51 protein-coding genes and 2 pseudogenes (1 of these 53 running past the window's edge) are annotated in these 57,671 nt (G+C 40.9%); 25 read left to right on the top strand and 28 right to left on the bottom strand.

What is annotated here, in order from left to right; genetic code table 11:
- Nucleotides 1-109 carry the end of an RNA polymerase sigma factor SigC gene (sigC, locus tag H6G08_RS26475; RefSeq protein WP_190548491.1) on the top strand. 1,142 nt of this gene lie to the left of the window's left edge, so 109 of the gene's 1,251 nt are visible here — the last part of the coding sequence; its start codon lies off the left edge, out of view; the stop codon is at nt 107-109.
- A gap of 357 nt (nt 110-466) precedes the next feature.
- Nucleotides 467-922, top strand: a complete 456-nt coding sequence (locus H6G08_RS26470) for a Fur family transcriptional regulator (protein ID WP_190548489.1) — start codon at nt 467-469, stop codon at nt 920-922.
- A 142-nt stretch (nt 923-1,064) separates the two neighbouring features.
- Here H6G08_RS26470 and H6G08_RS26465 read toward each other — a convergent pair whose 3' ends face one another.
- Nucleotides 1,065-2,246 (bottom strand): peptidoglycan-binding domain-containing protein, encoded by a 1,182-nt coding sequence (locus H6G08_RS26465; protein WP_190548487.1) that lies wholly within the window; start codon nt 2,244-2,246, stop codon nt 1,065-1,067.
- 22 nt (nt 2,247-2,268) lie between these two features.
- Nucleotides 2,269-6,117, bottom strand: coding sequence for a cobaltochelatase subunit CobN (gene cobN, locus H6G08_RS26460; RefSeq protein WP_190548479.1), 3,849 nt, complete (start codon nt 6,115-6,117; stop codon nt 2,269-2,271).
- Between the two features lie 87 nt (nt 6,118-6,204).
- Here cobN and H6G08_RS26455 point away from each other — a divergent pair, with 87 nt between their 5' ends.
- The 6 genes from H6G08_RS26455 to ftsH3 all read left to right on the top strand — a co-directional run bounded on the left by H6G08_RS26455 (nt 6,205) and on the right by ftsH3 (nt 14,488).
- Nucleotides 6,205-8,325: a GAF domain-containing sensor histidine kinase gene (locus H6G08_RS26455; protein WP_190548477.1), complete on the top strand. Its 2,121-nt coding sequence runs from the start codon at nt 6,205-6,207 to the stop codon at nt 8,323-8,325.
- A 157-nt stretch (nt 8,326-8,482) separates the two neighbouring features.
- Complete coding sequence (locus H6G08_RS26450) at nt 8,483-9,160, top strand: N-acetylmannosamine-6-phosphate 2-epimerase (RefSeq protein WP_190548475.1); 678 nt, start codon at nt 8,483-8,485, stop codon at nt 9,158-9,160.
- Nucleotides 9,157-10,377, top strand: coding sequence for an acetate kinase (locus tag H6G08_RS26445; protein ID WP_190548473.1), 1,221 nt, complete (start codon nt 9,157-9,159; stop codon nt 10,375-10,377). The genes H6G08_RS26450 and H6G08_RS26445 overlap by 4 nt, the downstream gene beginning before the upstream one ends.
- Nucleotides 10,378-10,814: 437 nt before the next feature.
- Nucleotides 10,815-11,600 (top strand): hypothetical protein, encoded by a 786-nt coding sequence (locus tag H6G08_RS26440; RefSeq protein ID WP_190548471.1) that lies wholly within the window; start codon nt 10,815-10,817, stop codon nt 11,598-11,600.
- 147 nt (nt 11,601-11,747) lie between these two features.
- Nucleotides 11,748-12,569 carry an aminotransferase class IV gene (locus H6G08_RS26435; protein ID WP_190548502.1) on the top strand — a complete coding sequence of 274 codons (822 nt, stop codon included), beginning with the start codon at nt 11,748-11,750 and terminating at the stop codon, nt 12,567-12,569.
- Between the two features lie 80 nt (nt 12,570-12,649).
- Complete coding sequence (gene ftsH3 / locus H6G08_RS26430; protein ID WP_190548468.1) at nt 12,650-14,488, top strand: ATP-dependent zinc metalloprotease FtsH3; 1,839 nt, start codon at nt 12,650-12,652, stop codon at nt 14,486-14,488.
- Between the two features lie 469 nt (nt 14,489-14,957).
- Here ftsH3 and H6G08_RS26425 read toward each other — a convergent pair whose 3' ends face one another.
- Complete coding sequence (locus tag H6G08_RS26425) at nt 14,958-15,284, bottom strand: hypothetical protein (RefSeq protein ID WP_190548459.1); 327 nt, start codon at nt 15,282-15,284, stop codon at nt 14,958-14,960.
- A gap of 529 nt (nt 15,285-15,813) precedes the next feature.
- Nucleotides 15,814-16,002, bottom strand: a complete 189-nt coding sequence (locus tag H6G08_RS26420; protein WP_190548457.1) for a hypothetical protein — start codon at nt 16,000-16,002, stop codon at nt 15,814-15,816.
- Nucleotides 16,003-16,625: 623 nt separating this feature from the next.
- On the opposite strand from H6G08_RS26420, the gene H6G08_RS26415 reads away from it, so the two are divergent.
- The 3 genes from H6G08_RS26415 (at nt 16,626) to H6G08_RS26405 (ending at nt 19,512) form a co-directional block, all read left to right on the top strand.
- Entirely contained in the window at nt 16,626-16,805 is a 180-nt protein-coding gene (locus H6G08_RS26415; protein WP_190548455.1) for a hypothetical protein, read from the top strand.
- 233 nt (nt 16,806-17,038) lie between these two features.
- On the top strand, nt 17,039-19,015 hold the full coding sequence (locus tag H6G08_RS26410) for an AMP-dependent synthetase/ligase (RefSeq protein WP_190548453.1): 1,977 nt from the start codon (nt 17,039-17,041) through the stop codon (nt 19,013-19,015).
- 44 nt (nt 19,016-19,059) lie between these two features.
- Nucleotides 19,060-19,512: a YlqD family protein gene (locus H6G08_RS26405; protein ID WP_096644864.1), complete on the top strand. Its 453-nt coding sequence runs from the start codon at nt 19,060-19,062 to the stop codon at nt 19,510-19,512.
- Between the two features lie 262 nt (nt 19,513-19,774).
- Here the strand turns inward: H6G08_RS26405 and H6G08_RS26400 are convergent, their stop codons facing one another.
- The gene (locus H6G08_RS26400; protein ID WP_313942813.1) at nt 19,775-20,293 is read right to left on the bottom strand and encodes a hypothetical protein; all 519 of its coding nucleotides are present in this window, start codon (nt 20,291-20,293) and stop codon (nt 19,775-19,777) included.
- 498 nt (nt 20,294-20,791) lie between these two features.
- Here H6G08_RS26400 and H6G08_RS26395 point away from each other — a divergent pair, with 498 nt between their 5' ends.
- The gene (locus H6G08_RS26395) at nt 20,792-22,096 is read left to right on the top strand and encodes a dihydrolipoamide acetyltransferase family protein (protein WP_190548449.1); all 1,305 of its coding nucleotides are present in this window, start codon (nt 20,792-20,794) and stop codon (nt 22,094-22,096) included.
- Nucleotides 22,097-22,680: 584 nt separating this feature from the next.
- Here the strand turns inward: H6G08_RS26395 and H6G08_RS26390 are convergent.
- Together H6G08_RS26390 and H6G08_RS26385 are read right to left on the bottom strand one after the other, a co-directional pair.
- Nucleotides 22,681-23,196: a GNAT family N-acetyltransferase gene (locus H6G08_RS26390; RefSeq protein WP_190548447.1), complete on the bottom strand. Its 516-nt coding sequence runs from the start codon at nt 23,194-23,196 to the stop codon at nt 22,681-22,683.
- A 3-nt stretch (nt 23,197-23,199) separates the two neighbouring features.
- Nucleotides 23,200-23,475: a type II toxin -antitoxin system TacA 1-like antitoxin gene (locus tag H6G08_RS26385; RefSeq protein ID WP_190548499.1), complete on the bottom strand. Its 276-nt coding sequence runs from the start codon at nt 23,473-23,475 to the stop codon at nt 23,200-23,202.
- A 232-nt stretch (nt 23,476-23,707) separates the two neighbouring features.
- Here H6G08_RS26385 and H6G08_RS38820 point away from each other — a divergent pair, with 232 nt between their 5' ends.
- Nucleotides 23,708-23,989: a hypothetical protein gene (locus H6G08_RS38820; RefSeq protein WP_190548446.1), complete on the top strand. Its 282-nt coding sequence runs from the start codon at nt 23,708-23,710 to the stop codon at nt 23,987-23,989.
- Nucleotides 23,990-24,456: 467 nt separating this feature from the next.
- Here the strand turns inward: H6G08_RS38820 and H6G08_RS26375 are convergent, their stop codons facing one another.
- A complete protein-coding gene (locus H6G08_RS26375) occupies nt 24,457-27,237 on the bottom strand; it encodes an nSTAND1 domain-containing NTPase (protein WP_190548444.1) in 2,781 nt (926 codons plus the stop codon).
- A gap of 255 nt (nt 27,238-27,492) precedes the next feature.
- Here H6G08_RS26375 and H6G08_RS26370 point away from each other — a divergent pair, with 255 nt between their 5' ends.
- From H6G08_RS26370 to H6G08_RS26350, 5 genes are all read left to right on the top strand, one after another.
- Complete coding sequence (locus tag H6G08_RS26370; RefSeq protein WP_190548442.1) at nt 27,493-27,894, top strand: CU044_2847 family protein; 402 nt, start codon at nt 27,493-27,495, stop codon at nt 27,892-27,894.
- A complete protein-coding gene (locus H6G08_RS26365; RefSeq protein WP_190548440.1) occupies nt 27,891-28,601 on the top strand; it encodes a TIGR04283 family arsenosugar biosynthesis glycosyltransferase in 711 nt (236 codons plus the stop codon). The genes H6G08_RS26370 and H6G08_RS26365 overlap by 4 nt, the downstream gene beginning before the upstream one ends.
- Nucleotides 28,602-28,789: 188 nt before the next feature.
- A complete protein-coding gene (locus tag H6G08_RS26360) occupies nt 28,790-29,530 on the top strand; it encodes a TVP38/TMEM64 family protein (RefSeq protein WP_190548438.1) in 741 nt (246 codons plus the stop codon).
- On the top strand, nt 29,523-30,332 hold the full coding sequence (locus H6G08_RS26355; RefSeq protein ID WP_190548436.1) for a TVP38/TMEM64 family protein: 810 nt from the start codon (nt 29,523-29,525) through the stop codon (nt 30,330-30,332). Before H6G08_RS26360 ends, H6G08_RS26355 begins: the two co-directional genes overlap by 8 nt.
- 130 nt (nt 30,333-30,462) lie before the next feature.
- Nucleotides 30,463-32,010 carry a mercuric reductase gene (locus tag H6G08_RS26350; protein ID WP_190548434.1) on the top strand — a complete coding sequence of 516 codons (1,548 nt, stop codon included), beginning with the start codon at nt 30,463-30,465 and terminating at the stop codon, nt 32,008-32,010.
- A gap of 59 nt (nt 32,011-32,069) precedes the next feature.
- On the opposite strand, the gene pgr5 is transcribed toward H6G08_RS26350, so the two are convergent.
- Both pgr5 and psb34 read right to left on the bottom strand, forming a co-directional pair.
- The gene (gene pgr5 / locus H6G08_RS26345; RefSeq protein WP_190548432.1) at nt 32,070-32,267 is read right to left on the bottom strand and encodes a cyclic electron transport protein PGR5; all 198 of its coding nucleotides are present in this window, start codon (nt 32,265-32,267) and stop codon (nt 32,070-32,072) included.
- A 62-nt stretch (nt 32,268-32,329) separates the two neighbouring features.
- Nucleotides 32,330-32,500 (bottom strand): photosystem II assembly protein Psb34, encoded by a 171-nt coding sequence (gene psb34, locus H6G08_RS26340; RefSeq protein WP_190548429.1) that lies wholly within the window; start codon nt 32,498-32,500, stop codon nt 32,330-32,332.
- Between the two features lie 399 nt (nt 32,501-32,899).
- On the opposite strand from psb34, the gene H6G08_RS26335 reads away from it, so the two are divergent.
- Nucleotides 32,900-33,064: a hypothetical protein gene (locus tag H6G08_RS26335; protein ID WP_190548506.1), complete on the top strand. Its 165-nt coding sequence runs from the start codon at nt 32,900-32,902 to the stop codon at nt 33,062-33,064.
- Between the two features lie 65 nt (nt 33,065-33,129).
- Complete coding sequence (locus H6G08_RS38750; protein ID WP_190548427.1) at nt 33,130-33,288, top strand: hypothetical protein; 159 nt, start codon at nt 33,130-33,132, stop codon at nt 33,286-33,288.
- Between the two features lie 28 nt (nt 33,289-33,316).
- On the opposite strand, the gene H6G08_RS26325 is transcribed toward H6G08_RS38750, so the two are convergent.
- Nucleotides 33,317-33,715, bottom strand: coding sequence for a hypothetical protein (locus H6G08_RS26325; RefSeq protein ID WP_190548425.1), 399 nt, complete (start codon nt 33,713-33,715; stop codon nt 33,317-33,319).
- An 849-nt stretch (nt 33,716-34,564) separates the two neighbouring features.
- On the opposite strand from H6G08_RS26325, the gene mgtE reads away from it, so the two are divergent.
- Nucleotides 34,565-35,956 carry a magnesium transporter gene (gene mgtE, locus H6G08_RS26320; RefSeq protein WP_199322756.1) on the top strand — a complete coding sequence of 464 codons (1,392 nt, stop codon included), beginning with the start codon at nt 34,565-34,567 and terminating at the stop codon, nt 35,954-35,956.
- Nucleotides 35,957-36,160: 204 nt separating this feature from the next.
- Here mgtE and H6G08_RS26315 read toward each other — a convergent pair whose 3' ends face one another.
- The 13 genes and pseudogenes from H6G08_RS26315 to H6G08_RS26260 all read right to left on the bottom strand — a co-directional run bounded on the left by H6G08_RS26315 (nt 36,161) and on the right by H6G08_RS26260 (nt 49,690).
- On the bottom strand, nt 36,161-36,841 hold the full coding sequence (locus H6G08_RS26315) for a Uma2 family endonuclease (RefSeq protein ID WP_190548421.1): 681 nt from the start codon (nt 36,839-36,841) through the stop codon (nt 36,161-36,163).
- 356 nt (nt 36,842-37,197) lie between these two features.
- Nucleotides 37,198-39,978 (bottom strand): bifunctional acetate--CoA ligase family protein/GNAT family N-acetyltransferase, encoded by a 2,781-nt coding sequence (locus tag H6G08_RS26310; protein ID WP_190548419.1) that lies wholly within the window; start codon nt 39,976-39,978, stop codon nt 37,198-37,200.
- Between the two features lie 179 nt (nt 39,979-40,157).
- The gene (locus tag H6G08_RS26305; RefSeq protein WP_190548416.1) at nt 40,158-41,381 is read right to left on the bottom strand and encodes an RNA-guided endonuclease InsQ/TnpB family protein; all 1,224 of its coding nucleotides are present in this window, start codon (nt 41,379-41,381) and stop codon (nt 40,158-40,160) included.
- A gap of 470 nt (nt 41,382-41,851) precedes the next feature.
- On the bottom strand, nt 41,852-42,712 hold the full coding sequence (locus H6G08_RS26300; protein WP_190548414.1) for a DUF4231 domain-containing protein: 861 nt from the start codon (nt 42,710-42,712) through the stop codon (nt 41,852-41,854).
- Between the two features lie 192 nt (nt 42,713-42,904).
- A complete protein-coding gene (locus H6G08_RS38555; RefSeq protein ID WP_313942801.1) occupies nt 42,905-43,042 on the bottom strand; it encodes a hydrogenase maturation protease in 138 nt (45 codons plus the stop codon).
- Between the two features lie 76 nt (nt 43,043-43,118).
- Nucleotides 43,119-43,322, bottom strand: a complete 204-nt coding sequence (locus H6G08_RS26290; protein ID WP_190548412.1) for a DUF2281 domain-containing protein — start codon at nt 43,320-43,322, stop codon at nt 43,119-43,121.
- A gap of 285 nt (nt 43,323-43,607) precedes the next feature.
- Nucleotides 43,608-43,721, bottom strand: a pseudogene (locus tag H6G08_RS38850) (hypothetical protein); the annotation flags it as partial.
- 123 nt (nt 43,722-43,844) lie between these two features.
- Nucleotides 43,845-44,390 carry an NADH-quinone oxidoreductase subunit B family protein gene (locus tag H6G08_RS26285; RefSeq protein ID WP_190548497.1) on the bottom strand — a complete coding sequence of 182 codons (546 nt, stop codon included), beginning with the start codon at nt 44,388-44,390 and terminating at the stop codon, nt 43,845-43,847.
- A 235-nt stretch (nt 44,391-44,625) separates the two neighbouring features.
- A pseudogene (locus H6G08_RS26280) lies at nt 44,626-44,910 on the bottom strand (2Fe-2S iron-sulfur cluster-binding protein); the annotation flags it as partial.
- A 373-nt stretch (nt 44,911-45,283) separates the two neighbouring features.
- Nucleotides 45,284-46,129 carry a DUF6920 family protein gene (locus H6G08_RS26275; protein ID WP_199322754.1) on the bottom strand — a complete coding sequence of 282 codons (846 nt, stop codon included), beginning with the start codon at nt 46,127-46,129 and terminating at the stop codon, nt 45,284-45,286.
- 145 nt (nt 46,130-46,274) lie between these two features.
- On the bottom strand, nt 46,275-47,861 hold the full coding sequence (locus H6G08_RS26270; protein ID WP_190548410.1) for a GMC oxidoreductase: 1,587 nt from the start codon (nt 47,859-47,861) through the stop codon (nt 46,275-46,277).
- Between the two features lie 31 nt (nt 47,862-47,892).
- The gene (locus H6G08_RS26265; protein ID WP_190548408.1) at nt 47,893-48,882 is read right to left on the bottom strand and encodes an aldo/keto reductase; all 990 of its coding nucleotides are present in this window, start codon (nt 48,880-48,882) and stop codon (nt 47,893-47,895) included.
- A 661-nt stretch (nt 48,883-49,543) separates the two neighbouring features.
- Complete coding sequence (locus H6G08_RS26260) at nt 49,544-49,690, bottom strand: hypothetical protein (RefSeq protein WP_190548406.1); 147 nt, start codon at nt 49,688-49,690, stop codon at nt 49,544-49,546.
- A gap of 287 nt (nt 49,691-49,977) precedes the next feature.
- Here H6G08_RS26260 and H6G08_RS26255 point away from each other — a divergent pair, with 287 nt between their 5' ends.
- The 3 genes from H6G08_RS26255 to H6G08_RS26245 all read left to right on the top strand — a co-directional run bounded on the left by H6G08_RS26255 (nt 49,978) and on the right by H6G08_RS26245 (nt 51,000).
- A complete protein-coding gene (locus tag H6G08_RS26255; RefSeq protein ID WP_190548404.1) occupies nt 49,978-50,154 on the top strand; it encodes a hypothetical protein in 177 nt (58 codons plus the stop codon).
- Between the two features lie 56 nt (nt 50,155-50,210).
- A complete protein-coding gene (locus H6G08_RS26250) occupies nt 50,211-50,390 on the top strand; it encodes a hypothetical protein (protein ID WP_190548402.1) in 180 nt (59 codons plus the stop codon).
- Between the two features lie 202 nt (nt 50,391-50,592).
- The gene (locus H6G08_RS26245) at nt 50,593-51,000 is read left to right on the top strand and encodes a protein tyrosine phosphatase family protein (RefSeq protein WP_190548401.1); all 408 of its coding nucleotides are present in this window, start codon (nt 50,593-50,595) and stop codon (nt 50,998-51,000) included.
- Nucleotides 51,001-51,384: 384 nt separating this feature from the next.
- On the opposite strand, the gene H6G08_RS26240 is transcribed toward H6G08_RS26245, so the two are convergent.
- The gene (locus H6G08_RS26240) at nt 51,385-51,900 is read right to left on the bottom strand and encodes a hypothetical protein (RefSeq protein ID WP_190548399.1); all 516 of its coding nucleotides are present in this window, start codon (nt 51,898-51,900) and stop codon (nt 51,385-51,387) included.
- A 540-nt stretch (nt 51,901-52,440) separates the two neighbouring features.
- Here H6G08_RS26240 and H6G08_RS26235 point away from each other — a divergent pair.
- On the top strand, nt 52,441-52,914 hold the full coding sequence (locus tag H6G08_RS26235; protein WP_190548397.1) for a hypothetical protein: 474 nt from the start codon (nt 52,441-52,443) through the stop codon (nt 52,912-52,914).
- A 340-nt stretch (nt 52,915-53,254) separates the two neighbouring features.
- Here H6G08_RS26235 and H6G08_RS26230 read toward each other — a convergent pair whose 3' ends face one another.
- From H6G08_RS26230 to H6G08_RS37730, 3 genes are all read right to left on the bottom strand, one after another.
- Nucleotides 53,255-54,328, bottom strand: a complete 1,074-nt coding sequence (locus H6G08_RS26230) for an ATP-dependent 6-phosphofructokinase (protein WP_190548395.1) — start codon at nt 54,326-54,328, stop codon at nt 53,255-53,257.
- 10 nt (nt 54,329-54,338) lie between these two features.
- Nucleotides 54,339-54,533, bottom strand: a complete 195-nt coding sequence (locus H6G08_RS26225; RefSeq protein WP_190548393.1) for a DUF2949 domain-containing protein — start codon at nt 54,531-54,533, stop codon at nt 54,339-54,341.
- Between the two features lie 1,209 nt (nt 54,534-55,742).
- Nucleotides 55,743-57,476 carry an ATP-binding protein gene (locus H6G08_RS37730; protein WP_190548391.1) on the bottom strand — a complete coding sequence of 578 codons (1,734 nt, stop codon included), beginning with the start codon at nt 57,474-57,476 and terminating at the stop codon, nt 55,743-55,745.
- Nucleotides 57,477-57,671: the final 195 nt, after the last annotated feature.

Genomic DNA, 57,671 nt, shown 5'->3' with positions numbered 1-57,671 from the left:
AGATTTATCTCGCGAACGAGTACGCCAAATTGAATCCAAGGCTTTACAAAAACTGCGCCAACCCAAGCGCCGTAACTTAATCCGCGACTACTTGGAGTCTCTTAGCTAGTAGTATCTGTCATTAATCCGCTAGAAAGACAAGTTCGTAGTCAGCACTATACAGTTTTATCATCTAGGACTTCAGCCCTAACTACGAACTCACTAATAATTAGCGTGCTTGATCCCCGTAGCCAAAATCTCCCTTGAGTTTATGGCAAATAATTTTCACTTGGGTAGACAACAATTTTGCTGACTCTACCTTCAAGATGCTTTGATAGCGGGGATCGTCTATCTATTTTGGCTTGGTTGGGATTTTATGATTATTCTTCCGGCTTTAATAATTATTCGCAATAAGCAACAGTTGTTGCAAATTCCTCAAAATATTTGCTATATTCTCAACTAATAGGCTTTGTTGAGAAAAATTAGTATGACTGTTTACACATCTACTTCGCTCAAAGCAGAGTTAAACGATCGCGGCTGGCGTTTAACTCCCCAACGAGAAACAATTCTACACATTTTCCAAGAACTTCCGCAAGGCGAACACCTCAGTGCCGAAGATCTTTATCATCGACTAGAGACTGATGGTGAGGGAATCAGTCTATCAACGATTTACCGGACTTTAAAGCTGATGGCCCGTATGGGTATTTTGCGGGAATTAGAACTGGGAGAAGGTCATAAGCATTACGAACTTAATCAACCTTACCCCCATCACCACCATCACCTCATCTGTGTTAGATGTAACAGCACCATTGAGTTTAAAAACGACTCAATCCTGAAAATTGGTGCGAAAACTGCTCAAAAAGAAGGCTTCCATCTTCTTGATTGTCAGCTAACTATCCATGCTGTTTGTCCCAAGTGCCAAAGAGCGCTTATGCCTGTGTAGTGTCAGAGTAGGATATTACAGGATAGTCTCTCAATCACCAGTCTCAAAGTCACAAAAGATGGCATTTTGAGCAGTTGATTATACGCTGTTACCGGAGGTAGCAACTAGTTGGGGAAATCTTACGTGAGTGTATGAGCGGATGTTAAAAGCGTCCGCTCCGAATATCCTTGAGACTGATCCCGTAAAACTCTTGAGCTTGTTTAATGGCTTTTTTGGTATCTTCAGCCATTACACCGTTAAGTTCGCCTTTGTAAAAACCTTTTTCTTGTAATCGCCGTTGAATTTCCAAAACACTAAACTCACTCTTGGGAGTATTAGTCACTAAACTATATAACTTAGCTCTGGTAGTTGGGCCGGCGACGCCACTAGCGGCTAAATAATTAGCTGCTTGAAATCGGCGGACAGCATCTGCGGTATTGGGGCCATAGTAGCCGTTTGGCTCTCCTTGTAAGTATCCGGCTTTAATCAAATGTGATTGCAGAACCCGAACGGCTTCGCCGCGATCGCCCATTCGCAATTTATCGCGCTCGACTACTGCTTTAGGAGTATCATCACCATCACCAACACCTATAGGCGGTAGTTTTCTTAAGGTTGCGGGGCCGACAACACCATCAGCATCTAAGTTATATGCTTCTTGGAAGCGCTTAACTGCAGTTTCTGTAATGGGGCCAAATATCCCTGTAGCGTTACCGTAGTAAAAGCCAGCTACACGTAACCGTTCTTGGAGAACTCTCACGCTTTCACCTTCATCACCGCGCGTCAGGTAATTGGGATTACTGCGTTTGTTAGTTGCGACAGCAGCAACAGTAGTTTTTTTGGCTGTAGTACTTGTAGTATTAGGCTTGGTGGTTTGTGTCCTCACCACAGTTGCTTGCGGCGCTGGGTTATTAGTTTTTCTGGGCTGTGTAGTCGTCGCATTTACAGCTTTGGGACGCCAGGTTTGGATTTTTTGTAGCGTTGTGGTGCCTACAACACCATCTACTGGTAAACCGGCGGCTTTTTGAAACCGTCGTACAGCATCTTCTGTAGGGAAGTCGTAAATTTGAGTAATTGGAGCTTGATAAAAGCCTACTCGTTTCAACTGTTGTTGGAGATTCCTGACAGAAGGGCCTTGATCGCCGCGTTCCAAAGCCATGACGCTACTAACAGCACTGAGAATAGATAAACTCAGTGCTAGGGGTAACATATACCGCCAAGCCTTACCAGACAGCCGTTTCCAGTCTAATGTGGCGGCTGTGTTTAACAGCACGCTCAGGGAAACTAATTCGCTGGGTTCGCTTTCTTCGTAAGCAAAAGCTGAATGAAAATACGCTAGGTTGTCCATATAATATAGGTTCCTACACCACTTATTTTTCTTCTATCGCGGCTTCAGCTTGATGTACAAGGTTGCGCAAAGTTTCTAATGTTTGTATATTTACATCCTGCCATAAACCGCGCTTGTATGATTCTAATAATCTCTCAGCAATATCACGCAATGCCCAAGGATTTTTTTTGTAAATAAACTCTGACACAATCGGATCGACTAAATAAGCTTGGAATACGCCCTGATACATATAGTCTTCCACACATTGAGATGTGGCATCATAGGCAAATAAAAAATCCATTGTCGCCGCCATTTCAAAGGCTCCTTTATAACCGTGACGCATCATCCCGTCAATCCATTTCGGATTAATGACACGAGAGCGATATACTCTAGCAATTTCTTCTTTGAGTAGGCGGACTTTTGGTTGAGCAGTTATCGAATTATCGCCAAAATAAGTTTGGGGATTCTTTCCTTGGAGCGATCGCACTGCGGCTGTTAAACCCCCCTGAAATTGGTAATAATCATCAGAATCGAGCAAGTCATGTTCGCGGTTATCTTGGTTGTGTAAAACAACTTGTGTTTGCATTAAGCGTTGCTTGAAGGCTTCTGGCGCAGCAATGGGAGCAGCAGAAGAATAAGCGTAAGCACTCCAATTGATAAAAGCGCGTGCTAAATCGTTGTCATCTGTCCAATTTTGCGATTCAATTAAGCCTTGTAATCCTGCACCGTAAGCACCTGGTTTAGAGCCAAAAATGCGATAACGCGATCGCAAAAATGCTTCCTCTGAAGTTAAACCTTGTGCTGTCCAAAAATCAGTATCTTGGCGAACTTGATTGGCGAGGGGGTTTTCTTCTGGTGCTTCATTTAATGCGGCTACTGCTTGTACTGCTGAGTCAAATAAATCAATTAAATTCGGAAAAGCATCGCGGAAAAATCCCGAAATTCTTAAGGTGACATCTACACGGGGTCTGCCTAAAACTGATAGTGGTAAAATTTCAAAATCTACTACACGCCTAGCTGCGCCATCCCAGACAGGTTGTACGCCTAATAATGCTAAAGCTTCGGCAATATCATCGCCTCCTGTACGCATGGTAGAAGTACCCCATACAGATAATGCTAGTGTTTTCGGATACTCGCCATTATCTTGGGTGTAGCGCTCAATTAGAGTCTCGGCTGCTCTCCTGCCTATATCCCAGGCTGTTTCCGTGGGTAGGGCACGAATATCCACAGAGTAAAAGTTTTTACCTGTTGGCAACACTTCCGGGCGACCGCGTGTAGGTGCGCCAGATGCAGCACTTTGGACATATTTACCATCGAGTCCCCGTAGCAAGTTACTAATTTCTTGCTGTGTTTGTTGCAAAGCAGGTAGGAGTTTTGCGGATATCCAGTTGAGAACTTTGTTGAGTTCTGAGTTATTCGTGGTGATTGTTGAGGGATTATTTATAATTTCTTCGACTAAAAAAGCAGCTTCTTCTTCTAAAACTTCTACAACATCGCCAAGAGTGTAACATTTTTTGCCATTGACGATTGACGATTGACTATTGACAATTGACAAATCTGCTGTCAGGGGATCGAAATCTAAACCCCAATCTTGAGCTAAGGCGCGAGTGATACCGATGGAATAACGATTAGGAATGCGAGCGATCGCTACTATTAAATCGCGTAACTGTCGCCCTTGGGGACATTGCCCAAAAATGTGCAATCCGTCGCGAATTTGCGCTTCTTTGAGTTCGCACAGATAACCGTTAATGGTGTTTAAAATTAAATTTTCTAAATTTAAGATATCTTGCTCATTGTTAATTCCTAAATCTTGATGTAAATTTTCTTCAAGCATCAGTTCGCGAATGCGATCGCGAATCATCGGTAATCGCACCGGATCTAAACTTTCCGCTTCGTAATATTCATCAATTAAATTCTCTAATTTTTGCAGCGAACCATAAAGTTCTGCACGGGTCATTGGTGGTGTTAAATGGTCAATAATCACCGCTTGCGATCGCCGTTTTGCTTGGGAACCTTCCCCCGGATCGTTAACAATAAACGGGTATAAATGAGGCATTGCGCCTAAAGCAACTTCTGGATAGCAATTACTGGATAAAGCGAGACTTTTACCAGGAAGCCATTCAAGATTGCCGTGTTTTCCCACATGAACTACAGCATCCGCCGCAAAAGATTCTCGCACCCAATAATAAAAAGCTAAATAAGCGTGGGTAGGTTCCAAATCTGGCGCATGATAACTCAAACTCGGATCGAGATCGTAACCTCGCGCTGGCTGAATGCCTACAAAGATGTTACCAAGTTGGATGCCGGGAATGGGGAATGGGGCATGGGGCATGGGGCATGGGGCATTGGGTAGAGACGCGATTAATCGCGTCTCTACAAGTTGTTCCTCTTGTCCCCAGCGTTGAGAAATGCCTTGTTGTACTGGCTGTGGTAATGTGGCGAAATAATTTTGATACTCTTCTCCAGAAAGACTTTGAGCGACTGCACGCCAGTCTTTACCTTCTGGATCGTTGGTGACGCCAGAGGTGAGACGTTGAATTAATTCATCGCTGTCAGCAGGTAAATTTTCGACATGATAGCCAGCTAACTTTAAAGCTTGGAGAATTTCGATACAACTAGCGGGAGTATCTAAGCCGACACCATTAGCAAGGCGTCCGTCGCGGTTGGGATAATTGGCGATAATTAAAGCAATGCGGCGTTCTTGTGGTGGTTTGCAACGTAAGCGTACCCAATTAGCAGCGAGTTGACAGACAAATTCAATGCGATCGCTTACTGGTTCATAAACTACCACATCTGTTTCTAAATCTTGATTTCGCGTTTGTATAGTTTTAAAAGAGACAGCGCGGCTAATTATCCGTCCATCTACTTCTGGTAGTGCCACATTCATGGCAATATCGCGGGGAGAAAGTCCTGATAACTGTGATTCCCACTGTTCAATCGAGCCGCCACTGAGAATAACTTGTAATACGGGTACATCTAATTGTTCCCATAGTTCAATTTGGGGTGTTTCTGTTTCCAAGCGCGCCAAAGAGAAACTAGTCGTATTTAACAGCAGCGCAATTTGTTCTGAGTCTTTGGGTTGGAAAAACTCGCATAACTCAACTTGAATATCCGGTTCGCGTAACGAAGATACAAAAACTGGTACAGGGTGTAAATTTTTCTGTACTAATGTTTCACATAAAGCATCAATTACTTTGGTATTTCCTGCCAAATAATGAGCGCGATAGAAGAGAATGCCGACTTTGGGTATGGGGCATGGGGCATGGGGCATGGGGCATGGGGCATGGGGCAGAGACGCGATGAATCGCGTCTCTACAAGTTGTGCCCCTTCCTTTTGTTCCCTCGTCCATTCATATAAACCAATACGCGGCACTAACTGCGGTGCTGGCGGATGAAATGAAGTTGATAAACAATTATCGGCAATAAACTTGAGAGCATTGACAAAATTATCAACACCACCTTGGTTAAAGTATTGCCATACTTGGTTAACAATCTCTAAAGGCACGTTAGACTGAGAAATTAATAGGGGATCAAAAGCATCGTCCCCTGGCATTACAATGAAGGTTATATTATTACGTTGAACAATTTCTTGTACTACTTCTAAGCCATAAGTCCAATAAGAACGTCCTCCTAATAGGCGTAAAATTATTACCTGGGCAAGTTCTAAAACTTGCTCGCCGTAAGTGTCAATACTAATTTGTTGCTGTAACTGCAATAAGTTGGCGACTCTTAAAGCCGGGAATGTTGCAGGTAGTTTAGGAACCGCAGCTGCCAGAGTTTGAATGTCGGTATCAGCAGCCGTAATAAATACAAAGGGAGCTGGAGTTTGTTCTATAAAAATCAAGTCTTCTGACTGATTCCAACCGCCGGGTGTGGCACTTACACGATGCATAATTCTCTATTTACCGTCTTAAACTGTTGATTACAATACAAGAAAACCTTTTAGCCCAGCAGCCAGCTCCTCACTAAACCTTTCAACATGCCTAGTTCTTCTGATTTGAGCTTCTCCCAAACCTTACCCTCAGAGACATTTAACCAGCTTGGGGAATTACTACAGCAGATGGCTCAAGCAGTGGAAAGTGGGGCTTTGTTGGTAACAGAAGCTGTGTTGGCTAGGGTGCGCGTACCTGCTGATTGGCAGGAACAACGGTTTACATTACTGGTTTCGGAGCAGTTTAGCGCGCTGTTGGTGGGGTATTACGTTCAGACAGACAAAGCAAATAACTCCTCAACATCAGTTTCGACAATGGGGGAAAATCCTACAGAGGATTTACCAAATTCGGAAAAATCTCAGCAGATGGCTTCTACATGGAACTTTAGAAGCAGCTACAGTCAACAGGATGCAGCAGAACTAACTACTAGCTTGACATTTAATTCCCAGGCGATCGCAACTTTTTTGGCTAAATTGCGAGAGTTATTTGCAGCAGATTCCCATACTTACCAAAATCTGACACGCTACAGTCAAATTCCGCCTATTAATAATAGTACGCTTCAAAGTCAATTTAGCCTGTTGCTATTAGAATCTCTCATGCCGCAAATTAATCAGGTGGTAGAGGTAGCAACGACTCTTGATTATTCCAGCCTGTTAATTTGTCAGCCTGTAGAAGATGCCCTAAAAAAACAGATTTCGCAAGAACGGCTGTTAAATCAGGTGACAAACCAAATCCGCCGCAGTTTGGATTTATCAGTCATCATGGCAACAGCTGTTACCCAAGTGCGGGAATTTCTCGAATTAGACAGATTAGTAATTTATAAATTTGATGATTCTCGAAATACTGTACAACATCCATTTGATCGTGCGGCGTTGAATGAGGCGAACCAGGATACAAGGTTTGTGACTCAACGTGCAGATCCCCTTTATTCAGTGAATGGGCAATACCCACTCCCTAACTCAGTCAATCCCCAACCCCCAGAAACAGATTATCCACAGCATGGGGGTTGTATTGTTTATGAAGTTAGAGCTACAGATACAATTCCCTCTGTGTTGAATTACAGAGAAGAAATGTGCTTTTTACGTAATTCTCGTTGTTGGGAAAAGTATCGTCAAGGCTTTACTTTGGCGGTGGATGATGTCGAAAAAACTTACGCTTTAGAAGAGTGTTTGTTACATTTCTTACGGGAAGTCAAGGTAAGAGCCAAATTAGCTGCCCCAATTATGTTTGAAGAGAAACTTTGGGGATTGCTGATTGCCCATCAATGTTATAGTCCCAGAGAATGGACAGATAGTGAAACAAAATTATTAACTTCCATTGCTGAACAATTAGCGATCGCAATTCATCAATCAGAATTAATGCGATCGCTCACTCAAGAAAAACATACTTTAGAACAGCGCGTAGTTGAGCGTACAGTTGCGCTAAGAGATGCTTTACTCGCCGCCGAAGCCGCTAGTCGTCTCAGGAATGAATTTCTCGCCACCATTAGCCATGAATTACTCACGCCTTTAACTTATGTGATTGGCATGTCCTCAACACTGTTACGCTGGCCAATAGGCGAATTAAGCCAACGTCAACGGGATTACTTGCAAACCATCCATGACAGTGGCGAACATTTATTAGAAATGATCAATGACATCCTCGATTTATCACAAATTGAGGCAGGGAAAACAGTTTTAAATATTACAGAATTTTCCTTAAAAGATATTGCAGAAAATACCCTCAAAGGATTGGAAGATAAAGCGACAACTGAACAGCTACATCTTACCTTAGATTTACAAATTGACCCCAGACGCGATCGCTTTACCGCCGACGCGACAAGAATCGAGCAAATTATCTGCAATTTACTGACTAATGCTATTAAATTTACACCCAAAGGTGGCAACGTCACTCTGCGACTTTGGGTAGAAGAAGATACCGCTATTTTTCAAGTAGAAGATACAGGAATTGGCATTCCTGAAGAACAATTGCCCCTACTATTTGAAAAATTCCAGCAACTCGATACACCCTATCGTCGCCGCTACGAAGGCACAGGATTAGGTTTAGCTTTAACCAAACAACTTGTAGAACTACATCGCGGGCGAATTGAAGTAGAATCCACCGTAGGCATCGGTTCAATTTTTACCGTCTGGATACCTGCACAGCCGATTCAGGTATTGAAGTCTTGAGGAGGCAGGGGGCAGGGGGAATAACAATTAATACCAAACTGCAATCTAAAACGTAACATTGAAACCAGCATAAGGGCGGGGAAACCCCACCCCTACGGAAATCTTAATTACGTATCACAATACGGATTGGTATAGAATGCCCCATGCCCAATGCCCCATGCCCCATGCCCCAAAAGGACTAATCGTTTCCTGTCAAGCCCCTGTTGATTCTCCATTGCATCAACCGCTAGTTATTGCTGCAATGGCACAAGCTGCGATAAATAATGGCGCTGTTGGTGTACGTATAGATACACCAAATCACATTAGCGCTGTGCGTGCATCTGTGCAAGCACCGATTATTGGGCTATGGAAGCAAGTTATCGCTGGCTATGATGTATATATTACGCCACAGTTTCACCATGCTGTTGCTGTGGCAGAAGCTGGTGCTGATATTATTGCCATTGATGCCACAATCAGAAGCCGCCCTGGTGACGAACAACTAGCAACGATAATTTACCAAATTCATCAGGAATTAAATAAGCCAGTTATGGCAGATGTCGATACAATTGAGGCGGCAAAAGCAGCAGTAGATGCTGGAGCAGATATTGTGGGAACTACTCTTTTTGGTTACACAGCCACAACCAAACATTTGACGCCTCCTGGTTGGGAACTCCTCAGCCAGATGGTAGAACAGCTAAATATTCCTGTAATTTGTGAAGGTGGTATCGCCTCACCCCAAATGGCTCGTCAAGCCTTAGATTTAGGGGCTGATGCTGTTGTCGTTGGCACTGCTATTACTGGGATTGATATGCAAGTCAGAGCCTATCAATCAGCGCTGAATTGGGAAAAATTATGAAAATACTTGTATTAAATGCCGGATCTAGTAGTCAAAAAAGTTGTCTATATGACATTACTGCTGAGACTTTACCCCAAGAAGCACCTCAACCACTTTGGGAAGGTAAAGTTAACTGGATGCAAGATAAAGGAGTCGCAGAAATTGAAGTAAAAACTGCTACAGGCGAAATGCTGCAAGAATCAATCTATGCAGATTCTCGACAGGCCCATGTTGCCTATATGCTTTATACTCTAACTCGCGGTGCGACTAAGGTAATCGAGCAACTGTCAGAAATCGATGTTGTTGGTCATCGTGTAGTGCATGGTGGTCAAAATTACCGTAATAGTACGGTAATTAATGAGGATGTTAAAAATGCGATCGCGCAATTAGCTACCCTAGCCCCAGCCCACAATCCCGCCGCCGTGGAAGGCATAGAAGCCATCGAACAAAGTTTAGGCGAAGTAAAACAAGTGGCAGTATTTGATACTGGATTTCATGCCACAATCCCTGATGCCGCAGCTATCTATCCCGGCCCCTATGAGTGGGTAGAACAAGGTATTCGTCGCTATGGTTTTCATGGTATTAGCCATCAATACTGCGCTCAACGGGCGGCTGATATCCTGGGTAAAGATTTAGCATCCTTGCGATTAATCAATTGTCATTTAGGAAACGGCTGTTCTTTAGCCGCCATTAAAGACGGTCGCAGTATTGATACTACAATGGGCTTCACACCCTTAGATGGGTTGATGATGGGTAGTCGTTCCGGTTCCGTCGATCCAGGGATACTCATTCACCTACTACGACAATCTAATTGTTCGGCTGAAAGTCTCGATTATGTTTTAAATAAAGCTTCTGGTTTACGTGGTATCTCTGGGGTGTCTAGCGATTTACGGGAAGTTATGGGCGCGATCGCTCAAGGTAACTACCGCGCCCAACTCGCTTGGGATATTTACGTACATCGCTTGTGTTCTGGCATTGGTTCCATGTTACCCGGTTTAGGGGGATTAGATGTGTTAGTCTTTACCGCCGGTGTCGGTGAAAAGTCTCCCGGAATTCGCCAAGCTGTCTGTGACGCTTTGGGATTTTTAGGTGTAAAAATCGATCCAGAGAAAAATCAAAAAGAACCCGTAGACATTGATATTGCTACCCCAGAATCAAAAGTACGAGTCTTGGTTATCCATACTCAAGAAGATTGGGCGATCGCGCAACAATGTTGGCAAATTTTAAATAATTCTTAATTTAAGACTGGGCATGGGGCATTGGGCATGGGGCATTGGACATGGGAAAGACATATGGGTTTTTCGCCCCTGCTCCCTGCTCCCATTGGTGTCAACTTAACATGAAATCCCCATTCCATCTAGCTCCCATGCTCTGCGTGGGAGCGTAGATTTATGAGGCTATGCCTCAATTTATCAGAAGACGAGGAGGCAGCCCACGAATCCGCATTTCCAAAAGGAGGCTGGAAACGAGATAGAGAAAGGTTTTTAGCTTAAGTTGACACAGGTGCCCTGCTCCCTACCCCTCTGCTGACACAGCGATAGTATATTTTTTTAGTTGTAAGTCCCTAAGGCTGCCTTCTGTTATCAGCAAATCCTCCCTTGGCTGTGAATTTTTGCTGTGCTGTAATTATCAATACACAACAATAATTTGCAGCAACAAAGGTCAGTCAAGCATCATGTTAGCATCATACCGTCATACCATTACTAAATCTTTAACAGTTTGTTTGTGTATGTTAGGAGTTGGCTTAATGCAATATCCTCAACTACAAAAACTATTAAATAGCCAACAAACTGCTTCTGTAGAAACTATAGAAGCAGAACTAAAATCAGAAAAAACTCAACTTAATTTACTCAAGCAAACTCCCAATTTTGGCTATGGTAACTTAATTGCCAACTGGGTATATATCAACTTTTTAGAATACTTTGGTGACGATGAAGCACGTGAGAAAACTGGCTATAGTTTTAGCCCAGAATATTTTGAGGTAATTCTTGCACAAGACCCTAAATTTTTAGCTGCTTATTTAGGTTTATCTACAAGTACTTCTATGTATGCAGGATTGCCGGAACGCTCTATAGAATTGATGGACAAAGGTTTAAAATCTTTAGCTCCTAAAGTGCCTGCAAAGTCTTATTATGTATGGCGTTATAAAGGCATAGATGAATTATTATTTTTAGGCAATTCGCAAAACTCAGCAAAATCTTTTAATAAAAGCGCTGATTGGGCTAGCCAATTAACCGATGAAGAAAGTAAATTTATCGCTAATATTTCTCGCAGAACCGCTAAATTCCTCAGACGTAATCCTGATAGTAAAATCGCGAGGATAAATACATGGATTATGGTTTTAAATAACGATGTAGACGAAAAAACTCGTAAAAGAGCAATTAAAGAAATTGAAGCTTTAGGCGGTAAGGTAATTGCAACTCCCGAAGGTAACAAAATTATTATGCCGAAAAAAGATTAAAATAGGGAATTGGGCATGGGTCATTGGGCATTGGGCAAGAGTCAAAAGTCAATGGTCAATGGTCAAAGAGAATTCTTAATTTTGAATTTTGAATTTTGAATTGTTTGTCTCCCTTGTCCTCCTTGTCCATTAATCTAGGTAAGTGTGATTTATTGGTACAACGGTAAATTAATCGAGTCCCAATCCCTAGAATTAAATATTAACGATCCGGGATTGCTGTATGGGGCAACAATTTTTACAACAATGCGGGTTTATGAGAATTCCCTCGATAGCAACTTAACTCACTGGCGGTTACATTGCGATCGCTTGTTGTTCTCAATTAAAACTTTTAATTGGCAAGAACCAGATTGGCACAGGGTACGTCAAGGTGCGGAAATGTTACTTAAACATTTTCCAATTCTCAGAATTACCCTGTTCCCTGATGGGAGGGAGTGGATTATAGGGAGATTGTTACCAGCAGATTTAACAGCAAAGCAAATCGATGGGGTAGTATGTGCCGTTGCTAGTATAGAACTAGCTCGTAGTCTTCCTGCTCATAAAACAGGTAACTACTTGAGTGCCTGGTTAGCCAAGACTAACAGCCAGCAATTAGCCGCCCAAGAAGCGATTTTAGTGGATGGGGCGGGAAATTGGCTAGAAACCAGCACAGGTAACCTGTGGGGATGGCGAGACGGTTGTTGGTGGACACCGCCTTTAGCAGTGGGAATTTTACCAGGAATTATGAGAGCGCAGCTAATTAAATGGCTGCAATACCAGCAGCAAGCAGTGAGAGAGGAACCTTGGACAATGGATTTAGTGAAAGGATTTAAAGCGATCGCTTATAGCAACAGCGTCGTGGAAACCGTCCCGATCCATACCGTTCACCAGCCTCAAGGATCGTTAGAATATGATCCACACCATCAAAGTTTGGAAATTCTCCGGAGTTTTTTTAGCATGACAACGTCACCATTTTGGTATACGTTAAGATAAGTTAACATAATTCTTAAAAATGCCCTCTCTGTTAGAGACGTTACGCGATCGCACCAAAAATATTAGGAGGATTTACCTCAGTGAATAAAAGATGGAGAAATGCAGGGCTGTATGCGCTGCTGTTTATAGTTGTAATTGCCTTAGGTACAGCATTCTTTGACAAGCAACCACAAAGCAGAGAGCCATTACGCTACAGCCAATTTATTCAAGAAGTTGAAAAAGGCACAATAGATAAAGTCAGTTTAAGTGCAGACCGTTCTACCGCGTTGGTCACATCCAGAGACGGTAACAAAAAAGTCGTCACACTAGTTAATGACCCTGACTTAATTAATACTCTTACTGCAAAAGGCGTTGATATTTCCGTATTGCCCCAAACCGACGAAGGATTTTGGTTTAAGGCACTCAGTAGCTTATTTTTCCCAGTATTGCTTTTAGTTGGCTTATTCTTCCTGCTCCGTCGTGCCCAAAGCGGCCCCGGTAGCCAAGCAATGAACTTTGGTAAATCCAGAGCCAGAGTGCAAATGGAACCCCAAACCCAAGTCACATTTGGAGATGTTGCGGGAATTGACCAAGCCAAACTGGAATTAAATGAAGTTGTAGACTTTCTCAAAAACGCCGATCGCTTTACCGCAGTTGGTGCCAAAATTCCTAAAGGTGTATTGCTAGTAGGCCCTCCTGGTACAGGTAAAACCCTCCTAGCTCGTGCCGTAGCTGGTGAAGCTGGTGTACCATTCTTCTCCATCTCCGGCTCTGAATTTGTGGAAATGTTCGTCGGTGTTGGTGCTTCCCGCGTCCGCGACTTGTTCGAGCAAGCTAAATCTAACGCTCCCTGTATCGTCTTCATCGATGAAATTGACGCAGTTGGTCGTCAACGGGGTGCAGGTTTAGGCGGTGGTAACGACGAACGGGAACAAACCCTCAACCAGCTACTCACCGAAATGGATGGTTTTGAAGGTAACACTGGTATCATCATCATTGCTGCTACCAACCGTCCCGACGTACTAGACGCAGCTTTATTGCGTCCCGGTCGCTTTGACCGTCAAGTAGTCGTAGACCGTCCCGACTACGCTGGACGTAGCGAAATCCTCAAAGTTCACGCTCGCGGTAAGACCTTAGCCAAAGACGTAGACTTAGATAGAATTGCTCGCCGTACCCCTGGTTTTACCGGTGCAGATTTATCCAACCTGTTAAACGAAGCCGCAATCCTAGCTGCACGGCGCAATTTAACCGAAATCTCGATGGATGAAATCAACGACGCCATCGACCGCGTATTAGCTGGCCCAGAGAAGAAAGACCGAGTAATGAGCGAAAAGCGCAAAACCTTGGTAGCATATCACGAAGCCGGTCACGCCTTAGTTGGTGCATTAATGCCCGACTATGACCCAGTACAAAAGATTAGCATTATTCCTCGCGGTCGTGCTGGTGGTTTAACTTGGTTCACCCCAAGCGAAGACCGGATGGATACTGGCTTATACAGCCGCGCTTATCTAGAAAATCAGATGGCGGTAGCTTTAGGCGGTCGGATTGCTGAAGAATTAATCTTTGGTGAAGAAGAAGTAACCACCGGTGCTTCCAACGACTTACAACAAGTAGCCAGAGTTGCGCGTCAAATGGTGACACGCTTCGGGATGAGCGACAAACTCGGCCCCGTAGCCCTTGGTCGTCAACAAGGTAACATGTTCCTTGGTCGCGATATCATGTCAGAGCGCGATTTCTCCGAAGAAACTGCCGCCGCAATTGACGAAGAAGTTCGCAAACTGGTAGATGTAGCTTACACTCGCGCCAAAGAAGTGTTAGTTAATAACCGTCACATCCTTGATGAAATCGCGCAAATGCTGGTTGATAAAGAAACAGTAGATGCCGATGAATTGCAAGAAATTCTCGCAAATAACGATGTGAAAACTGCTGCTTTTGCATAAGCAGTATTGGCAAAAACTTAAGATTTTCTAAAATTTAAAATAGGGGTAACTCTGGCATTTTCAGAATTACCCCTATTTTTTACAATTTACCCTGACTCTCAAAAACTCTTTTCTCTCTGTGCCACGCCAGTCGGCTACAACGGGGGGAACCCCCGCAACGCGCTGGCTCCTCTGTGCCTCTGCGGTTCAAAAATAATTACTAATAACTGCAATCTAAAACGTAACATTGAAACCTATACAAGGGCGGGGAAACCCCGCCCCTACGAAAATCTTAATACATAATTCTTCCTTGGCGTCCTTGGCGTCCTTGGCGGTTCATTTATGATTAATTTCAATTTTCATAACATTATAAATGTAGGGTGTGTTGTCGCGTAGCGCAACGCACCAATATAAGATAAAAATGGAAGGTGCGTTAGCCTTCGGCATAACACACCCTACACAACTAGCAAAACGCCAACTTGCTAAATTCTTATTTAGATAAAACTTTAATCGATAAAACTCGATAACCAGCACCTTGAAGCACACATTGTCCATCAGCATCTAAAGGACAAGCAGCTTCATTCAATGCTGGACGATTTCCCGCGTGATAAATTGCCGTTATTTCAACTAATTGCTGATGCAAAGATTGTAATTGCTCGCGAGAAACTTTTTCTGTAGGACGCAAAACTAAGCGATTTTTAGATTGTGAATTTGTCACCAGAAAAAATTCTTCTCCTAGATAAGCTTGCACCGACATTACAGGAGGAATTTCTTCATAAATTAACTTTCCGCGAAAAGTTTCTATTTTTGATGTCATTAAATTTTCAGTTGATGTTGGCAAATTGGAGCTTACAGGAGATTTAGTAACACAGCTATTAGCAGTTTCAATTCCCAGCAAAAAACTACTAAATATAGCCGCCAGCAACAAAATTTTGGGTGAATTTTTCAAATATAGAATCAACATAACCAGTTAATTTAGCATCAGTGACGTTTTTAGCTATCTATAAAGTATTCCCAATAATCAAGCTAAATCAACTAGGTGAGAAAACCCAGATATATAGGTAAATTGTAGTACTTCCGCAGTGTCAGATATTTTTCATGCTTTTTGTCAATGGTCAATAGTCCATAGTCCAAAAACCTGAATTTTGACCATTGACTTTTGACTTTTGACCACCCTTGTGAGGGTTTTGTGTTCGGTGCGTCAGTCCTAAATTGGTGAATTACAGATAATTTTAAGGGCATAGCACTGCTATGCCCCTAACAAATAATTCGTAATTTTAGAGATGAAGCGATCGCTTATTTTATCTTTCTAGCAATCTGTGCGATCGCTCTGAATGCGGATATTTTTACAGGCGCAATTCGCTTAATTCAGAAAAACTGGTAACCTCAGTGTTAGACTCGGTTGCGGTGACGGGAACTGGGGCTGGTATACTTTTTTTGGTATTGACTGCCAAAATCATCGATAGCAGCTTGGGAAATGCAAGGCAGGCAACAGCGTTGATGAGTGTTAATAACATACAATCTATGAAACTCATAGATTACCTCCCCTCATAAATGAACAATTCGTGAGTCTATTTCTTATTATCAATCATATTCTGTATTTTTGACTACCTAGTAAATTTTGATTTTCTTCTCATTGATATAAGCTATACAAATACATTTAATATTGACTTTTATAAAAGTACGAAAAATCTTTATTTTAGAGCTATTTCCTCCGTTGGAAATTTATCCTTTTCTGACATAACCCACCAGGAGAAACTGACAGCAATGAAGTTGTATGTTGTGAAATGGTTACAACATTGTTTGGAATTTTTGTCTAGATTAATTAATATTGAAATTTTTAATGACAATCATCTAAAAAACCGAATATCCATGTTTACTTCTAGATGAAGGCAAATCTCAATTATTTCTGAATAAATAAACCATTGCTAAGATTTTTAAGACTGATTTAAGTTAGATGACATTTTTCATCTTGGCTCAAAGTGGTATGAATGCACCTGCGGATGATGAACAATATCCAAAACCTTACGTCAATATATCTGGGCAGTATAAATACTGCTAAATACCTAATTAATTGGGAGTACAGCGATCGCAAAAATGAGGACGGAATTTACAGAATGGGCTGCCTGTTATGGTGTGAGCAGTACAATACGGAAAGGTGGTTATTGCTACTGTAGTTGTTTGTGGACTGGAAGCATGGGTTGAAGGTTCAGTCGGTTTACCTTTAGATGAAAGCACAATTGAGAGCATCTTGGGAAACCCCAAACAAGCAACAGTATTGATGAGTGTCAGTAATGCAGCGTGTTTTAAAACCACAGGTAATCACCCCCTTGTATAATAGGTGGTCGCTATTGTTAGCTGTCATCACAATGTCTGCAATTGCATTAAATACAATCACATCCATTGCTTTAAAACTATATAAATTAATTTTATCATAAATTTTTGTTAATGGAAGCGAGCGGTTTCCGAAAATGCTATCTCAGCAAGCATTGTGTATATTAAAGAGATTTATTGTTGAAGAATAGTAAAATTCTCACAAAAACAGTTCATTTTGTAATTAGGTGATGTGTTATGAGTCAAAGCAAATCTGCGGCAATTTATTTAGCGAATATTACCGAGCGAGAACGCTTATTATTAAAGCGTTTGGTCGATTATACAAATTTAAATGCAATTTCGGAAATTTGGCCTATTGCAGCTAAGGCTTTTGGCAATACGGTGGCGTTAAAAGATCCGCACAGCAAACCAGCAGTGGTAATTAATTACACCCAATTGGCAGAGAAGATTCAACAATTTGCGGCTGGGTTACAGGCTTTAGGAGTGAAAGCAGGCGATCGCATTTCTTTAATTGCTGATAATAGTCCCCGATGGTTTATTGCCGATCAAGGAATCATGACGGCTGGGGGAGTGAATGCGGTACGCAGTTCCCAAGCAGAAAAGGAAGAATTGCTGTTTATTGTCGCCAATAGTGGCAGTACTGCGGTAGTAGTTGAAGATTTAAAGACGCTGAACCGACTGCAAGATAGACTCAACGATTTACCAATTCAACTAGTAATTTTACTTACCGACGAAACCCTAGAAACCCAAGAAAATTTTAAAATACTCAATTTCTCACAGCTTGTAGAACTGGGTAGCAACCATACTCTAGAACCAGTTGAGCAAAATTACGATACTCTGGCAACACTGATTTATACTTCTGGTACTACAGGCAAACCCAAAGGTGTGATGCTCACTCATGGGAACTTATTACACCAAATCAATACTTTTGGCACGGTATTACAACCAGATGTGGGTGACATAGCCTTAAGTATCCTCCCAACTTGGCACAGCTATGAAAGAACAGCTGAATATTACTTACTTTCTCAAGGCTGTACACAGGTGTACACTAACCTGCGTTCAGTGAAAAAAGATTTAAAAGACTTTAAACCTCAGTATATGGTGGCTGTACCTCGCCTGTGGGAATCAATTTATGAAGGTGTACAAAAGCAGTTTCGCGAACAGCCAGCGAAAAAACAACGTTTAATTAACTTTTTATTGAGCAACAGCGATCGCTATATTAAAGCCAAGCGGATTGCTGACGGGTTAAGTTTAGAGCATCTTCAAGCTTCCGCAATTGAGCGATTATCAGCCAGAATTCAAGCCTTGAGTTTGTCCCCGCTCCATGCCTTAGGCGAAAAACTAGTGTATGCTAAAGTCCGAGAAGCAACCGGAGGACAAATTAAATATGTAATTAGCGGTGGTGGCGCACTTCCCAAGCATATAGATAATTTCTTTGAAATCATTGATATCCGGATTTTGCAAGGCTACGGCTTAACAGAAACCTCCCCTGTGACTAATGTGCGTCGTCCTTGGCATAATGTACGCGGTTCATCAGGCCCCACACTCCCCGCTACAGAAGTGAAAATTGTCGATCCAGAGACTCGCAAACCTCTGCCAATTGGGGAGCGAGGCTTGGTACTGTTGAGGGGGCCGCAAATTATGCAAGGCTATTACCAAAATCCCGAAGCGACAGCAAAAGCCATCGATGCTGAAGGTTGGTTTGATAGCGGCGATTTGGGGTGGTTAACGCCAGCAAATGATTTGGTGCTGACAGGCAGGGCAAAAGATACAATTGTTTTAACTAACGGGGAAAATATCGAGCCACAGCCCATAGAAGATGCTTGTTTGCGATCGCCCTATATCGATCAAATTATGCTTGTCGGTCAAGACCAACGCAGCTTGGGTGCGTTAATTGTACCGAATATGGAAGCCTTAGAAAAATGGGCGGAAAGCCAAAACCTCGACTTAAGCAGCAAAAGTGATAATATTACTGCCTCACCCAGTCAAAAAATAGACCTTGAGAGTAAAATAATCCAGGAATTATATCGTAAGGAATTGAGCCGAGAAGTGCAAAATCGTCCAGGCTATCGAGCCGATGACCGTATTGGCCCCTTTAAACTCATTCCTGAGCCGTTTTCCATTGAAAATGGCTTAATGACTCAAACACTAAAAATCCGGCGTCATGTTGTCGCAGAACGCTATCGCGATCTTATTAACGCCCTGTTTGCCTAATAATTCCACTGAAACAATAAATTATAGAGTGAACGTGAAACTGTATGGATGTCTCCAAACCTCAACAAATGCTTTTGAAACGTGTCGTTAATGTCAAAGTTATTGTGACTCCTCTATGGAAAGAGGAAGTACAACAGCAATTACAAGCGCAAATCAATCAAACCGATCAGCAATTGCAACAACTAGACATTGAAGGACAAAGAGCAATCACCGCTATTCAAAAGCAAAGTTTGCAACCCCCAGGGCCGCAAACTCTCCAACAGATTGACAATATCCAACTCCAAGTCAATCAAAAGAAAAGCGAACTTCTAGAGCAAAAAAATCAATTCCTGCAAAACCTCCAGCAAGTACAGTACTTGGAGTTAGATCAGGAAGTTAACCAATTTCAAATGGAAGGTTTTTTCCGCATCGAACCAGGCGATAACCTGATCAGCAAAACCCAAGTCGAAATTGTGCTTCGAGATGGGATTGTTGAAGAAATTCGTGGCGATATCTAAAAATAGTCATTTGTCAATAGTCATTGGTCATTTGTTGTGTATGCTTTCCTCGCTCTTAATCATCACAACAAACTAATGACTTATTTACCAGCATCTACTGACATTTTTTAGCATTCATGCGTTAAAGTCCATGCCACTGCCAATAATTAAGAAAAATGCATGTGGCGTGGATTTTTCTCAATAGTCAACAGTCAACCGTCAACAGTCAACAGTCAACCGTCAACAGTCCCTTGTATTTGCCGATCGCATAAGATTGCTATCGTTAAAAAGAATCCCCAGCTTTGTACTCCCCTGTTGTGGGTTGACAGCTGAGGATTAAATTTTGTTGGGGGCGCTTTGCTGGGTTACACTGCACTTTCGAGCCAGCCCAGACGATTTCCCACACAGGTGGCGAACTCACTAAAAGCGATCGCCCAAAAGTATTCATTTCCACGCGATATTTAACTTCACTAACTGGATTATTGCTGGGTTGAACTTGGGTAATGGTGACTAAAGCTTGATTTCGTTGGGGATAAGCTACCTCGACTTTCCGCGTACCAACTTCTTTGACAGTTTCTTCAAAAATATTTAATGCTAATGTAGTCGGATTGCTACCTTGAAGATTGGAGTTGAGACTGGCAAGGGGTATGGCTTTATATTGGGTACGCTCTGGATAAATAACAGGATCTTGGGAGATTTGAGTTGCAGCTATTTCCTGGGTTTTTCCTTCGTTAGTTTCTAGGGTATGCGCTACAGGCTGGTGTTGAGCAAAATAAGCTCCAGCGCCCGCAGTAGCGAACATACTTATTATCACAATCAAGAACAATTTCCATTTTAGTGACATAAAAATTAAACAAGAATTCAATTTCAAACAAGTAAATTATCAACCTTAAATTTTAGATGGAAGGTGAATCGCTGAACTTCTACCTTCTGGATAAGCAGCCTTGATTTTCACTTGAGTAATTATGGGAAAAGTAAACTGAGAAAATAAACTCATTTGATTGATAAAATACTTGCTGTGGCTGTTGGTTGTAAATACTCAGCGATCGCAATTTAATTGCTATCTATATTAGACATTGATTTGGGGTTTTGGTTCCAGATGGTCAAGGGGCAAAGACAGAGACGCGATGAATCGCGTCTGTACAAGAGTGATTTGTCAGCTGCTTCCTTGTCCTCCTTGTCCTCCTTGTCCCCCTTGTCCTCTCCCTATCCCCTAGCCCAAAACTCTCACACCAAGATACAATTCGATCTGGTAAAAGCTGTTAAAGTCCATAAATTCATTGATTCACCAAACCACCCTATGAGCATTTACGAAGTATTTATGCCGGCGCTGAGTTCCACCATGACCGAAGGCAAGATTGTATCTTGGGTGAAGTCGCCAGGCGATAAAGTGGAAAAAGGCGAAACAGTGGTGGTTGTCGAGTCAGATAAGGCAGATATGGATGTGGAATCCTTTTATGAAGGATATCTGGCTCATATCTTAGTGCAAGCTGGTGAATCTGCGGCTGTGGGAAATGCGATCGCTTATATTGTGGAAACAGAAGCAGAAATCGAAGCCGCCAAAGCTGCTGGAAATTCTGGTAGTGCAGCTGCTGCGCCTGCTGCTGCTCCCCAACCTGTAGCCGCAACTGTTACAGCTGCTGCAATTCCCACATCTCAAAATGGCTCTAACCATAAAGAAGGGCGGTTAGTGGTTTCACCCCGCGCCCGTAAATTGGCGAAAGAGCTAAAAGTCGATTTGAATACCCTCAAAGGTAGCGGCCCCTACGGTCGGATTATTGCTGAAGATGTGGAAACTGCTGCAAATAAAGGTAAACCCGCCGCTAGCGCCCCCGTAGCACCAAAACCATCTGTAGCCCCAACCGCCCCAGTAGCACCACCAACTCCAACAGCACCACCCGCACCAGTTCCCGCAGTCGCCAGTGCAATTCCTGGTCAGGTAGTACCTTTAACTACCTTCCAAAATGCAGTTGTTCGGAACATGGTAGCTACCTTATCTGTACCTGTATTCCGTGTAGGTTATACAATTACCACCGATGGATTAGATAAGCTGTATAAGCAAATTAAATCCAAAGGTGTGACCATGACAGCGCTATTGGCAAAAGCTGTAGCTGTCACGCTGCAAAAACATCCATTAATTAATGCTAGCTATTCCGACCAAGGAATTGTTTATCATTCTGACATCAACATTTCTGTTGCTGTAGCAATGGATGATGGCGGATTGATTACACCCGTGTTAAAGAATGCAGATTTAGTAGATATTTATTCCCTATCGCGCACTTGGAAGTCCTTAGTAGATCGTGCTAGGGCAAAACAACTACAACCAGATGAATATAACAGTGGCACTTTTACCGTGTCCAACTTAGGAATGTTTGGTGTAGATACATTTGACGCGATATTACCTCCTGGACAAGGTGCAATTTTAGCAGTCGGCGCATCTCGTCCGCAAATTGTCGCCACTCCTGATGGATTATTTGGCGTGCGTCAACAAATGCAGGTAAATATTACCGCCGATCACCGAATTATTTACGGCGCTCATGCGGCTGCATTCTTGCAAGATTTAGCTAAGTTAATTGAAACCAATGCCCAATCTTTGACTCTGTAACCAAGATTTCTTAAGAAAACAATGTTATTTCTAGACTTGGAGTTAAATTAACTTCAAGTCTTTTTATTTTATTAGGGACTTCCAAATAAAAAAACATTCCAATCATCAATTTACCAAGTAACTCGTAGGGGCGGGGTGACCCCTATTGGTGTCAACTTAACGTGAAAGGCTTTGTTGCTCAAGATATTTGATCCCCCTAAATCCCCCTTAAAAAGGGGGACTTTGATTCTTTTCCCCCCTTTTTCAAGGGGGGTTAGGGGGGATCGAAAGTTTATGGTGCAAAGAGAGAGAACCCCAAAGACTTACGCTGTATGGATCTAAGCTTACAGCTATTTTCAGGTAAATAGACCACGCTGTAGGGGCACGGCATCAGTAAAATTATTGTATGTACCAAAAGATTGTCGGTGCCGTGCCCCTACGATAGATGTGGTTCAAATAGGTGAAAACTGCTGTAAGTTGACACCAATGGGTCACCCCGCCCCCTACAATTTGGGATAATTTATTTCTTGGAGTTCCCTTAGAGAAAAGGATTGCAGAAAAATATCATTTAAGATTAATATCCAGTCCGTCAGAGTATCTTTGCCTTACTCTTCAAACATAGAAGCAATGGTTGCCATTGGTAGGTAAAGTCGTTGCTGTTGGTCGGGGAAAGGAAGAAACTGATGGTGTTGGTAAAAAGCACTCGCCTTCTCATCAATCGCATCAACCACCACTGCATAAGAGGCAACCTCACTTCTCAGACTACGCCAGAAGGCATCGAATAGCAAGAAATTTCCCAATCCTTGACCTTGGTAGCGTTCATCAATGGCCAGCCTTCCTAGCAACGTAGCTGGGATAACAGGATATCTAGGCAGTTTCTTAACCTGTTGAGGCGGTAAATCCTGTAAATTGATGGCGGTGGCGCAGAGAGTGTAGTAGCCAGCAATAAGTTGATTATCCAAATCTTGTAAGATAAAAGTAGCCGCAACGCGACGACGCAGATCTTGCCCAGCTTGTTGAAGTAGATAGCGGTCAAGGGATTCTATACCACAGCTAAATTCTGAGCGATTGTGTTGTGCATTCAAAGGTTCAATCGCATAGCCAAAGGTCGGAGCAGCCACTAGCTACAACCCCATACTCCGTTTGTATTCTTGAGCAGCGATCCGCATCTTAGAGCTAGGTTCTGGGGGATTCAGCAGGGATTCAACAAAAGCCAGACTATCTTTGAGGCTGAGTTTAATCTCTTGAATATCCTCTTGTTTTTCGGTGTCGTTTGTGACTGACTCTACAGGCTGGTAGACTACAACTAGGTCAAGTTCAAGATTCGCCAGTTCTATAGGGACTTCCAACCTCAATATCCCATCGGCATCGACACGGGAGCGTAATTTGATACTTTGCATAATTTATTTTTTTAGTTATTATAAACAAATTTTTTGCTAAGTCTTTGAAGGTTTTTATGTAAGCTTTTGCATCCCGCACTAATTAAGCGTTAATCTATTATAGAACAAGAAAAGCCCTCTTGATACCAAAATACTTGACTATATCAAGACATATGCCTAGATTTGCACAAATATTACCAAGTAGCAGTCAAATCTTTGATTTTGCGATCGCTCTTCATCACTACTTTCTCTTGTGCAACAAACTTACTTTTTCAGATTAGATGCAGAGTTGAGAATAGCCACTATTGAGTTAAGGAAAGCCACTATTGAGTTAAGGAAAGCCACTATTGAGTTAAGGAAAGCCGCTATTGAGTTGAGAATAGCCACTATTGAGTTGAGGAAAGCCGCTATTGAGTTAAGGAAAGCCGCTATTGAGTTAAGGAAAGCCGCTATTGAGTTAAGGAAAGCCGCTATTGAGTTAAGGAAAGCCGCTATTGAGTTAAGGAAAGCCGCTTCAAGGTTCGTTTTTGTGTAGTGCGATCGCTTAGGGACTTGCAAATAAAAAAATATTCCAATCATCAATTTACCAAGCCCGTAACTCGTAGGGGCGGGGTCACCCATATGTGTCAACTTAACGTCAAACCCGCTTGGTGAAAAGGTTTTTGCCCTCACCCCCAGCCCCTCTCCCAGCAGGAGAGGGGAGCTAGAGATCCAATTCCCCTTCTCCTTGGGGAGAAGGGGTTAGGGGATGAGGGCGAGAGGATTTTGCACAACATCTGTCCTATATAGCTTTTAGCTTAAGTTGACACCAATGGGGGTCACCCCGCCCCTACAATTTGGGATAATTTATTTCTTGGAGTTCCCTTAATTATCGCTTAATTATAAAAAGTCATTGCGAATGTAGCGCAGCGGAATGTAGGCGAAGCCTTCCCGAAGGGTAGCAATCGCAATGGCTGGGATTGCTACCCTTCGCTCGCAATGACTGTAAATATTTTTGCTCATCTACTTAGCTGGTTCTGGTGGTAAACCAAGTTTGGCACGAAAATCCTTGTCGTATTTTGCCTTACCCCAATTGTTAGCAGATTTAACTCGCTCAGGAGTCAGGTATGTGGCACTGCTGAGGTTTGCATCGCTGAGGTCGGCACCGCTGAGGTCGGCACCACTGAGGTTGGCACTGCTGAGGTTGGCACCGCTGAGGTCGGCACCGCTGAGGTTTGCATAGCTGAGGTCGGCACCGCTAAGGTCGGCACCGCTGAGGTTTGCATAGCTGAGGTCGGCACCGCTGAGATTGGCACCGCCGAGGTCGGCATAGCTAAGGTTGGCATAGCTGAGGTTGGCACGGCTGAGGTCGGCACCCCTGAGATTGGCACGGCTGAGATTGGCAAGGCTGAGGTTGGCACCCCTGAGGTCGGCATCGCTGAGGTTGGCACGGCTGAGGTCGGCATCGCTGAGGTTGGCACCCCTGAGGTTGGCATCGATGAAATCTTTTTTAAATAGACTCTCACCAGCTTGTACCAGCTTTTCCAGTGCTTGAATTCTTACTCGACTATACTCCTTTCCCTTAACAGCATCGACTTGCTGCCAAAGTTGGCTTATCCTAATTTGTTTTTCAATTACAATACCTAGAACTACTGACGCGACCAGCGGAATAATTAAGAAAAACCCAACGGATTTAAAGCGATTATTCTGTCTTTGTCTGACACTTGCTTGAATAAACTCAATAGCTAGGTCAGATAATCTTAAGTTCTCAGTTTGTTGCTTGTGAAAATCTTCTGCCTCTCTCAACCGTTTTCCCTGAAGCAGGTAATCTTTCGCCTTTCCCCTATCTCGCCATTCAATAGCTGCCGCTTCAATTTTCCGCTTTTGTCGCAGTATATCCCGACTTTCTTCAATCCATTTGCGTAATAGCAACCAATGGCGAATCAGTGCTTCATGAGCCACATCCACCACAGCAATTTGATTAGATAAGGTACTGGTGACAACTAGCTTCTCATCAGCTAACCGTTGAATTATTCTATTAATCAAAGTTTCTGAATACTGTGAACTAACTAAATCTTGTTGCACAACCTGTCTACGTGTATCTTCTGTTCCTTCTCCCAACTGCGTCAATTCTAAAAAAATTCGCTTCGTTGCCTGCTGTTCCTCTGGTGATAATGATTCATAAACTTCTGTTGCGCGTGTTTGCAGCGTTCCCCTAACTCCACCCAACCGAGTATAAGCATTAAGGGTTAACCGTTGCTCAGTTTTTTGCTTCCACAGTTCTGTCAGCGTGTACTGCAACAATGGTAAACTTCCCGGTGAACCTTCTACATCAGCAATCATCTCCGAAACTAATTCCGGTTCTATTTCTAAACTCACCTGTTCAGCAGGTTTAATAATTGCTGTTTCTAATTCCCCCCGACTCATCGGTGTTACTGTTACTAAATGCTCTTGAATTTTCTTAGAAAGTCCGCCATAATCCTGTTCTAGACACTTACCAAAAAAATCTGCTCGCATTGTAATTACTAAGCAGAGTTTATTGTCATTACGCTGCAAAACTCCAAGCAAACATTCAAAAAACTTTTGTCTTTCAGTAACTTCCTGACACAGGGTAAAAGCTTCCTCAAACTGGTCTACCACTAACACCAAGCGCTGATTTTGGCTAGCAGTAATTAACTTTTCTAAACCAACTGCTCCTTTAGTAATTAATTCTTCAGCTTTATCTAATTGTGATGCTCGCTCAACATCAGATAACCCCGATTCTACAAATGCTAATGCTAAACTTTGCAAAGGATTAGCGCCTGGTCGAAAAATTTTAAATTGCCAAGTATCGCTACCCGATAACCTACGTCCTAATTTTAATTGATAAAGTAAACCTGCTCTCACCACACTAGATTTACCACTTCCTGATGCTCCCAATACAGCCAGGAAATTACCAGAACGCACTTTATCTAATAATTCATCTGTTAACGCAGTTCTGCCATAAAAAAACTTAGCATCTTCCTCAGTGCAGTCAAAATAAGATAATCCTTTGTAAGGACAGATAGCTGATTCTTGTACGGCGGAGTTGCTAGGCGATGTATTCCACTGACGGGTAAGATTAATTGCTTCACCAGAGTTAGCAAAAATGGGACGCTGGGGGAAGGGGTGATGTGTTTGATTGAGAAAGTCTACTAAAGTGTAATTACTTACCCAACGGTCTTGTTTTGGTTCCAAACCTTTGATTAATGCGGCGGTAAGAACGCTGTTTTGGCTATTAATGTCTTCATAGGCTAGTTCAAAATCACGAGAAGCGGCAATAAAACACCTATCTCTACCTTTACCTCTATCCCCTGGATCGGCTTCTGCAAAATTTAGCACTTCGCCGCTATAGCAGCAATCTAAAATCACAATTTGTTGTCTGACTTCACTTTCTTGCAACAGTCGCCGCAACCATTGTAGAGATAATCCCCAATTCCCTGCTTCTGGGTTGACTTCACTCGTCGCTAAAAAGCCTTCCTGAATTCCGACATTTTTGCGCAAACCATGACCAGAAAAATACAGTAACGCTGTATCTGGCGGCTTTCCATCTGGTTTAAATAATTGGACTATGGCTTTTTCTAACTGCGTTAAACTAACTTTAGTTTGCTTACCAATGCGAATTGTCTCGTTTTCTTTGTCTTTGACAGCAGGTAGGCGCGTTACTTGAAATTCCCCGTACTTTTCCAAAATTTGGGCTATAGCTTCCGCATCCGCAGCAGGCGCGTTGAGACTTCTTAAGCGGTCATATGTATTAATTCCCACTACTAAAGCGTCTCGACTCATCCTGGTAAGCCTTATGATAGTTGTGTCGCATTATTTCTAGTTTATACAGAAAATTTACCGTATTTTCCGTAAAATTTGTCTAACCGAAAGTAACCGACAGGTTAAAACCTGCGGCTACATGGGCAAAATCCGCCTGTGCGGACTCAAAAATTTTAGCCTGCGAAGGCAGGCTTTGTTCGTATAGCCCCACGCTTCTAGCGTGAGGGGCTGTTGGCGAAGGTATTTGAAACAATTCTTTGACGCGAGATTTATCCTATGCCGCAACTTACACCGATTCAGTTAGAAGATGGCACGATTATTTATATTGAAGCCACAAATAATGTTGATACTCCGCCTGTTAGCATTGAAGTTTCTCCAGAGGGTGAGGAAGAAGCTTTAATTGATAAGGGATGGGATGCTGATGCTGCTCAAAAACAGATCGTGCAGAATTTTCAGGCAATTGAAGGCACGATTCGGGCTTATACTGTCTACACGCTGAATGCTTTTAAGAAAATCCCTGTGGCTAATATCGATAAAGTCACTCTGGAATTTGGCATCAAAGTTGGTGGTGAGGCGGGTATACCCTACGTGACTAAAGGTACTGCTGAAAGTAATCTCAAGGTAACGGTAGAGTGTTCCTTTCCTAATCAGCCGGAAAAGAAAACTCAGCAATCATGAATCAGAATCTTGATGCTGCAAAAATTTCGATTATCATTCCGACGCTGAATGAAGCGGGAAATATTGAAGATGCGATCGCATCTACTCAACCGAGTAGCAATATAGAAGTTATCGTAGTTGATGCTGGCTCTCAAGATGACACTGTAGCCATAGCCCAGTCATTAGGTGTCAATGTTATTTTGTCATCTCCTGGGCGAGCCGTGCAAATGAACGCTGGTGCTGTCGCTGCTAGCGGTGACATTTTGCTGTTTCTCCATGCAGATACCCGTTTACCTGCTGGCTTTGATACGCTGATTCGCAATGCACTCCAACAACCGGGAACCGTAGCGGGTGCATTTAACTTGCGGATTGATGCATCAGGTTGGGGTTTAAGGTTGGTGGAATGGGGGGTAAAAGTGCGATCGCATCTTTGGCAAATGCCCTATGGCGATCAAGCAATATTTATCACTAAAGGTATATTTAACCAAATCGGAGGTTTTCCAAAATTGCCAATTATGGAAGACTTTGAACTCATAAGTCGCTTACAACGTATTAGTAAAATCACAATTATTCAAGCATCAGTTTTAACTTCTGCTCGTCGTTGGTTACGCAAAGGAATTTTTAAAACCACCTTAATTAATCAAATAGTCATCATCGCTTATTTGTGGGGAATATCACCAGAACGAATTCGTAGCTGGTATCGCCAAGAAAAATTTAGGAAGAATTAAGCTGATTCTCAGGGAATGAGAATATTTTAGTTGAAGATAACAACAGGTTCAAGAAACTAAAGATTAGATATTAGGGGATGAGGATAAAGAAGAATTTAGGTAAAAAATAAGCAATTACTGATGACTAATGACTCTTGTACAGACGCGATTAATCGCGTCTCTAGCCAATGACTAATGACAAATAACCAATGACTAACCGCAAATTATATACCACAATCAAACTCTTACTATTAGGTTGTTTAGTTGCTACGGTAATAATTGCTAGTAAATATCTCAACATTCAAGAAATTTTACACATAAGTATTAATTGGGTGAATAGCCTGGGATACCTTGGCCCAATTGCTTTTATTTTCATTTACAACTTAGCAACTTTATTATTTATCCCAGGTTCTATTTTAACCTTGAAAGGCGGTTGTCTATTTGGTGTTTTTTGGGGTTCTGTTTATGTAATAATTGCCGCAATTATTGGAGCGACTTTAGCATTTTTAATTGGGCGCTATCTTTCACGAGATTGGGTAGCTAAACAACTAGAAAAACATCCTAAATTTAAAGCCATCGATTTAGCCGTCGCCAAAGAAGGATGGAAAATTGTCCTCCTTACTAGGCTTTCACCTATCTTCCCCTTCAACTTATTAAATTATGCTTTTGGGGTGACGCAAGTTTCCCTTAAAGATTATATTTTAGGTTCTATCGGTATTATTCCCGGTACAGTAATGTATGTTTATCTTGGCTCTTTAGCTACTAATCTTGCCATGTTGAGAACACCTCATCAGCCTAGTAATCCCCAAGCGCAAATTGGAGAATGGATAATCCAAGCTATGGGTGCTATTGCTACAGTCGCCGTAACTATATATATTACCAAAATTGCTCAAAAAGCCCTCAAAGAAAGTGTAGCGACAGCCACAAATAACCATAATGCAAATGAATAAAATTAATCAGGCTTGCAAATCATCTACATCTAATCAAAAAAATTCTCTTATCCTTGGCGTACTTGGCGTACTTGGCGGTTCATTAAAAAAAATTAGTTTATTAACATTGCTAGTTATAACCATACTCTTCTTATGCTCTACAGACCAAGCCTTAGCACAGCAATCTACAAGCACTAACTTTAATCCCCAAGTAATTTTAAAAGATGCTTTGCAATGGATTGATAGCCTGGGTTCACTAGGAGCGATCGCTTTTATTACACTTTACATTATTGCCACCATTGCTTTCTTACCAGGCTCGATTTTAACACTAGGTGCTGGCGTAGTTTTTGGTGTAGTTTGGGGTTCGCTTTATGTATTTATTGGTGCTACTTTAGGCGCGACTGCGGCTTTTCTAGTAGGACGTTATTTAGCTAGAGGCTGGGTTTCGCGGAAAATATCAGATAATAAAAAATTTGCGGCTATTGATAATGCTGTTGGTAAAGCTGGATTAAAAATTGTCCTGTTAACCAGACTTTCGCCAGTATTTCCCTTTAATTTATTAAACTATGCTTTTGGAATTACAGGGGTTTCTTTACAGGATTATTTTATTGGTTCTGTGGGGATGATTCCGGGAACAATTATGTATGTTTATATTGGTTCTTTAGCTGGTAGTTTGGCGAGAATTGGGACTGAATCTCAACCTACTAATCCTAGTATACAATGGGCGATTCGGATTATTGGTTTTATTGCAACTGTAGCTGTAACTATTTATATTACTCGCATAGCTAGGAAGGCTTTGGATGAGGAAGTTAGTAATAATTAAAAATGTTTTTAACCGCAGAGAATGCAGAGGACACAGAGGTAATAAATTTAAGTATGTGTTCGAGTTATAGGACAATTTTTCTATAAAAAATATCACGCACAGACAAGAGAGACGCAGAGGGGAAAGATTAATGTCTAATTTAGAAGTTGAGAGAGTAACTGTTCGCCCAATGGATGAGTATAACCAAACTTTGGTATCTCATGTTCATCCACAAGATTGGGTGAATCCAGAACCAGCGAAAATTTATGATTTGGTAGTAATTGGTGCGGGAACTGCAGGATTAGTTGTAGCTGCGGGTGCTGCTGGATTGGGTTTGGGTTTAAAGGTGGCGTTAATTGAAAAGCATCTCATGGGTGGAGATTGTTTAAATGTCGGTTGCGTACCTTCTAAAACTATTATTCGTTCGGCTCGTGTAATCGGTGAAATTTGGGATGGTAAGGAGTTAGGAATTAATATCCCGAAAAATATTGATGTTGATTTTTCTGCGGTGATGGCGAGAATGCGCCGCATTAGAGCAGGTATTAGTCCCCATGATTCAGCTGCGCGATTTCAAAAATTAGGTGTTGATGTTTTTTTAGGTAGCGGTCGATTTTCGAGTAAAAATACTGTAGAAGTTGACGGAAAAATTCTCCGGTTTAAAAAAGCTGTAATTGCTACTGGCGCAAGAGCAGCGAAACCAGAAATTTCCGGAATAGAAAAGGCTGGTTATCTCACTAATGAATCTGTTTTTTCCCTCATCCAGAAACCAGAAAAATTAGCTGTAATTGGTGGTGGGCCGATTGGTTGCGAATTAGCTCAAGCTTTTCGCCGCTTGGGTTGTGAAGTTGTGCTTTTTCATCGCAGTTCTCATATCTTAAATAAAGAAGATGCAGAAGCTGCAGAAATTTTGCAAAAGGTTTTAATCAAAGAAGGAATCCGTTTAGTATTAAATGCCAAATTAGAAGAAGTAGTAACTGTCACTGAAGGTAAGCGACTTTACTTTTCTACTAATGGACATCGAGATTCTGTAACAGTAGATGAAATTTTAGTTGGTGCGGGACGCGCTCCAAATGTGGAAGGGTTAAATTTAGAAGCTGTTAATGTAGAATACGATCAACGCCACGGCGTAAAAGTTAACGATTATCTGCAAACCACAAATCCGAAAATTTATGCGGCTGGTGATATCTGCATGAATTGGAAATTTACTCACGCAGCTGATGCAGCAGCCAGGATTGTGATTAAAAATACGCTGTTTTCTCCGTTCGGTTTAGGACGTTCTAAACTCAGCAATTTAATTATGCCTTGGGTAACTTATACCGATCCAGAAATTGCTCATGTGGGAATTTCACTGGAGGAAGCTAAGTCTAAAGGTATCGATATTGAGACGATAAAAATCCCTTTTAGTATTGTAGACCGAGCGATCGCAGATGGTGAAGAATCTGGATTTCTGAAAATCCTTCACAGAAAAGGCTCCGATGAAATTCTCGGTGCAACTATTGTCGCTCGTCATGCTGGGGAAATGATTTCCGAAGTGACTACGGCTATGGTTGGTAAGTTAGGTTTGAATAAGTTAAGCGGTGTCATTCATCCCTATCCAACTCAGGCTGAAGCTATTAAAAAAGCAGCTGATGCTTATCGGCGCACACTTCTGACAGAGAATACTAAACGATTGTTGGGTTTTTTAACTAAGTTATCTTAATCTTGACTAGGTTATTGCCTAATCTAGGCGCAAAGTAAATAAAGGAAAATTGCGAGAATTTAAGCAAGTAAACCTAATTTTTTACCGTTATCTTTAGCTAAACGAATTAGGTTCTGTCTTTGCTTGGATTCAATTCCAAACCGATTGCAAAAATTAGTAATTGTTTGTGCGTGGATACCAATAGCTTTACCACGTATTTGATTAAATTTAGCTTTTCCCATCAATTCACGTACTAATACTACTAATGGTGCAAACATTTCTTTTGTCTCCTAAGTTTCAAAGTTGTTTGTAAATTCTGTGGATATATCTGCAATAGCTATTAGCTAACGCCGAAAGCAAGTAAAACTAAGGCGCTGACTAATAAAGTTGCAATTCCAGCCTGAAAGCTATAGCTGCGTTGCTCTTCAGTGGAAGGATATTCTGCATAGTAGATTTGGGGTTCAGTTGCATAGTTGTTCAATACGCCGTCTTCGTTAATGGTGGTGTACATAGTTTTTTGCTCTCGTTAACTTATGTAAATTAATGTAACGGAATTGTTACGATTTAGCAAGAAGACTTGACAAAGAAAAACTAATACTTATTATCAGGTTTACTTATGAATAAATGTAAAGGCGACGAATTCATCACAACTTTGGCGATGAAATACTGCTGATACTTTAGATCCCCGACTTCTTTAAGAAATCGGGGTTCTAGCAACCCAGCAAAGTACTAGATGTAGTTGGGTTGAGGGATTAGAGTTTGTCGCATTCTTTGTTTACAGGAGTTTCCAGGTAATTGAAGCACAGATCCAAAGTAGGGGCACGGCACCAGTAAGATTATTATATTTTCCAGAAGATTGTCGATGCCGTGCCCCTACCGCGTGGTCTATTTACTTGGAAACAGATGTAAATTGGTACTGGTACAACCTGCGGATATTGCTGAGGCGATTGAAGAGTTACCAGAAGCCATACAGGTTTTAGCCTTTCCCTTGTTGTCTAAGGATGAGGCGATCGCAAATCAAAATTCTTTTGAGGATTATAAAGCATCAAGATTGCTGAAAATCCTCTACAAATAAGGTGCTGATGAAATTATCGGTGTAACTATTGTTGCTTGTAATGTGTTGCTTGTAATGCTGGGGAGATGATTTCAGAAGTAGCTACGGCTATTGTCGGTAAGCTAGGTTTGAATAAGTTAGGCGGTGTAATTCATCCTTATTCTACTCATGCTGATGCTTATGGGCGTAAACTTCTGACAGATAACAATAAAAGACTTTTGAGGTTTTTAACTAAATTATTTTAAAACTGAAAGCTAAACTCGAAAGTTAAATTTAATTTCGCAATATCTGGAAATTTTGCATATTCTTCTGCCAAATTTCTTTTCTTTCTTCTTCTGGCAGGTTTAAAGCTGATGTGATAATAGCAAAATCTCCTGCTGTCGGTAAAGCTTCTCCTTTGGCTAAAGCTGGTAAATTTTTCAATCCACAATATCTCAGTTTTGCTCGGTTAGCACGAATTAAATCGGCAATTGTTTCTGGTTTAGCTGTTACAGAGGTGTTAGAGTCATCTGGATGAGCTTTTTTAGCGATCCAATCTTGAGCCATTTCCTCGAAAGCATCGCTTTGAAATATATCCAAACTGGCACAAATGCTTTTGAACTCAAGAGCTAAATCAACTGGAATGTAACTACCGATTTGCTTGTAATCATCACAATTCTGTTTGTTAGTCATATTCTTAGACTTACTAAAATTGTCTACCTGTTTTGGCTTCTCTGAATTAATTTTGAAAAACCTGACATTTGCTGAATGTCATATCTCAACCGACATCCTAACAGAAAAAATGTTCCGATAAAATAACTAAACTCAGTGTATTTTTTTTGTTACATTTTGTGTAATTACTTAGCTTCTTAACCACCGTTTAACTGACCATTTTTAATTTTGTGCTGTGCAATTAATTATGGGCAATTACTCCAAACCCTAGTAATAATAGCTTTTCTGCTGACTTGTAATATTTACCACAGAGCGATCGCCAGTTAGCAATTATGTCAATTTCGGAAATGATTTTGAGCGTTTACAAGCTGCTAAATATTACTTGAGGATGATTGTAAATAATCTTATACCTATTACATCAAAGCTACTAAAGCAGATAATTGTATTTGGATGCATAAATTATTTATCAAGATAAAAATTCAATTTTTAGCAAAAAATTAAATGATTTTCTGAGAAAAAATGCATCTTGTGATTCTATGCATACCATACATTTACAACAGTTATTACTGTGTGAAGAAATATCAATATTATGCCTCGTTTACTAGTAGCTTGATTATGCACATCTAATTGATGGTTATTTGAAATTAAATTATAACTTTTGTATCTAAGTAAATTGGCGTAATGAAAATACTGGTAAGGGCTGTCATTAGAGAAGCGATAACCCTTGTCTGTACAGTCAACAGTCAACAGTCAACGTAAAATCCCATACCTTTTAGGAGTGAGATGAGTTTAACTAGATAAAGTTAATGCAATTATATTGTGTAGAAACCTTGTTCAAACTGCTTGAGGAAAGTGTAATTTGTGACAGAAATGAATAATTTATCCTCTAATCTCCCAGATATGTCGCGCAGAGAATTGCGAGATTTAGTGCGAATTCAGCTACAAATGCTGTTAGAACAGGGAGATTTACGCGGTGCAAAAGCGATTTTAGTACCTGTACAACCGGCGGATATTGCTGAGGCGATTGAAGGATTACCAGAAGCAATGCACGCTTTAGCCTTTCGGTTGCTGTCTAAGGATGAGGCGATCGCAGTTTATGAATATCTGGATTATTCTATTCAAGAACGACTGATTGAAGAACTCAGAAGCCAAGAAGTCCGGGATTTAGTCGATAAAATGTCACCCGACGATCGCGCCAGATTATTTGACGAACTCCCCGCAAAAATCGTCAATCGCCTCCTCGAACAACTTAGCCCAGCCGAACGCACAGCTACAGCCCAACTCTTGGGTTATGAAGCTGATACGGCTGGGCGAATTATGACCCCAGAATTAATTTCTCTAAAAGAAAATTTTACAGTATATCAAGCCCTAGAGCGGATACGCCGCCTAGCAAAGGCTAGTGAAATCATTTATTATCTTTACGTCACCGACACAGCCAGACAATTGACAGGGATTGTGTCTTTGCGGGAGTTAGTAACATCTCAACCAGAGGAATTAATTGGTGAGATTATGACTCGTGATGTGGTGTTTGTCTACACCGATACAGATCAAGAAGAAGTTGCTAGAGTAATCCAAAGATATGACTTTTTAGCAGTGCCTGTAGTAGATCGAGAACAGCGTCTCGTCGGTATTATTACGGTGGATGATGTAATAGATATTTTGCAACAAGAAACTACAGAAGATATCTACGCCGTTGGTGGTGGCGTGCAATCAGGCGGCGACAATTATTTTCAGATGAATTTAATGGATGTTGCGCGCAAGCGGGTTGTGTGGTTATTTGTGTTATTAATTACCAATACAGTCACAGGCACAATTATTAAATCCCAAGAAGATATATTATCTAAAGTTGTTACCCTCACAGCCTTTATTCCCTTGCTGACTGGTACTGGTGGTAATGTTGGCGCGCAATCTTCCACAGTAGTCATACGGGGGATGAACACGGAAGAGATTAGATTATTAGGGCCTTTACAAGTAATTGGCAGAGAAGCGATCGCAGGTACATTATTAGGAGTAATGTTAGGTAGTATCGCTACAGTCTGGGCTTATTTTTTGCAAGGAAAGTTAGAAGTTGCGATCGCAGTTGGCACTAGTTTAGTAGCAATTTCTGTCTTAGCTTCAATTTCTGGTTCGGCGCTACCGTTTTTATTTCGCCTACTGCGCTTAGATCCAGCCTTGATGTCAGCGCCATTTATTACCACAGCCGTTGATGTACTTGGCGTTTTGATTTACTTTAATTTGGCGCGGGTGATTTTACAGTTATGAGTCAATGGTCAATGGTCAATAGTCAATAGTCAATAGTCATTTGTCTTTCTTTTAAATTATTCATTTAGCCAACTGAAGAGTTGAGCAATGGTAAGGTGAAAAGATTCAGCAAAGGATGGAACAGGAATGCGATCGCTTTGTTGTTCAAAGATGGCGAGAGTGCGATCGGCAAATACGAATTACGAATTACGAATTAGTAATTATTTAAATACTATCTGGGTCAATATTTAATTCCCGTAATTTTGCAGCCAAACGTGCAGCCCTTTGTTCTGCCTGTTCTGCTGCTTCTTCCGGTGAGGGAACTAATTGACCTTCTGACGTAAAAAATCGCAGTAATCCCCGTTCAATTCCCAGATATAACCCTAACTGCTGACTCCAAAAATGTCCTAGTTCATTTGCTTGTAGAGGTTGATATGCACCATCTACTAAATGAAATCCAGCAAATTCTAATGTATATGGATCAAACCAAAAATAATCCAGCGTGCGGAAAGTATCTTGATAAAGTTTTTTCTTTAATCCTTTATCAGTATTAGCAGTTGACTCTGAAAGAATTTCGACAATTACATTGGGGTATTTACCATCTTCTTCCCAAACTACCCAACTTTTACGAGTTTTACGTTCCGTTCCCAAAACTACAAAAAAATCAGGGCCGCGAAATTTTTCTAACTTGCTTTGGTGGGGACTGTAGTAAATAGTTAAGTTACCAGCAACGTAAAAATCATTTCTGTCTCGCCACAGCCATTCTAGACAGCTGAGAAGTAGGATTATTTGTCGTAAATGTAGTTCTGTTTCCAAGGGAGGCTCGTCACTATATAAATCGCCAGGGGGAAATATCACCTCTTGAGAGATGCTTTCAGTAGAATCTAATTCTTGAGTAATCCCCATAAAGTTTAGACAGCATCATTGGTTAATGGGTTTATTTTAGCTTTTTCTGGTCTTGGTGTTGGTCTATCACTCTGCTAAAAATGTAATATTTGCTAATAGGGTATATGCTATATACCTAAAAATTTTACTTGAGATCGTTTCAATTTAATCAATATACAAATATATAAATAAAGGTATAGCAAGGGACATCCAATTTTTTTAAATACCCAATAAATTTGTAGTGCGAGCATCTTGCTCGCTAATGTTAAAAAGCGAGCAAGATGCTCGCACTACGGAATATGGGTAATTTATTTTTTATAAGTCCCCAATGCAATACCCTACAAAAAAATATTGTTGGAAAATTGCGTGATTTAAGATTACAAATCAATTACGGCTTCCACTAAATCAGCACTGCGATGGAGACGGAAGCCGACTTTCTCACAAACACGTTGCATTGCCACATTTTCTGGGTGAATATCAGCAGTGATGCGCTTGATATGTTCGCTACGAGCGACATACAACAGTTGACTTAAAATGTTAGTACCCAAACCCATGCGTTGATATGGATCGCTGACTATAAGAGCAAATTCTGCTTCTTTTACACCATGTAACTGACTCAAACGTCCTACAGCGAGAATTTCGCGATCGCCTGTTACGGGGTTTTTGCGATCGGCTACTAGTGCCATTTCGCGATCGTAGTCAATGAAGCACAGCCTCATCATGCGTTCGTGGGCGATTCGCTGACTCAGTTTCATGAGATGGAAGTAGCGAAAATAGACGCTTTGTTCTGAGAGTGTTTTATGGAACTGTACAATTAACGGCTCATCTTCGGGACGAATCGGACGAATGGTAATTGCTGTACCATCTTTGATTGTCCAAGGCGTGATGTATTGTGTGGGATAAGGACGAATCGCTAGTTTTGGTAATTGTTCTTCCCTCAGTTCTGGTGGGTGAAGAACAATCCGCCCATCTAAAGCTAGTAATGAGGAAGATTTGTTTTCTGGTTGAGTTCTACCTTCAAATCGCGCCCATAAGGGATTGATGTCAATTTCCTTAATCCAGGGCTGTTCTACGATTAATTGGGAAAATCGCACTAATAAATGCTCTAAAGCTGCTAAATCTACAGGTGCGCGTCCCCTCACGCCTTGGAGGGCTTTATAAATTTGCGTTTGCTCCATCATCCGGCGTGCCAGGGTACTATTGAGGGGAGGAAGTGCGATCGCTCGATCTCTAAATACTTCCACTAATTGTCCCCCTGCGCCAAACAGCAATACTGGGCCAAATTGGGGATCTAAGCTACTACCAATAATTAATTCGTAGCCACTATTAAGGTTAATCATTGGCTGCACTGTTACGCCTAAAAAGTGTTCTAAACCTACTTTTTCGGCAACAGAAGTTTTAATATTGCGATACGCCCAGCGTACAGCATCTGCATCCATAAGATTTAACTGCACACCACCCACATCGGTTTTGTGGGTGATAGTCTTTGATAAGAGTTTGAGGACTACGGGATAACCCAGGGATTCTGCACAGCCGACAGCTTCATCTTCTGTGGCGGCGATGCAAGCTTGTAGAGTGGGAATACCGTAACCTGCCAGGATTTCCTTGGATTCTGTCTCTGTAAGAATAGTTCGCCCGGCTTGATGGGCTGTGGTAATAATCTTATCTACAAGATTGCGGTTGGGTATACCGTCTTCTTCTGCTGGTAATACGGGAGTTTCGTAAATGCCGCGCAGGTTATAGCTAGACTGCCACATATAAGTGAATATACGGGTCGCAGAATCGGGGTAGGAAAAGGTAGGAATCCCAGCACGATTGAGAATTGCTTCTCCTGCCATTACCTCAGCACCGCCCATCCAAGTTGCCAGAATTGGTTTATTCGCAGGAACCTGTGCTTTTTCAATTGCAGATTTCAACTGTTCGGCAGTTTGGGTAGGATCGGTCATTGCCTGAGGAGTGAGAATCAGCAATATACCATCACTATTTGGATCTTTGGCGACAATCTCCAATGTTTTGCTGTAGCGTTCTGGATCGGCGTCTCCCAAAATATCGATGGGGTTATTATGACTCCAGAAAGATGGTAGGGTTTGATTGAGGGAAGTAATTGTCTCTGGTGCGAGTTCTGCTAGTTCTCCGCCATTGGTAATTAGAAAATCTGTAGCCAGGACACCAGGGCCGCCAGCGTTGGTAATCATCGTCAAACGCGGGCCTTTGGGGCGGGGCTGTTTTGCCAATACTTCCGCCATGTTAAACAGTTCGGAGATTCTGCTGACTCTTAGCACCCCACTGCGCCTAAAGGCAGCATCAAGAACTTCATCGCTACCAGTTAATGCGCCAGTATGGGAAGCGGAAGCTTTGGCGGCTGCTTCAGTGCGACCGGCTTTGATGAGAATAATCGGCTTGGTTAAAGCTACCTCACGGGCAGCGGAGAGAAACGATCGCGCATCCCCAATGGATTCCATGTAAATCACAATACTTTTGGTATGGGGATCGTCACCAAGATAGTAGATTAAATCGCCCCAACCAACATCTAACATCGAGCCGATGGAGATAAAAGCGCTAAAGCCGACATTTTCCCGCAAACTCCAGTCAAGAATCGAGGTACAAAGGGCACCACTTTGACTAATAAAGCCGACATTTCCAGGACGCGCCATTGTACTGGCAAAGGTGGCGTTTAATCCTGTATGGGGATTCATCACACCCAAGCAATTGGGGCCGATAATCCTGAGTTTACCTAAGCGGGCTTCATGTAAAATTTGCTGCTCTAATTCAATACCAGGGGCACCGATTTCTTTAAATCCAGCAGATACGATTACGGCACTTTTAACTCCGGCGGCAACGCATTCGCGGACAATTTTCGGTACTGTTGGGGCGGGTGTAGCAATGATTGCCAAATCTACTTCATCCGGTACTTCTGCAATATTGGCGTAGCTCTTAATACCCATCACACTATGATGTTTTGGGTTTACAGGAAATACCGTACCGCCAAAAGGATTACTGATTAAATTCCAAAGCAAGGTACGTCCGACACTCCCAGGCGAGTCACTAGCCCCAATCACAGCCACCGTTGCCGGCGCAAAAATGGAACTGAGGGGCTGGCGCTCGGTACGGAGGATGTCGAAGGTGGGATCGGTTTTTAATCTATAGGGGGTTTGCATATCGCTAAACCTCGTTAATTTGGATAGCGTCTCTTTGGACTCTCTGGAGACAATATGAGGTTAGAAAAGATTCTTGAGGAACTTGTGAGGAAATGTAACTTTTTTGCTGATGGCAAAAAATTACTCAAAATCTAACCGCTCATAGAAATCTAGACAAAGCTACCCAATAGTAGACAATACTAGACATTTACGTTGGTAATTTTAGTCCAAAGTCCTAAGACTACAGGGATAAACGGCAATCCCACTATCCCATCCATAAAGTTTGGGATTACTTTGCGAACTATATTTAAGCTGCCATTAGTATCAGCATTGATGATTCTTCCAGTGGAACTTTTATACAAACCGCGTTTTACACGCTGACCACTGAAGACAGGTTTGATATCTGATTTTTTGTTGAAAGTCGGCAATTTATCACCATCTAAAGCACTAGCTTTACTCGTATAACTTTCCTCAGTCAAAATCACTTCAATACCTGCTAATTGGGCTTTGTAGGTCAGCAAACTAATCAGTTTGGCATGAGGAATTTTGGTAAAGTTTTGATTATTTTTTTTACCAATATTGATATCTTGCTTCCATCCTAGGTTCTTACCGATGATTAATTGACCAATCTCATTTAATTGACACCAATCAATCACCCGACGGCTACTAGTATGCAGGTAGTTATCAATCCTTCTGTCACGTTTGCTGTTTAGTTGTTTGATTTGTCTGTTAGCGGCGATTGATTGTGCTTTACTTACTCTTTTATTGAAAAACTGGTTTATACTTTTTAACGGTCTACCATTAATCAACAGCGGTTTTATTCCGGGATGATTGGATGTTATAGCGATTAAATTGTTTAATCCCAGGTCTACACCAGCAATGTATTTGCCATCTGTTTTAGCAGGTAATGCCAGAGTGTAAACAATTTCAATTACATAGTGTTCTAGCTTGGGAACAATTCGTACCTCCAAAACATTTTTAGCTTGAGTTTTTAACTCTATATTCGTTTGAGAAAGCTTAATTATTCCTTTAGTCCAAGCTGGTTTTGATATGGCATCTGGAGGATATATCACCACATTTCTGCCGCGTTCTTTATGTTTATATCTCGGCATTTTTGGTTGTCCTAGATACTTATCAGGATGCTTTGACCAATCTTTTAATGCTGCTAACCAACATGACCAAGCTACAGCAACTCTCCTGACAATCTGTTTACTGATTTTAGTAGGCAGATATCGATAGGCATCTAGATTCTTGGTTTGATGATAAATATCATTTGAGTTGTAATACTTCTGGCTATCAAAGAAATATTGCCGCTGCACATAATTAGCACAGTTGTAAAGATGCTTGGATTGCAATGCTAAATAATCACATTCAAGCCAAAATTTATGCTGTCTGCTAATTATATGTCTCTCGACTAACTGCATTTGATTCGACCTTTCAAATTGCTTTTCAATGAGTATTATAACTCATGTCAAAATGCTTGGGTGATAAATTTATAACTGCTCAACATATTGATTCATGTCCCCACTCCAAACAGCAAGACTCTTAACTTTCAACAGATGAACAGGCTGCGCGCTTGGATCGATATTTTCGAGTGTGAATGGCAAAAAGCTGCCCAAAAATAGGTAGTGATGGGTAGATTTGTCCACAAATTAAGTTACAGTTCCAAACCCCGATTGACTAGAGAAACCGGGGCTGTTAACTGTTGACTGTCAACGGTTAACAGCCAACAGCGCTCATGATAGATTGTGCAACTTAAAAGCAGAATAGAGTAATAGCCGATTAATTTATAGCTTTTCCTAAGCTAGTGAGCTACACTCAAATCTTTTTACACAAGGTTATTAGCTTTGAAAATGTAGTTCACCCGATTGGGAACTGCTATAGCTCGCTTTGCCTAATTTTTAGCTTCTTGATTTTGTTCATTGGCTGGGGGAGCTTCTTTTTTATCTGAGGATTGTTCGCTGGCTTGTTGTAATTGCTGCAAATGAATATTATTTACTTGCACAACAAAATTTTCGATGATTTGGTTAGCTGTTTGCAACTGTTCTGCTTCAGTAGCGGAATTACTGTAACGATAAAGCGGAGTAATTCCCAAAATAAACTTTTCTTGTTCAGCCTCTAATAACTCTACAGCTGTGTTTGCTGCTACCCAATTTTTTTGAAAAGGAAAAGATGTGACAATACTAGCAACGATGGATGCGATCGCGGGACAAATCACAGGTAACCACTTTAACCAAGGTTGTCCAGTTTCTAATTTGTCTACCAAAACTAAGATTGGTGTGACGCCAGATAAAATTACGGTGGAAATTTGCAAAACGTAATACAGATTTCTCGCCAGATTCCGCGTCCGCTTGTAATCGTCAATCAAATCTTGGCAATATTGTAAAGCCTTTTGTCTAGCTGGTGTGATTGTATTTGCATACCATGAACTATCATTTGCTAGTTGATAGCTGTAAAGTTCGGCTCTTTTATTGATATCAGACTGTTTGACAGCTTGTTGCGAAGCTTGCAGTACTTCTTTGTTGATTAAGTAGAAAAAAATTGCAACAGTTAGTGCGATTACTCCAATAATTACAGCTTGTTGATTATCGCGAAAAAACAGAAACACGATACTCGAACCAACTAAGGAAGTGAGTAAAAAATACTCAACTACTTTGAAGGGATATAAGTTTTTTGGACTAATTGAAGAGGCCAGAGTTTCCGGGTTAGAATAGACTGCCTTATCGTTAGGATTGGGAATTTCTGAAGAAGTCATTGGTTGATACTCATTAAGTTACTATAGCACAAAGTACAAGTATCGTATATTACTTGTACTTTCCCAAATCTCAGTATATAAAATCAACTCTTTGATCGTCCAAGATTTTTAGATTTTTTTATGGGTTGGGCGAAAATCGCCATTGCGCTTTAATGCGTAAAATTGTCAATTGGTTGCTATTAACAGCTGATGTTATGGCTGAAGGCTGATAATTTGGGCGATTTTCTCCAGCGCGTTCCCCGCAGGGGTTGCCGTAGGCATCGCAATTCCTGGTTGTACAGTTGCTGAGAAGCGATCGCCTATGGCAAAATTTTCTCCGGGGACAATCACCCACCAAGCGGTTGGACAATTACCGTAAAGAATTTGTGTCAGGGCTAACAGCGATCATGGATCGGCTATATGTCCGCTATTGAGAACTATCTGCTAATGCTGCTTCTGGTTGATTTAAGGTATTGGAACTTGCTGTTTCCAGATTAATTTGTGGAGTTTGTGTATTTTCTTTAACTGCTAATTGCTTGTTTTTTAAAAAACGGAGAAAATCAAGAATTTGTTCTAGAAGCGATTCGGAAGATGATTCAATTTCTTGGAGCAGGATTTCTTTGATAGTCATAGAAACATTTTTGACTTTATCGGTTAAGGACAAATAGCTTTATCTTTTTTATTTAGGGCTTATGCGATAACTCTCCCAAACCCTCTTTACTTCGTGTTCTTTGCGACTTCGCGGTTCGTTTTTTCATGATTTTGCGTAAGTCCTATTATTATAAAAATATAATATAAACTATCTCAATAAATTTATTTTCTCAGTATGTGTTGTGCTGAAATTTTAATCAACTATCAAGATTAACTTTAAAATTAAGGCTTGTAGGCAATTATAAACTTAATTTCAGCGCTAATCCTTAAATCCGCGAAATTCACTTACATGAAACCGCGCATCGCTCACTTGCCAATTATCATCCAAATAAATCGAGATTTTGGCATGTCATTCAATCCGCGTCACAGTGTCAATAATGTTTTATGCCATATTTATTGATTAAATATTTCTATTTCAAAATCCAAAAATAACAGCCAAAAACTAACACAAATTCTTCAGATTAATTGCATCCCTGATACATGACAAATGACTATTACTAAATTACCCAAATTTAAGAAAATATCGCCCTTTTAATTGCGGTTTTTTACCTGTTAACATTGGTTCTAATACAGCACGAATTCGCATTGCTGAAGGCGGACAACCGAGTAAATAAATATCAACTGGTACGACTTGATGCACTGGCTGGACTCGATTTAATAATCGTGGGACAATACCTGGTGCTTGGGGAATTTTATCGTAGATATCAGCAGCGTCAATATAGCAACGTTGCAGTACAGATTCAGCATTACCTAAAGGATTACGTAATGCAGTAACATTACCTGTAACAGCACAGTCACCAAAGGAAACTAAAATTTGCGATCGCTCTCTTACCATGCGTACTATTTTTATATGTTCTTCGTTAGCGATCGCACCTTCAACTAATACCACATCTACCCCTTGGGGATATTCTTTAATATCAGCTAAGGGAGTGTAAACTATATCTACTTGCTGTGCTAAATTACTCAGCCATTCATCTAAATCGAGAAAAGACATGTGACAGCCAGAACACCCACCTAGCCACACCGTTGCTAATTTCAAACGAGACATCATAATTCCTCATTTGTTAGTTGTCAGTTGTCAGTTATTAGACGCGATTAATCACGTCTTTATGATTGTCAGTTTTTAAGCGTCAACACTTTGACAAGCTTAATAGCCACAGTCAACAGTCAACAGTCAACTATCTCCCGTCTCTAAAAATTTCATTGCTTTTTCTCGCGCGCATTGACGAGAAAATCAAGTTTTTAGCGATCGTGTTTCATTTCACCGACGGTTGAACCTTGTCTTCTGCAAATAGCATTTCGACAATTGTCCGCCGATATTTTTGCAAGCGATCGCTATCGGTTCTTATTTCAATTCCTTCTCCTACTTTAGTCACACAAGCAGGTAGAAGTTTATTAGTGCCACCAATTTCTACTAAGCAAAGACGACAAGCGCCAACATCTGATACTCCGTTTAAATGACACAGGGTATGTATGTTAATACCCGCCTCTGTTACCGCTTCAAGAATAGTTTCCTCTTCCCTAGCGCTAATGAGTTGGTCATTAATTATTAGAGTTTTGACAGACATGGCTTCCAACCTTAATCTGAACTCGTCTTTAGCTTCTGGAATACCCTCTTTATTTATAAACTAAAACTTTGAGAAACTTGTGAAGACGAAAAGTGATTAATTTTCGTAAATTTATTCAAATCGTTGATTTAACGGACAAAAAGCTTAATTTTAGTCGGAAATAATCTAATTTAAACTTTATAATTTAATTTTAATAGTTGTGAAATTAAGAAACGATTGCGAAACTTTAATTCACCAAAGGCGGCGGAAAGCCTGTGCCTTCAAGGGGTAGCGAGGTTGCTCCCCCCCGCCGCGTTCTTGGTCAGTGGCCAGTGGTAAAGAAAACAACTGACTACTGACGCGAAATCCCGCCCCTTCTAGGGGTGGGATGAGCTTAACAAAACTCAGCTTGCTCGATGGTGGCACAGAAAAACTCAGAGTAACGATTGGTATCAAACCACCAGCCCACACTCATTTGATAGGGAATTGTCCAGCCACCAAATGTTTTTTCAGCGGCGATTTCTCCTCCAAAAGGTATGTAATCAAAGTCACCATTTTCTGTGTATTCTCCCCAGCGTAGCAAAGATAATTTCAATAGTTTACCCGCAGCGTCTATCGTCATTGTCAGGGTGATAGGTTCGCCATCCATTTTCAGATTAGCTTGGATAGTATTGTCATCAATTGCTTGCCAAGTTACACCATTTTGCGGTAGTAAAGCTGAAGGTAACCAAATTAATTCAGCCACGAATCGCCCAATACTAGAGCGATTAATATCAGCATTGTGGGCGTTAACGATGGGAATTAACCCCCAAAGAAAAAAGCGCATTCGTCCCGATTGATTTGCATAGTAATCAGCACCCGCAAATGTGAATAAACCTCTCCCGATAATTGGTTTCCAGACAAATCCTTGGAGTAAAGCGATGATTTCTGTAGCTTGCATCGGTATCCAGGGTTTATCCTGTGCCATTCTAAAAATACCGCTCATTTTTAAGCTGACAGCAGTAGCTAGGAGAGTTCCTGGTGCGATCGCATGGAGAAAGTAACGCTGTACTGGTGCGGGTAAATTTGCAACCATATCCGCAGTAAACCGATTTTCGCTGGAAATGACTAAGAGCGATCGCCAAATTTGCTCAATTTCGCGATCGGCTTTGATGCGGATAGCGATCGCAATGAATATACAAATGCTGAGTATCGCCAGCAAACTAACTGCAATTAAATGAAAGATATAGTTAATTGTCATATTGCCTCCAATACAAAGGCAATTTCATACTAAACCGTAAATTTGAGGAACTTGTGAGGATTTTATCTCAAAAATTAGGTGCATTACACAGTAGCTAACGCACCTATAAAATACCAAATGACAAATGACAAATGACCATTAACCCTTACTTACCGTAAAATCGCTTAATATGATCGGCAAGTCTAACTGCTAACGCCACAACTGTGAGAGTAGGATTTGCATAACTAGAAGTTGTAAACACAGAACTACTAGCAATATATAAATTACTCACATCATGGACTTTGCAATTTGCATCTACAACACCAGTTTGTGGCGTGCTTGACATTCTCGTCGTCCCTAAATGATGTCCTGCTTGTGGCGGTGGTGATGTGATAATTCCAGGGAGAACCTTTCCTGAACCAGTATTTTCTAACGTTTGTTTGAGAATTTCCACTGATTTCTCTACGCTGAAAATATCCAATTCGCTACAACGCCAATCAACTTTGAGTTGATTAATTCCAAAAATATCCTTGCTTTCGCTTAAACTTACAAGACTATTGGGGTTTGGTATCTGCTCGCTATCGATGCGGAATGTATACAGCTTAGATTTATTTTCTATAATTACAGAAGGTAATTTCTTTTGGCTCAAAATTCTTTGAGTAATCCATTTATAAGAAAAACCTAGCATTCCTTGTGGGTCAAAAATAATATTTTTCAGATGCTCTGATAAATCTTGAGAGATTTTTTGTTTTTTGATCAGAGATTTAGTTAAATAAGTCGCCGAAAGTATGCCACTTTGATGGCTAGGATCTCTAAAGTTGGGACGCTCAACAAAAAAACGTTGATTTAATAGTCCATATTCTTGGCGTTTCTCTTCCCGAATAGCAATTGAATGTTGATAATAAAGCCCATCTGGAAAGCGTTGATAATCCCAGATAACTGGTACTTTTTCTGCAAACTGAATTTTGATATAGCTATTGATATGTCCCATATAATATCGCCCTAAATGATTAAAGCGATTGCCAAGGCCTTGTTTATGCACATCATTAGATACTAGTAATAATCGAGTAACTTCTAGCCCTCCAGTTGCTAGCACATATTGTTTTGCCCGTACCCGAAACTTATTTTTTCTTAAGGAAGCAACATCTAAATAATCAACGCTGTTACCTGTGGCGTCAGTAGCAATTTTCAGACAATTTGCATTTAACAGCAAAGTGATATTCGGCGCATTTTTTAAAACATTTAAGTAGCGCTTACCAAAATTTGTCGGGGGACTAAATAAATATATTTGCTCAGTTGAAATATCGGCTGAGTTTAAACCAGCAACTATTGATTTTGCCCCATCAACAGTATAATTGTAAGCTCCTAATTCACAATATTTATGTGCCAGTTCATAATAAGGATCTAAATCCTTTTTTGTAATCGGCCAACCACTGTAAGGGACATGACATTTGTATTCAAAATCAGATGCATCAAATGGTACAGATCTCCCGCCCCAAACTGTTGTTGCTCCTCCTAACTGTCGCCGGCGATTTTCTTCTAAAGAACTATGAGTAGAGAGATCTACTTCTCCTTGATTTAAAATATCAAGATTTGCATTGTATTTAATTCCTCCACTTTCTAGTAACAGAACTTTTACATCTTGGTTCAGAAATTCCTGAGCTAAGGTGATACCTGCAGCACCAGCACCAACAATGCAGATATCACAATCCAGAGTTTCATTCTCTGTAATACTACGTGCATCAATAATCATTATTTGATTAACCTCAATCGAGATGAACTAGCTACAATCTCAATACCAAAGCAGCTATTTCTTCTTGAGTCAGAATTGGTGAAGAAAAAGCCGCTAAATTGTTTGCTAAATGTTGACGATTTCGAGTACCAACAACAACTACAGACACGGGTGCAAATTGTAAAACAAATTGAATCGCAATTTGAGCGATCGCCTCGTTTCCTTTTTGCTTAACCAGTTCTTGCAGTTGTTGGACAGTATGATGCACCTTGATATCTTCAGTGACTTCCGGAAATAATTCGGGGTTTTGGATTATCTTAAACAGTTTCCCGGAAGCAAAAGCTTGTCTTGCAATTATCCCTACATTATCTTTTTCGAGCAAAGGGAATACTTTATCAACAGCACTTTGATTGAGTAAATTAATTTCTATTTGTAGCGACGAACACCCAGGATAATTTAAACAAACTAAAGCATCTTCTACATTTTTGCAAGCGATACCATAGTAGCGAATTTTACCTTGATATTTGAGTTTTTCTAATGTCTCAAATACCTCACCCTCTCTAATCACCGATAGGGGAGGTTCGTGTAATTGAAAAATATCTAAGTAATCAGTCTGCAATCTTTTTAAACTCGCTTCTACAGCACCGATCAGGTATGTAGCAGAAAAATCCTGTTTTAATTGAGCAGATCTAGCTTGTAAAAGTGGCTGTTTTATGGGTTTGACTAAACGGACAATTGGCTTGAGAAAAGGTTTAAATTTTGCAATGATATTACCAGTATTTGATAAACAAAATCCGGCTTTGCTGGCATAAATTACTCGATCTCGTTTATTTTTAAAAGTTTTACCTACCAGCCTTTCGCTTTCTCCCTGACCATAAATATCTGCAATATCGTAAAAATTAATCCCGCTATCAAGAGACTTTGACAAAGTTCTGATAATTTCCTGAGGACTTTGTTGATTAATCATTGAGCCAAAGTGCGACCCTCCGATTCCCATTTCCGAAACTACAAGGTCGGTAGAGCCAAAGTTTCTATATTTCATAATAATTCGTCATCTTCAGTGAAGATTTTGAGCAAATTTTTCATATTTAACTTATATAATTAGCTAGGTATCTTGCCCATCCTACAAAAGTTAGATAATGTTCGCTAAGGTAAAAATTAGAGAACTTTATCTTTTTTTTCAGCATTTTTGATAGTGCTATACAGAGTCTAATCTTTAACTTATTTCACAACTATAGTTATCCTAGTTCAGTGGTGAAAAATAGCAGTTTTGACTGTTGACATTCAATAGTCAACAGTTAACAAATCTACATGTTAAAATTTCACAAATAATTTGAGATTGCTATAGGAATTAGCTATAAGCGATCGCAAAATTTTGTGTTTCTGGATATAGATAATTTGGTCTAAGCACTAACGAAAAAACTAAGATTTTTGAGTTAGATGGAGGTAGATGGATTGTAGCTAAACAATTATGGCTATTAATTAGCCGTTAGTGATGCCGACTAGATTATTGACTGATTTGTTCCACTGATAACAAAAATATTTACGAAGAATCTCAATGATTTTTTATTCTTGATAAAGAAAATATATCAAATAGTAATCACGATAATTTGGCATTTTTAATTCCTAATTATCTATGATGATTGAACTTTTTACGTATCTACTTAAGCTATAACGAAAAAATTATAACACAAAGCGTTTGATTATGGCATGAGAAAGCTCAGATGTTCTCCATCCTGTGCGCGTAACTCATTCACTGTTCCTTGAAGCTTGAGTTCACCTTTCTCTAGGAGAATTACCCAATCTGCCCGTTCAATCACTCTGGGACGATGGCTGATGATAATCGTCATTTTACCCTGACGGGAGAATAGTAATTTATTTTTGAATTGTTTGTCCCCCTTGTCTGCCTGGTCTCCCTTCGCTAATTCTTTTTTTCCCTCACAACTTCCTCAAATTTTTACCTTAACTTGAAATTACAGGCAACATCAGGTGACTACCAAAAACCGCAAGGGATCGTACATCGTTGTATTGCTGATGAGGTTGGTTAACCTGTGCTAGCAGCAAAAATTACAATTTGGCAGTTAGTAAAGGTTTGCTGATTGCAAAAGAATTGTTACAGAATGTGCAGGAGCTAACTATGAAAACCCAACATTATTCTGATTTTCAACCCAATGAAGTCCTCATCAGTTTGGTACTACTCCTGCTCATGTTCCTGCTAGGAACTGTTTGGTGGAATGGTGTAAGTAGAAAACCAGAACATTTTACACCGCGTACTGTTCCTTTTGAAATAGCCCTATATCAGATGTTTGCTTAGTTTTTTACTAAGTCTAATTGCCTAGAAACTTTTCAAAGATTAAGGAGATAAATATTATGTCTACCATCACTAAAATTCGGCAAGCTATCCAAGCAATTGGTGACTTTTTTCAACAAATAATCCAATTTATTTCCATTGCTGCCACTAGAGCTTTTAGCCCTAGTGATGATAATTACCCAGCCACAGGACTACAACCATACGATGGCGATCCTGCTGTCAAAAGCAAAGATTATTAAATTTTAGTGGCTGAATTGAGAATAATGTTATGTATTTAATAAATAAACTTCATCATCAAGTTTACTAATTAACAGTAATTGTGAGAAAAATGATGATGTAATTGTGTTTATACAAGGTAAAATATCTTGATTAATTACAGTTTATTTATCGAACATAACATTAATTCTTTAATTCATTGCTCACCACAGGGAGGAGGGAGGGATGAATACAATTAAAAAAATTAACGATGAATTGGCGATCGCAGGACAAATTGCCCCTGACGAGTTAAAAAGCTTGGCCCAACAGGGATATAAGTCTGTCTTGAACTTGCGATCGCCTGACGAACAAGGTTTTCAAGATGGCGAGCAACTTTATACTCAGTTGCTAGGATTGCACTACGCAAATTTACCTACAAGATGCACAGAAATTAATCCCCAAATTGCGCTCAAAGTTCTGCAAAAAATAGCTGAAATGCCTAAACCAGCATTGATTCATTGTGATAGTGCCGCAAGAGCGATCGCAATGGTTTTAATGTATATTTCTACTAAGCAAGGCATTTCTTTAGAAGCAGCATTTAAGCAAGCAGAAAATTTCGGTTTAATAGAAGATGTGATGAGTGTGAAAACGTGAATCGCTATGTATGAAAGGACAAGGGAAGGGAAGGGGGACAAACAATTCAAAATTCTCTCTTGGAAAGTTCTAATTTTCTACCGCTTCCTTAGCACCTTGGCATTGGTTGATTGTCCTCGCTTGTGCGGCAATCCTTTTGGGAGTAGAAGAACTCCGCAAAGCCTGGGTGCGTCACATTGCAAAGCGGCGAATTTAAATTTTTGATTTTTTGAATCGATATTATACAAATTCTTTAAAATTCAGCAACAGATGCAAATTTGGGAATCCTTGTGATCCCAATTTAAATAATATTTGCGGCACATCAATATAGCATAGAGGGCATGGCATTGCCATGCCCCTAGCATCTGGCTTTCTTAATTTTGAATTTTGAATTTTGAATTGTTATTATGCCCCTGTCGGTTCTGTATAACCTTGAATATTTTCCGGTTCAAATTGACGCAACACGCGCGTAGCTTGGCGCGTTAATTCTGCCGTACCCTTAACCACAATCAAATATTTACCTGCATTCAAACGATTACGATAAGGTAGAGCATCGCCGCTACCTTCAGTTAAACCGACAGTACCACCAACAAAATAAGCCCCTAAAACGCCAGCAATAGCGCCGAAAAGCCCACCCATAATGTGATTACCAAAAGCATTAAATTCCGGAAATATTTCAATTTCTGTTAATAAATTAAACGTATAACCGGCGAGAAATCCTAAAGGTATAAGCCAATAAACTAGGCGTTTTGCCCCTTTAATAGCTTGTTTTTCTGGTTGAATTAAGCCATATTCATCAGCACTTTTATAACCATTTCCCAAAATATCAATTTGGTTATTTGGTAAGCCTTCCTTTTCTAAAGCTGAATAAGCCGCTTCCGCTTGCATTCTATCTGGTAAAACTGCCACAACATAATTCATAAGTCACCTCAATTTATTGCTGCATGAAAATCGATTGAGGGTTGTAGAAGTAGCATAATCAAGCCTACTAATACAAATGATAGGCTTACCCAAAAGAAAACTAGATTCGATCGCATGTTAATTTCCGATTTAATTATAACCTGGGCAATCAAAAACTGCCAATTCACTTTTTAGGCAACTTAAAATCACCTTATTTATTGCAGAGTAAACAATATCAGCTATCGAAACCTCTGCCTAAAGGCTCAATAATTTCTCTTCTCTCTGCGTCCTACCCTGGGGAAAGATTTTTGAACAAATACGTAGGGTGTGTTGTCGCGCAGCGCAACGCACCAAAGCCCAGAATACTTTGCTGAGTTGCGAAAATATTTTTAATGAACCGCCTTCTCTGCGAGAGGCTTCCGCCAACGCGCAGCGTCTCGCAGAGAAGACGCCAAGAACGCCAAGAGTAAAAGAGGAAAACTGAGAGTTTGGAAAATTTATAAATGATTTAGTATTGCTATATAATTAATTAGAATTAATTAATTTGGAGTTTAATTAATTGTGTGGTTTTGGGAAGTAGATTCAATTGAATACGAAATATTTAAACAATACGAGAGAGCATTAGTAGCAATTGGCGTTAATTTTGCCTTAGAAGAAGTTCAAGATGCCCTAGAAAATTGTTATGCTAACTTAGAAAATTCCTTTAGACGCACAATCGAATATGTCCTGTGGTTGCAGGAAAACCAAAGAGAAATCTTTCCCAATGCAATTTTAATTCGCGCCTTACAAGAACAATGGCAACCTATAGCTTGGCGTGATGAATATTTAGAACTTCCTATGCTGCAATCTCCAGGACAAAGGTGGTGGAATGCGGCTGCAAAAATGTGGGGCGACGAGTTACGAAATCGCCTAGTAGCTGATGTATTTTATGATAACGGACAAGAATTTATTAAATTCACCAACGGCAAAGAATTAGTAGTTGAAACTGCATGGCGTTGGGAATGGGAACGAGTTCTCAAATATGCCAATAAGTAAGTCTGCGCAATTAAAGATGACTAGCGAGGACTGTCATTTGTCATTTGTCATTTGTCATTGGTAAAAGTTTAAATATTTTCTAGGTTTCGTAAGATAATTATGTTTATTTCCACCTACTTACTTAGTTCTACCAATTCTCTGTAAACTGGCACTGAATACTTGCTTCTTTTCTCTTGGCGTACTTGGCGTACTTGGCGGTTCATCAAATAAATATTAACTGCATCATAGCGAATTATTATTAATCACTAATTCATATGACTTACGCACAAAACCTCTTATTCCTCTGCGTCCTCTGTGTCCTCTGCGGTTTATTTTTCCTTTACCCTTATTAAGTCCTAAATTATTTCTGTAAATTCCCCACATATATCCCAAGCGATCGCGCTGTTTCTACGAGATAATTATGAGGATCTACCAATGACGGACTTTTCGCTAAAACTGCTTCCAAAGGTAAAGCCACAACTTCGCCATTTTGCCAAGCTACCATCTCACCAGATTTACCGCTAGCAATTAAATCTACCGCAGCTTTGCCAAAAGCACTAGCTACCAACCTATCCAAAGCCGAAGGAATCCCACCCCGTTGAATATGTCCTAAAACCGCAGCGCGAATATCTATAGTTTCGTGACTACAATTGCGCAATTCATCAGCAATTAACTGTCCAATTCCGCAGGAAGGTTTGCTACAAGCTGCATAATTAAGCGAATCATCCGGAATATGCGCACCTTCCGCGACCACTACAATAGCAAATCTGCGTCCCCAGCGATCGCGCAATTCTTGTAAATGGGCGCAAATATCCTTAATTGTATAGGGAATTTCCGGGATTAAAATCACATCCGCACCGCCAGCAATCCCCGCATGTAGCGCCAAATGTCCCGCAGTGCGTCCCATCACTTCCACAATCATCACGCGATCGTGACTTGCCGCCGTAAATGTGAGACGATTAAGAGCATCCACCACCGTATTGACAGCCGTATCAAAACCTACCACTCGTTCCGTCAGCGCCACATCATTATCAATCGTCTTCGGAATCGCAATAAACTGCCAATTTCCCTGATGTTGCAATTGACTGAGGATACCTAAACTGCCATCGCCACCAATCCCTATCAAAGCATCCAGCTTTAAAGCTTGATACCCTGCCATAATTTCATCCACATGAGCCAGAGTATCACCCTTATTAATACTACCGAGAATCGTTCCGCCCATACTTAACAAAGGATCGATTCCCCGCAAATCTAACCCATGCAAAGTCAGAGGAACCGTAGTTTTTTCTTGCAAACCCTTCGTAGCATAAGAAATTCCCACCACTTCCCAGCCATAAGTCAGAGTTGCATGACTGACAACAGCGCGAATCACCGTATTCAGTCCCGGACAATCACCGCCACTGGTAAGAATTCCTACTCGTTTTTGTGTAGTCATAGCAAATTAGCTAAAACACTGCATTTAACCAATCAAAAATTTCATCTAGCTGGCTCAAACTCACCAGCCCATATTGCCAAAGAATCATCGGTAACAAGCTAGGATTAGAATCAGCACGGCGTAACGCTAATTGCAAACTATCAGCCGGAATTGCTAAATCTTCGTGCAAAAAACGGAGGAATTTCGCCAGTCTCTTGGTATCCATAGTAGTCACCCTGCCTTGGCTATAAAAAAGATTACGTGAAAAATCTGAGGAACTTGTGAAGACGCGATCGCGAGAATTACAGGCGATCATACCTTAAAGTTATAGAAATGCTCATTTAAAATTTTGGGCGTTGCTAAATATAGTCTTTCTCATTGCTTTATCCCGCAAGGAACTGAAGTTCCTTGCTCATAGTGAAAGTCATCTCAAGATGACTAAATTTCTTTGCAAAATCTTGAGTCTACTTTAGTAGGGGCGGGTTCACAGATATGCTCCAATAATTCATGACTATCTCGCTTAACCCGCCCCTACTTTGGCTATGAGCCTGAGAATTCATTCCAAGGCGGGTGACAAAGCTAAGACAGAGGCTATTTTTATACCAATTTAAATAGATTATGTAGCACATCAATATATTCTAGAGGGCATGGCAATGCCATGCCCCTACCATCCGTCGCATTGTTTCTTTAAATTGGTATGAGCTAGTGCGATCGCAAAAAACGAAAAAGCCTAGCTACCATACAGCTTGTTATCCAACATTGCACTTTTTAAGCAACTAATCAACCCAACAACTTGCGCAAAACACCAAAATGACTACGCGATTTACCGAAATGAGTCAGCAATAAGACTTTTTACCTGCGGAAAACACTAAAATGAGTGCGTGATTCACCGAAATGAGAAAGCAATAAAGCTTTTTGAGTAGTTGAAATGGCTTTTTGCTTGCGGAAAACACCAAAACCAGAAAGCAATAAGGCTTTTTGAGTAGATGAAATGGCTTTTTAAGTAAGTAAAATGGCTTTTTGCCTACTTAAAACATCTAAACGAGAAAGTAATCAGCCTTTTTGTTGACTCAAAATTTAAAAATGAGTCCCTAATTTAAAGAAATCATCAAGCTACGCCTACCACAAGCTACGCCTAAAAACTTTTTGCGTAACTAATCAATTAGCGCGTTACAAATTTATCCCAATCCGCATTCTAATAAGTAATTAAGATTTCTTAACGCGAAACCCTGTTACCGCAAGGAACTCATCTAGCTCCCATGCTCTGCGTGGGAGCGAAAATCTGTGGGCTGCTGCCTCAATTTATCAGCTTTCGAGGCAGAGCCTCGCAATACGCATTTCCAGCCGGAGGCTGGAAACGAGATAGATAAGTAATTAAGATTTCTGTAGGGGCGGGGTTTCCCCGCCCTTGTGCGGATTTCCTTATGTGGGTTTCTTACCCCCCCAACAAAGGATGATTTTGCACAACCCAACGGCGAAACAGTTCTACAATAATCCGCCAACGTCCCCCATTCTCCGTCACCACATCATGACGCATTAAAACACCAAGCGCCGCTTGTAACTCTTCCCTACCCAAAGCCGTAGACTCAGCTAAAGCATCTAAACTTAACCCTTCTGGGTGCGGTGCAAGTACCTGTATTATCGCCTGCTGACCACCCATCGCCTGACCCCAAACCCCATCAAAATAGTAGCGTCCCCGCTTAAAAAACTCAGTGTCATTAATAACTGCGGCGACATCTTCCACCGTAAACACCGGATTGCGAGAACGTCCTTGCTCAAACACAAAATCATTGTAGCCGCGCACTAGCTGGAATCCCAGCAATTGCACTAAATAAGGTTGACCAGATGTTAAAGCATAAATTTCAGCTAACGCTTCTGGGGTATAGTCAAGAAGAAAGTCTTCACCTGGGTTAGCGAGAATTTGCCTAGTAGCGGCACCCGTCAAAAATTTTACATGAATGGGAATGACACTAGCAAAGAAAGGCTGAAAATAATCTGCTGTCATTTCCTCCAAAGTGTGCAACCCAGCAAAAGCAAAAGCAACCTGAGAACTCATTTGCACCAACCCCCGCAGAAAACCCATAAAATCTTGGGGGATTCTTCCTAATTCAATTATTTCTTCAATTTTCTCGAACTCATCTAAAGCGATGATTAACCCACAATTAAGCTGTGCTTCTACCTGTTTCAAATAGCGTTCAAAAGTCCGGTAGGGAAGATTGAGCAAATCTGCATCAGCTGGCGGTGCAATATTAACAGCTTGGGAAATTTCATCAGTAATAGCCATTAGCACCTCGCCAACTCCTTGCGGACTATCTCCCAACCGCAACAGATTGACATAAATTAGCTGTATTCCTGACCCTAGAGAACTAGCGGCGTTAATTAAAATAGAAGTCTTACCCATACGCCTGTGACCGTAGAGAACTACAGACTGGAGTTGATGACCCATCACCCAAAGTTCTTCTAACCGTCTAATGATATCTTCACGCCCAACAAAGAGATTACCTTGAACCGGGTCACCTACTATATAAGGATTAACCACAGGCTTGGTGATGGTAACTTCCCCCACCTCACCAGCGATTTGTAACAAACTTTCTTTCCAAGTTTGGGCGATATCTACAATTAATCCACGTTCTGCTTGCGGCAAAATTTCGGCTTGATTTAGGATGTTAGTGAGTTCACCTAAAGCGCGATTGAGAGCCAAAGACTTAGCTGAACGAGATACGCTGCGATTAACAAACTGGACATCTTCAACAACTCGACGCAGGCTTGTAATTGTATTCCAGGTAACTGGACGTAAAAGGGGTTCTGGCGGGAAAGTAGGTAATTGCACAGCAGCAATAGAGACTGGTTCTATAGCTTCGTGAAGTGCTGCAAGAGTTTGAGCAAGAGTATACATTTCCTCGCCATAGAGAAGAGAACGCACTACAGCAAAAGCTTCTGTTGCTTTTACTGGTTCTTTTTCATGTAGATACCAAAAACCAGCAGCAGCAGCACGAGCAGGAGTATCTAAGCGAGTATCTGTAAGCAAACGAGTTTGCAATCTTTCCCGCCAAGATCGAAGGAATAAAAGAAAGGGAAAAAAACCATATATTGCTGTTGACTTGAGTTGTTCATCTAGAGAAGCTGAAGCAAAACCTACTAAATACCAATCAAAAGGAGCTTCAGCCAACCGAGAGACACGCCAAATTATTTGCTCTGATGGTGTTTTGGCAAGTACTTTATTAACTGCTTGTAAAACAGGAATAAATTGCAGAGTATAAGAGGGTGTTTGAAAAGTTTTTAGGGGTCAAATTTTATGCTAGCCGCCTCACCATAATACGGATCATAGCAAGGTAGATAAAGGTTTCTGAAGTTTCGGGTAATA

It is taken from the genome of Calothrix anomala FACHB-343 (assembly GCF_014696435.1).
Classification (GTDB): domain Bacteria; phylum Cyanobacteriota; class Cyanobacteriia; order Cyanobacteriales; family Nostocaceae; genus Aulosira; species Aulosira anomala_A.
Note: the sequence above shows the minus strand (reverse complement) of the source record. Positions and strands in the feature narration are given on the sequence as shown.

Coding starts and splice junctions, on each gene's coding strand:
- H6G08_RS26395 (WP_190548449.1), top strand. CDS start 20,792: ATGAGCATTTACGAAGTATTTATGCCGGCGCTGAGTTCCACCATGACC.
- H6G08_RS26405 (WP_096644864.1), top strand. CDS start 19,060: ATGGATGTCTCCAAACCTCAACAAATGCTTTTGAAACGTGTCGTTAAT.
- H6G08_RS26270 (WP_190548410.1), bottom strand. CDS start 47,861: ATGATTATTGATGCACGTAGTATTACAGAGAATGAAACTCTGGATTGT.
- H6G08_RS26305 (WP_190548416.1), bottom strand. CDS start 41,381: ATGCAGTTAGTCGAGAGACATATAATTAGCAGACAGCATAAATTTTGG.
- H6G08_RS26455 (WP_190548477.1), top strand. CDS start 6,205: ATGCCTAGTTCTTCTGATTTGAGCTTCTCCCAAACCTTACCCTCAGAG.
- H6G08_RS26230 (WP_190548395.1), bottom strand. CDS start 54,328: ATGACTACACAAAAACGAGTAGGAATTCTTACCAGTGGCGGTGATTGT.
- H6G08_RS26400 (WP_313942813.1), bottom strand. CDS start 20,293: ATGTTCGCTACTGCGGGCGCTGGAGCTTATTTTGCTCAACACCAGCCT.
- mgtE (WP_199322756.1), top strand. CDS start 34,565: ATGAATAATTTATCCTCTAATCTCCCAGATATGTCGCGCAGAGAATTG.
- H6G08_RS26410 (WP_190548453.1), top strand. CDS start 17,039: ATGAGTCAAAGCAAATCTGCGGCAATTTATTTAGCGAATATTACCGAG.
- H6G08_RS26360 (WP_190548438.1), top strand. CDS start 28,790: ATGACTAACCGCAAATTATATACCACAATCAAACTCTTACTATTAGGT.
- H6G08_RS26365 (WP_190548440.1), top strand. CDS start 27,891: ATGAATCAGAATCTTGATGCTGCAAAAATTTCGATTATCATTCCGACG.
- H6G08_RS26385 (WP_190548499.1), bottom strand. CDS start 23,475: ATGCAAAGTATCAAATTACGCTCCCGTGTCGATGCCGATGGGATATTG.
- H6G08_RS26450 (WP_190548475.1), top strand. CDS start 8,483: ATGCCCCATGCCCCAAAAGGACTAATCGTTTCCTGTCAAGCCCCTGTT.
- H6G08_RS26300 (WP_190548414.1), bottom strand. CDS start 42,712: ATGACTTCTTCAGAAATTCCCAATCCTAACGATAAGGCAGTCTATTCT.
- H6G08_RS26225 (WP_190548393.1), bottom strand. CDS start 54,533: ATGGATACCAAGAGACTGGCGAAATTCCTCCGTTTTTTGCACGAAGAT.
- H6G08_RS38750 (WP_190548427.1), top strand. CDS start 33,130: ATGATTTCAGAAGTAGCTACGGCTATTGTCGGTAAGCTAGGTTTGAAT.
- H6G08_RS26325 (WP_190548425.1), bottom strand. CDS start 33,715: ATGACTAACAAACAGAATTGTGATGATTACAAGCAAATCGGTAGTTAC.
- H6G08_RS26465 (WP_190548487.1), bottom strand. CDS start 2,246: ATGGACAACCTAGCGTATTTTCATTCAGCTTTTGCTTACGAAGAAAGC.
- H6G08_RS26440 (WP_190548471.1), top strand. CDS start 10,815: ATGTTAGCATCATACCGTCATACCATTACTAAATCTTTAACAGTTTGT.
- H6G08_RS26350 (WP_190548434.1), top strand. CDS start 30,463: ATGTCTAATTTAGAAGTTGAGAGAGTAACTGTTCGCCCAATGGATGAG.
- psb34 (WP_190548429.1), bottom strand. CDS start 32,500: ATGTACACCACCATTAACGAAGACGGCGTATTGAACAACTATGCAACT.
- H6G08_RS26285 (WP_190548497.1), bottom strand. CDS start 44,390: ATGTCTCGTTTGAAATTAGCAACGGTGTGGCTAGGTGGGTGTTCTGGC.
- H6G08_RS26355 (WP_190548436.1), top strand. CDS start 29,523: ATGAATAAAATTAATCAGGCTTGCAAATCATCTACATCTAATCAAAAA.
- H6G08_RS26275 (WP_199322754.1), bottom strand. CDS start 46,129: ATGACAATTAACTATATCTTTCATTTAATTGCAGTTAGTTTGCTGGCG.
- pgr5 (WP_190548432.1), bottom strand. CDS start 32,267: ATGTTTGCACCATTAGTAGTATTAGTACGTGAATTGATGGGAAAAGCT.
- H6G08_RS26425 (WP_190548459.1), bottom strand. CDS start 15,284: ATGACATCAAAAATAGAAACTTTTCGCGGAAAGTTAATTTATGAAGAA.
- H6G08_RS26470 (WP_190548489.1), top strand. CDS start 467: ATGACTGTTTACACATCTACTTCGCTCAAAGCAGAGTTAAACGATCGC.
- H6G08_RS26255 (WP_190548404.1), top strand. CDS start 49,978: ATGAAAACCCAACATTATTCTGATTTTCAACCCAATGAAGTCCTCATC.
- H6G08_RS26265 (WP_190548408.1), bottom strand. CDS start 48,882: ATGAAATATAGAAACTTTGGCTCTACCGACCTTGTAGTTTCGGAAATG.
- H6G08_RS26240 (WP_190548399.1), bottom strand. CDS start 51,900: ATGAATTATGTTGTGGCAGTTTTACCAGATAGAATGCAAGCGGAAGCG.
- H6G08_RS26260 (WP_190548406.1), bottom strand. CDS start 49,690: ATGACGATTATCATCAGCCATCGTCCCAGAGTGATTGAACGGGCAGAT.
- H6G08_RS26310 (WP_190548419.1), bottom strand. CDS start 39,978: ATGCAAACCCCCTATAGATTAAAAACCGATCCCACCTTCGACATCCTC.
- H6G08_RS26290 (WP_190548412.1), bottom strand. CDS start 43,322: ATGACTATCAAAGAAATCCTGCTCCAAGAAATTGAATCATCTTCCGAA.
- H6G08_RS26370 (WP_190548442.1), top strand. CDS start 27,493: ATGCCGCAACTTACACCGATTCAGTTAGAAGATGGCACGATTATTTAT.
- H6G08_RS26245 (WP_190548401.1), top strand. CDS start 50,593: ATGAATACAATTAAAAAAATTAACGATGAATTGGCGATCGCAGGACAA.
- cobN (WP_190548479.1), bottom strand. CDS start 6,117: ATGCATCGTGTAAGTGCCACACCCGGCGGTTGGAATCAGTCAGAAGAC.
- H6G08_RS26375 (WP_190548444.1), bottom strand. CDS start 27,237: ATGAGTCGAGACGCTTTAGTAGTGGGAATTAATACATATGACCGCTTA.
- H6G08_RS26420 (WP_190548457.1), bottom strand. CDS start 16,002: ATGAGTTTCATAGATTGTATGTTATTAACACTCATCAACGCTGTTGCC.
- H6G08_RS26250 (WP_190548402.1), top strand. CDS start 50,211: ATGTCTACCATCACTAAAATTCGGCAAGCTATCCAAGCAATTGGTGAC.
- H6G08_RS26315 (WP_190548421.1), bottom strand. CDS start 36,841: ATGGGGATTACTCAAGAATTAGATTCTACTGAAAGCATCTCTCAAGAG.
- H6G08_RS26445 (WP_190548473.1), top strand. CDS start 9,157: ATGAAAATACTTGTATTAAATGCCGGATCTAGTAGTCAAAAAAGTTGT.